Below are 57671 nucleotides of genomic sequence, written 5' to 3'. Positions count from 1 at the left end.
ACGATGGGTGTCGATATAGTCTTGCGTGGCGTTGGTTACCGTTGCGCGGTGGAGTGCAGCGGTCTCGCGCGACGCGCAGCCGCAGCCGATGGTTTCGGTCTCCTGGGCGGCGATCAGATAGACCGTGGGCGCATACTCGCCCTCCTGGGCCTGGTTCGGATAGCGCTGAGCCGATGCGGAAGTCGCGAGCAGCAAAGCCGCAGTCAAAAGTCGAAATGTTTTCATAAGCCGAATAAAATTTGGTTTTTTAATAAAGCTTTCTCGTTTTTAGTTTTTGGAATACAACGGGTTAATATTCATCCCGCAAATTAGCAAGTTGTATGCCAAAGGACAGCAGCACGAATCGGATTCGCAGGAGGATGCCCAAAAATTGCGTTCTTCCGCACAACTGCATGACGATGCCCGAGAACAAACCGTGAGCGGACTTGCTTTTGCAAGCGGCTTGCGCTATCTTTGCATCGGCAGACCGGCCGCAGCCGCACGACCTTCGCTTCCGGCATCCGGTTTGCAACCGCTCCTGTTATATTTATTTTATAGGTATGCTCTATTCGATCGTCATTCTGCTGGCCCTTTGCGCCGTGGCAGCCGACCGCCACCACCTCCGGCGGCTGAAGCGCGAAGGCGTCGGCCCGCTGCGCCGCAGGCTCTTCATCGCATGGGCTGCGCTGACCGACTCCCTGCCTTTGATCGTGGCCGTCGCCGGCCTGCTGCTCCGCGACCATTCGACCGCCTACATACACTGGACGATGTGGATATTTTGGGCCTGGATGGTCGCCATATTTTCACGGATCGGCTTCTACGCGTTCAACGCATTGCATCGGCCCCGGCTCGGCGTACTGGCGGGCCTCGGCATCGCCGGCATCATGGTGTGGGGCGCTACGGCAGGACGTACGACGTTGCATATAAACGCGATAGAAGTATGCTCCGACCGGCTGCCGGCCGGTTTCGACGGGCTGCGGATCGTCCAATTTTCCGACCTCCACGTCGGGACGCTCGTACACCCCGACCGCGAACTGAACCGGCTGATCGACAGCATCAATGCCCTGCATCCCGACCTGATCCTCTTCACGGGCGACCTGGTAAACATCCGTTCGAGCGAATTGACACCTGCCGTCCTGCAAAAATTGGGCGCACTTGCAGCGCCGGTTTACTCGGTCACGGGAAACCATGACACGGGCCGCTACATCAAGGATACGGTTGCGCAACCTGCGGACGAGAGTCTGGCGCAAGTGATCGAACGGCAGACGCAGGCAGGGTGGCATGTACTACAAGACACGACCGTTTACCTGCACCGCGAGGGAGACAGCATTTCGCTGTCGGGCATCTCGTTCGATCCGGCATTACACCGGCAACGCCACGCCTCGCAACTGCATGTCGCGACCTTGGACAAGACCTATGCAGGCGTGCCCGACTCGCTTTTCAACATCACGGCCGTGCATCTTCCCCAATTGTGGCCGCAAATTCTCGAAACCGGGCACGGCGACCTCACGCTGGCGGGACACGTGCATGGCATGCAGATGAAGATCGACCTTTTCGGCCATTCGGTTTCTCCGGCATCCTGGCTCTATAAACGCTGGAGCGGCCCCTACCGACAAGACGGCCGCACGCTCTACATCAACGACGGCATAGGCTGCGTAGGCTATCCCATGCGACTCGGCGCCTGGCCCGAAATCACGCTAATTACCCTGCGGAAATGTTCGTGACCCTCTCTGTCGCCACCACGGCCGACGGCTACATGGACGACACCTCCTCCGAACGGCTGCTGGTCTCCACGCCGGAAGACCTGGCCGAAGTCTACCGTCTGCGCACCGGATACGACGCCATTCTGGCGGGTGCCGAAACCCTGCGGCGCGACGATCCGTCGCTGCTTCTGCGCGACGAAACGGCCCGCAAGCAACGCACAGCCCGCGGGCTGCGTCCCGATCTGACCAAAGTCACGCTTACCGGCTCCGGGCGGCTCGATGCGACCCTGCGCTTCTTCACTACGGGCGATGCCGACCGCTATGTCTTTTCCCCCCGGCCGCTCCCTGAACTGGCCCATGCGGCGACCGTCATTTCTGCACCGAAGCCTCTGTCGGCCTGCCGGATCGTGACCGAACTGGAAAAGCGCGGCATCGGCCGGCTTTTCGTCGAAGGCGGGGCGCAGGTGCTCGGCATGTTCCTGCGCGAAGGTCTGGCCGACACGCTGCGGATAGCCGTAAATCCGGCACTACGACTCGGGGCAGGGCAGGGCAGGGCACATTTCGCATTCGAACCGCCCGAAGGCACGCCCTGCACATACGAAAAGTTCGGCAACATGGACGTCCGCACCTGGCGGCTCCGGCCCGACACCACGGCCGACGACTTGCATTTTCTGCGCATGGCCGTGAACGAAAGTCTCGAGTGCACGCCTTGCGCCACATCCTACTGCGTAGGTGCTGTGGTCGTGACGCCCGACGGCCGAATTTTCCGGGGCCATACCCACGAAACATCGCCCACGCACCATGCCGAACAAGAAGCCATAGCCAAGGCCGAAGCGGCAGGGGTCTCGCTGCACGGAGCCTCCATCTATTCGTCGATGGAACCCTGCTCGACCCGGGCCAGCGAACCCGAAAGCTGCACCGCAATGATTCTGCGCCACGGATTCGCCCACGCAGCGTTCGCCCTCTACGAACCCGACCGGTTTGCGGAATGCCGGGGAGCACTCACGCTCCGCGAAGCAGGCGTACGGGTGCAATACTATCCGGAACTGGCCGAACAAGTGCGCCGGGCGAATGCTCACCTATGGCAATAAACAGACGTATTTTGTTTCCATAAGGACATAAAAATGGTCTAAACTACCGATAAGTGCCGCAACCTGCGGAGTTATCGCTATATTTGCTACCTACAATTCAATGAACACTATGAAAATAGCAGTCAAGACCTTCGTCCCGGCAGCCTCGCTTCTGTTTTTCGCACAAGCAGCGGCCCAGCAACCTGCCGCCACGCTGTCGCTCGACGAAGCGATCGCCGTCACGCTGGCCGACAATCCGGCCATGAAGGCAGCAGAATACGAAGAACGGGCCGCCCAACAGGAACGCCGCGCGTCCATCGGTCTGCGCATGCCCCAGATCAGCGTCACGGGCGCTTATGCCTACATGGCCAAAGACATCGGATTCGACTTCAACGAAATGAAAGGCCCGGTGCAGAATCTTGCGGGCCAGGTGCTCGGCAGCGGCATGGTGCCGCCCCAGTACATCCCGCCGATCCAGCAACTCATCGACCCGATTCTGGGTGCCGACTGGTTTCTTAAGGTACAAGACCGCAGTCTGGGCTTCGTAGGCGGACAAGTGACCATGCCCATCTGGCTGGGCGGCAAGATCAACGCCGCAGGCCGCGCCGCGAAGATTCAGGAGCGCACAGCCATCGAACAAGGCAACCAGACGCGCAACGCCCTGATATCCGAACTGGTCGAACGCTATTTCGGACTCTCGCTGGCCATGCAAGTGGTCGACGTCCGCCAACAGGTAGTCGACGGCGTACGCAAACACCTGCAAGATGCCATAGCCCTGGAACAGAACGGCATGATCGCCAAGAGCGAACGGCTTTATGTCGAGTTCAAGTTGGCCGAAGCCGAACGCGAACTGGCCAATGCGCGCCTACAGGTGCAGACCATATCGAGCGCCCTGCAAAACACGCTCAACCGCAACCAAGAGTTGCTGCCCGTTACCTCGATGTTCATCGTGGACAAGATCGAAGACCTGACGTTCTATCAAGCGCAAGCCGCAGACCGCAACCCTCTGCTGAACCAGGTAACGCTCAAACGCGACCTAGCCCAAGAAGGCGTAAAGGTACAGCGCAGCGCTTTCCTGCCGCAAGTCGTGGCGATGGGCGGCGGCTCGTTCTACAACTATCAAGTGGCCGGTCTGGTGCCCCGCTGGGCCGTGGGCGTAGGAGTGAACATCAAGATTTTCGACGGTCTGAACCGCGAATACAAATATTCGGCGGCCAAGCAGACCGTACGACGGGTAGGAGAGTTGCAGAACAAAGCTGAAAAAGACATCTCGGTGCTGGTCGAGCAACTCTACAACCAATTGCAGAACTACCGCAACCAAATGACCTCGATCGATGCCTCGCTGGCATTCGCCGAAGAATATCTGCGCATGAAAAATGCCGCATTCCTGGAGGGTATGGCTTCCTCGTCGGACTTGATCGACGCCGAACTGAACCTGGCCGGCGTACGTGCCGAACGGTTGCAGGCAGCCTTCAACTATGACAAACTTCTGGCGCAGCTGCTCGAAGCCGCCGGATTGAGCGAAGAATTCCCCGCCTATGCGCGCCGCAGCGACGCCCGGCCTATCCTTTTCGACAAAAAATAAAAGACAAACGATATGAAACGCAAAAACATCATTGGAATCGTAGCCGCAGCAGCGGTCATCGTTCTGGCGGTCGTGCTCATCAGCCGCTATCTGACCAAGCACACCCCGATGCTGATTCAAGGCACGGTCGAATGCACGACCTACAAAGCTTCGTCCAAGGTTCCCGGACGCATCGACTGCATGAAAGTAACGCAAGGACAACACGTCGAACAAGGACAATTGCTCTACACGCTTTCGACACCGGAACTGGACGCCAAACTGCAACAAGCCGAAGCTGTGAAAACGGCCGCATCGGCATTGGACGCCGCAGCCGTAGCGGGTGCCCGCATCCAACAGATCGAAGCGGCCCTGAGCATGTGGGAAAAGGCGCAGGCCGGGCTGGAACTGGCGCGCAAGACCTATGAACGGGTAAAGAACCTCTATGACCAAGGTGTCGTACCGGCCCAGAAACTCGACGAAGCCTCGGCCAATTACAACGCCATGAAAGCCACGGCACAAGCCGCCAAGGCACAATACGACATGGCCAAAGACGGCGCCCGCAAGGAAGACAAGGCCGCAGCGGCCGCCAAGGTGCAGCAAGCCGAAGGTGCCGTCAACGAAGTGGAATCCTACATCAGCGATGCCATGGTCTATTCGCCCGTGACCGGCGAAGTGTCGACGATCATCGCCGAGACGGGCGAGCTTGTCGGCAGCGGCTATCCGGTGGTGGCCATCCTGGACACGAGCGACATGTGGGTAACCTTCAACATCAAGGAAACCCTGTTGCCGGCAATCAAGATCGGCACCCGCATGTGCGGATATATCCCGGCCCTGGACTACACCGTAGAATTCGAAGTGACCTACATCTCGGTGCAGGCCGACTTCGCCACTTGGGCTGCGACCCGCACGCAGGGCGGTTTCGACATCCGCACGTTCGCCGTCAAGGCCAAGCCGGTGGGCGGCATCATGAACCTGCGTCCGGGCATGAGCGTACTGGTCGACTGGGATCAATTCAACGAATAGGCGGATGGGCTTCCTGCGCAATACTTTCGCAGTGGTGGAGCGCGAGATGCGACGCCTGCGCCGTCAACCCATGTACGGGGTGCTGATGGTGGCGCTGCCGCTGACGTCGTTCATCTTTTTCGCGATCCTTTTCCACAAGGGCGTGGCGCGCGACATTCCGATCGCAGTGCTGGACGAAGACCATTCGACGCTTTCGCGCAAGGTTACCCAAATGATCGAGGACACACCCACGGCCCAGATAGCTTACGGCATCCAGTCGATGGAGGAAGGCGAAAGGCTGATGCGCGAAGGACGCATATCGGCCGTCGTGCAGATTCCGGCGTTCTTCGAAAAAAACATACTGAGCAACACGCAGACCCATCTCGAAGCCTACATCTCGGGCAGCAACATCACGGTAAACGGCCTGCTGTCGAAAGACATACAGACCGCCGTGACCATGTTCGGAGCGGGCATTCAGATCCAGCTGCTTACCAAGCAAGGGCTGACCGAACGCCAGGCCATGGCGCAGCTGCAACCCGTGCGGTTCGACAAACACGTGCTGTTCAACCCCTACATCAACTACGGGTACTACCTCTCGCCGAGCTTCATGCCCATGATGATGCTTATCTTCATCGTCATGGTAACCGTCTTTTCGATAGGCACCGAGCTGAAAAACGGCACGGCCCGCGAATGGCTCCGCACGGCCGACGATTCGGTCGGTGCGGCCCTGCTGGGCAAACTGCTGCCCGTGACGGCGGCGATGTTCCTGCTGTCGCTGGTCATGTTCACGATCATTTTCAAGGTCGTAGGCGTACCGCTCAACGGCAGTCTGACCCTGATTCTTGCGGGCACGCTGCTTTTCATCGTCAGCTATCAGTCGATCTCGGTATCGATCGTCTCGCTGATGGCCAACCTGCGGCTGTCGCTCTCGCTGGGCGGCGGATACTCGGTGCTGGCCTTCACGTTCTCGGGTCTCACATTCCCGATCATGGCCATGTATCCTGCCATGCGGGTCGTCAGCAAGATTTTCCCGTTTACCTACTACACCGATCTGTTCGTCGACCAGATGCTGCGCGGCGCACCGGCCATTTGCTCGCTGCCCGACCTGGGGGGTATGGCATTGTTCATCGTTTTACCGCTTCTGTGCCTGCCGCGCCTGCGGCGCATCTGCACCGAAGAAAAATTCTGGGGGAGGTCGTAGCATGAGCCGTTTCTTAAGACAAATCGAATCCTACTGGCAACAGTTGCGCTCGGTCATGAGCAACGAATACCGCACGATCTTCTCGGACGGCGGTGCAATGTTGATCTTGATCTTCGCACTGCTGATCTATTCCACGGCCTATTCGCTGGCCTATGCACCGCAAGTCCTGCGCAACGTGCCGATCGGCGTGATCGACCAATCGCAGACCTCCACGAGCCGCAGTCTGGTCGAATCGTTCAACGCCGGCCCCAACACCTACGTGGCCTACAATCCTACGGACATGGAAGAGGCCAAAAACCTGTTTTTCGACCGCAAGATCTACGGCGTAGTCTACATTCCGTCCGACTACGAGGAGAAACTGCTCGGCGGACAGCAAGCCGTTGTGGCGATCTACTGCGATGCGAGCTATTTCCTGATGTACCGCCAAGTGTTCCAGGAAGTCGTTACCTCGATCGGCAAAACGGGAGCCATGGTGGAATTCCAACGCCTGATCGCCAAAGGGGCCAACATTCCGCAGGCCCAGGCCGTTACCCAACCGGTAATCTACCAAGCACACAACATCTTCAATCCCTACTTGGGCTACGGGACGTTCGTCATGCCGGCGATCATCATGGTAATCATTCAACAGACGATGCTCATCGGCATCGGCATGATCGGCGGCACGTGGCGCGAACACGGCCTCTATCACAAGCTCTGCCCGCCGGCCCGCCGGCGCATGTCGACGCTGCCGATCGTGGTGGGGCGCGGTCTGGTCTACCTCTCGATCTATGCCGTTACCTGCTTCTATGTGCTGGCACTGCATTACCGGCTGTTCCACTATCCGATGAACGGCGCGACAGGAACCATCCTGCTGTTCCTGGCCGTCTACATGATCGCCTGCATCGCCTTGAGCATCGCCGTATCTACGCTGTTCCGCTATCGGGAAAACTCGTTGCTGCTGCTGCTCTGGACTTCGATCCCGCTGCTGATGCTCAGCGGCGTATCGTATCCGCGCGAAGGCATGCCCGACTGGCTCTACAACTTCGGTCAGATATTTCCGAGCAGCCACGGCGTGAACGCATTCATCCGCATACAGACCATGGGCGCATCGCTCTCGGAGGTTTTCGACGAAATCAAGGCGCTCGTCATCCTGGGAGTCGTCTACGGCGGTCTGGCCTGCATCGGAATCCACCTCGTGCTCAAAAAAGAACAAGCGGATCGCTGCGGACAAGACGCCGAATAGAACCGTCCGTCGTACGATCGCAATACGCAATCGCCCCTGCGGAATTTTTCCAGCAGGGGCGATTCCATGATCGAAGCATAAGAACCGGCAGGAGGTGCGGCGAATCCGCATCGGCTATCTCGGCCCGCCGCGGAAACCGCCCGGAGGAGGCCCGCCGGCCCCCGGGCCCATCATCCCGCGGCGCGGAGTCGGCTGCTCCATTCCGTAGTCTTTCATATTCCTGGACCCTTTCTTGCCGAAGTGACGCAGGTTGTAGGTAAACTGCACCATGTAATAACGGCCCACGACGCTGTTCGTCGCATTCTGCGTCCAACCCGAACCTACGGTGCGGACGAATGCCTTGTTCTGGTTGAACATGTCGTTGACACCGATCATGATCTCGCCCCGATGGTTGCGGAAAAGTTTCTTGCCGATCCAGGCGTTGCACAACAAATAATCGTCGTTGTAATCGTTGGTAAAACCGACATACTGCGTATAGGCAGCACTGGCAGTAAGCGTGAAACCCAACGGGAAAACGACTTTCAAAGTTCCTTCGGCCTTATGGCTGAAGTAACGGTTCTTGCCGGCGGCAGCATTGAGCGAGTTTTTAGCCTCGTTGTAAGTGCCGTTCCACGAAAGCGTGAAATCCACATTCTCTGAAATGTTGCTGCCCAAGACGGCCCGGAAATCGTAACCCATGTTGCTGGTCTCGTTGCGCACGCCGTCGATCCGGCTGGGCGTGAGCGTATAGATCACGCCGGCCATGACGTTGAAATTGCTCTTGAGGAACCCGACGGGCAGACCGTAGCTGACGTGGGTCATCAAATTCCAATAACCGCTCATGTTTACCGGCCGCGAATACTGAAGATAGGAATAATTATCGTTCACACCCGGAATAGACACCGTACCATTATACTGTACGTCGTTGGTAATGTAGTCCGAAGCGGCCTGCATGGAAAACATCCACATGAACGTGCGGCCCTTTTCCACGTTGGAATTGGTATAATGGAAATTGACCCGATGGTAGTAGGAGGGGTTCAGATCGACATTGCCGCTCGAAATATACTGCGCATCGGAGACATCGAAAATACTCTGCAACTGCGACACCGAAGGGTTATCGGTATACGACGAGACGAACAGCCGCAACGAATTCTCGCGGTTGATATTCAACTGGCCCATCATGAAGTAAAGCACATTGTTGTAATTATGCTTGATTTTCTCGGCATCGGTCTGCATGACCCGACCTTCGAGCGACGCACGCTGATAGTAGACGTTGGCAACGAACGTATTGCGCTCCTTGGAGTAGCGGAAACCGGGGCCGACACGCTGGGTCAGATAATTGCTCTCGTAGGAATTGGACAACGACGGCTCGTAGGGGAGACCTGCGATCGAAAAATCGGCGCCCGTGATGTAGCTTTTGTTGTCGCGCTCCTGGTGGTCGTACTCGGCACGATACTGCACCGAGACCTGCGCATGTTCGGCCACCGGCTCGGTATAGGTAAACTCTCCGCGCAACGAATGGCTGCGCGACGGAGCCAAGGTGCGCAAATACCGCAACTGGGTATAGCTTTTTACCTCCTCGGTAACCGGATCGACATAACTCCCCGTAGGATTCCAACCCCACGGCACATCGCTACCGTCGGGACGTACCGGCGAAGCGGCCATAACGTTGGAATAGGAATCGGAGGAATTAGTGAAATCCGAATAACGGAACATCCCGTCCAAAGTGATCGTACGCCCAACCTTGCCCAACTTGGCACGGTAGATGGCGTTGGTGCGGATATTGTAGCCGTGGCGGGTTCCCTCTTTGAAATTGTCGGTGGGGGAGTAGCCGCTCTGGCCGTATTGCCACCCCTGCGTCCGGCTCCACGGGTCGTTGGACTGGTAGCTGAACCCGGGACGGATCATCAGATTCTGATTCTCCGAAATTTTCCACTCCAAACGGGCGTTGAAACGATGGTTGTAGGCCTGCGTATCGGAATAACCGTTGGTCGAAAGCGTATCGGCCATCGGCGTGGCATACCATTTTTCGACCGTCGAACGGTTTTCCGTATCGGTGTTATTGAAAAAATAACTACCCTGGAACGACACCTGATCGCGCTTGCCCCACGTATCGGAATAGTTGACACCCAACGCATTGACGCTGGCCACGCCATCCTGCGGCCGCACCATATACTGACCCACGCCGCGACGACGACCGCCGCCCGTGCTGCCCGACACGCCGAGAATGTCTTCGAACGAGAAATTCTGCTGGTTCACATTGTTGAAAAGCCCGATGACCGATATGCGGCTATCGCGGTTGAAAATATTCACGTTGCCACCAGCGATGTATTTGAACTTATCCTCGGTTTTGGTGTCGGCATCGTAACCCAACCCGGCATAGACCTTGCCGAACTGCCCCTGACGCATGTTTTCATGGGTCACGATATTGATCGCCTTATAGCCTTCGCCATCGTCCATGCCCGAGAATTCGGCGGCATCGCTCAACTTGTTGTACACCTCGATGCGGTCGACCGCCTGCGCCGGCAGCGACTTGATGGCCGTAGTGACATCCTCGCCGAAGAACTCCTTGCCGTCGACAAAAATCTTCTTGACCTCCTCGCCCTGGGCCTCGACCGTGCCGTCGGTGATCGTGATGCCGGGCATCTTCTTCAAAAGGCCCTCCACATCGGCATCGGCCACGACCTTGAATGCCCCGGCATTGTAACTTACCGTATCGCCCTTCTGCGAGGTACGCAGCGCCTTGACCTCCTTGACCACGGTCTGTATCTGCACGCCGGGCTTCAACCGGATGTCGCCGATATTCTGCCGCGCAGCCGAGACCGTAAACGTCGTATCATAATTATTATACCCCAAGAACGAAACGGACAAGGTATACTCGCCATAAGGAAGCGACGGAATCGAGACCGCACCCCGATAAGCCGAAGTGAGATACTGTTTCTTCTCCGGAGCTTTCACGGGCGCGACCGTCAGGACGGCACCGGCAACCGGCTCTCCAGTCTCTTCGTCGAGAATCGTCGCCGTGACGCTGCCTTTCTGGGCAAACGTAACGGCTGCAATCAAAGTAAGCAGGGTGGTAAGCAGTATTTTTTTCATTTCTGATGATATGTTGCTGAAATGCACCGCGAAGATAACTTAATTTCCATTTCATCCGGCCCATACGGGGGCGAATCGACAAAAAAAGGGTGTCAGCCGACTGAACCGACACCCCGATGCAACCTTGGCAACGCAAGCGGGCTACTTGTTCGCCTGGGAAGCACGCTGTTTTGCGCAATCCTTGCCGCCCTGGCCCTTACAACCTTTGGGCTGCGCGCAGCAGCCGGGTTTGCCGTCCTTGCCCATTTTGCCACGATGCGCACCCGGCTTGGGGCCTTGCATCTGCGACCACTTGACGAACTGATCGGTAGTGAGCACAGACTTCATTTTCTCGGCCTCGGCACTGCGGTTCTTGCGCATCTGCTCGCGCATGGCCTGCATCTGCTGCACCTGCTGCAAATTGATCGTGTAGACCTCTTTGGCCTGCTTCTCGTTCAAACCCAGCTCCTTGGTCATACGCTCGGTGCGGCGCTGCGCCATCTGCTCGGCCGTGGGGCGCTCCTTGGGCATCGTCTGGCCCTGGAGGTTCTGTTTCTGTGCGAAAGCATCCGATCCGACCAGCAGACAAAGCGCTGCGGCAACTGCAAAAATACTCTTTTTCATGACTCTGAATTTTAAGTGATGTAGTCCGTTTATTTTCGAAACCCTTTAGTTCGGGTCTCCGATGCAAAGGTAGGGCCAGAATAAAAAACCCGAAGCAGGACTTCGGGTAAAACGGACGGAAGCACGGGTCAACCGACTATTCGGCGGGGCGAACCGACCGCAGCCACGCCTTGAACTCGGGTACCCGGGCCTTCGAAATGATAATCCGCTCGGGAGTAGGCACCTGTAAGGAGAGCGCCAGGCGGCTGCCGAACCACACGACGATATCCCGCACGGCACGGCGCGAAATGATGAACTGCCGGTTGGCCCGGAAAAAATCGGACTGCGGCAACAGAGACTGCAAAGTTTCGAGCGTCCGATCCAACGGATAGGACTCGCCGTCGAAATCGCAGGCCGTGACCTTCTCGTTGGAAGTATAGCAATAAGCGATCTTGTCCCGGTGCAACGGAATGATACGGTCGCGGACATGCACCAGAAACGTCTCCTCGCGGCCGGACGCCATGGCCTGCACGCGCGCACCGTAATCGTGGCGCTCGCTGCCGGTCAAACGCCGGAACTTGTCGATGGCCCGCCGCACATCGGCGCCGTTGAGCGGCTTGAGCAGGTAGTCGATGCCGCTGACCTTGAACGCATCGAGGGCGTACCGGTCGTAAGCGGTCGTAAAGATGACGGGCGCCACGATCTCCACGGCATCGAAAATACGGAACGAATCGCCGTCGGCCAGGTGGATATCCATGAACAACAGATCGGGCTGCGGATGGGCGCGCAGATAATCGACGCTCTCCGTCACGCTTTCGAGCGTGGCGACGATCTCCACGTCGGGCGCCGTCTCGCGGAGGATGGCCCGCAAATTGACGGCAGCGGCGGTTTCGTCTTCGACGATCAAGGCTCGGATCATAAGGCAGGGTTCTGGAGCGGCACGCGCACGATGAATTCGGTATCGGTATCGACGACAACGATCTCCCGTCCCGTAATCAGATGAACCCGGCTGCGCAGATTCTCCAGTCCGATGCCGGTGGAAGGTTCGGTCTCCAGCTTGGGAGCCTTGGGGTTGGCCACCTCCAGATAACCATCGCGCACCCGGATGGCGATATGCAGCGGCCGGACAGTAGTGATCGCATTGTGTTTCACAGCATTGCCCACGAGCGGCTGCAACGAAAGCGCCGGCAGCAGCCAGGTGCGGAACTCCTCGGGCACGTCGACATCGAAGAAGAGTTTGTCGGCATAACGAATCTTGAACAGATAACCGTAGGCCTGAATGAAATCCAACTCCTCGCCGAGCGGGATCAACGTATTCTGTCTGTTCTGAATGATATAACGGAAAGTATAGGAGAGTTGGTCGATGTAAGTAAGGGCCTTGTCGTGGTGCTTTTCCCGCACGAGCATCGACAACGAATTAAGCGAATTGAAGAAGAAGTGGGGATTGATCTGCCCAACGAGCATGTTGTAACGCGTGGTCAGGTACTCGTTCTTGAGCTGCTCGTTCTCCATGGCGACGGCCTGCTGCTGCATGATGAGCACATAGACCCAGCCGTAAAGCATCGACACTACGACGGCGAACGAACATTTGAGCAACAGCACGTAGTCGAGCATCCGCGGAGTCATGAAATTGAAAACCAACCGCCCGGTGCGCCATTCGGTAACCGGAGCCACAAAATAGAGTCCTGCGGCCGCGACCAAACACCAGACGCAGCGCACGATGAAGCGCCGCCGGGAATAACGGAAACGCACCGGTGTGAGAATGGACAGCAAGATGAACGAAATCAAGACATAATAAATCAACTGCAACGTCAACACGACGCTTTCTGCCGGACGCTTGAACAACGACCCGTAGTCGAATTCGGCGCCGTTGCGCCGCAACACCTTGCCCATCACGGGATGAGCGAGCGGAACATGCGTAACCGAAACCTCTGCGACCAAGCTGTCGCCGTCGCGCAAGCCCAACCGGCGAATGCGCTGCATAGGGACATAGATGCTGTCGCCGCCCGAATAAAGCAGATAACCGTGGCCGTCGGGCGAGACATGCAACGCCCCGCACTGCAATCGCTCGGCCTTGCGCAAGACCTCCTCGGGCGGAGGCGGGGGGGCGGGGTCGTTCTTCTGGTCGACCAGCAGAAGCAGCAGATAGGAGAAATTCACGACCAGGCTGACCGCCACGGCGACCAGCAGATTCAACAAGATGTTGGAACCGGCATGCAGTTTCATTGCGCTACTCCTCTTTGAACCACGACGCGTAAAGCATGTAGTCGTGCGCCGTGCGCCGGATGATCTCGTCGCGCTGCTCGGGTGTTACTTCCTTGACTCTCTTCGCCGGAACGCCTGCATAGACCGAATTCGGCTCCAACTGCGCATTGGAGAGCACCAAAGCCCCTGCGGCAATGATGCAACCCGAGGGAATCACGGCGTTATCCAGCAAAATGGAACCCATTCCGATCAAGCAATTGTCGCCGATGCGGGCACCGTGCACCACAGCGTTGTGGCCGATCGAAACGTCGTTGCCGATAATGGTCTGCGACGGATGCTTCGCCCCGTCGTAGATGGTGTGCAACACTACGCCGTCCTGGATGTTGGTGCGGTCGCCGATGACGATCTTGTTCACGTCGCCGCGCAAAACGGCATTGTACCAGATCGAGCAGTCGCGCCCCACGGTCACGTCGCCCAACAACACGGCCGTTTCGGCCAGAAAGGTATTTTCGCCTACCGCAGGCTCGTGGCCGCGGATTTTTCGAATCAATGCCATAATCTTATTCGCTTTTTTTGGCCTCCTGCCACAACTCCTCCATGCGGTCGAGCGGCAGCTCGTGCAAGGTCTGTCCCTGGGCTGCGGCCTGCTCCTCCATGTAATTGAAACGGCGGATGAACTTTTTGTTGGTACGCTCCAATGCCGATTCGGGATCGACGCCGTAGAGCCGGCAGGCGTTGACGAGCGCAAAGAGCAGGTCGCCGAATTCGGCCTCCAGATCGGCCGGCGTCCCCGATTTCATTTCGGTCTCCACCTCGCCGATCTCCTCGCGCACCTTGTCCCACACCTCCTCGCGCCGCGGCCAGTCGAAACCGGTCGCAGCAGCTTTCTCGCCCACGCGGAACGCCTTGACCAAAGCTGGAAGCGACTGCGGAACACCGCCCAGGGTGCCGCTCTTGCGGTTTTTCTTGCGGAGTTTGAGCGCCTCCCAATTCTCCTTTACCTGGTCGGGCGTGTTGGCGTGGATATCACCGTAGACGTGCGGATGGCGATAGATCAACTTGTCGCACAACGCGTCGGCAACCTCGGCGAAATCGAACGCCCCGACCTCCTCGCCGAGTTTGGAGTAGAAGACCACGTGCAACAGCAAGTCGCCCAACTCTTCCTTGATGCCCTCCATATTATGGTCGGTAATGGCATCGGCCAGCTCGTAGGTCTCCTCGATGGTATTGCTGCGCAACGAATCGAACGTCTGCTCCCGATCCCACGGACACTCGCGACGCAGGGTATTCATGACTTCCAACAGCCGCGCCGTCGCTGCCAGTCGTTTATCCTGTTCCATAAGACAATTTATTTCGAAGCAAAGGTACTACATTTTCAAAAAGGGGCCTACTATTTCGCCCGAATATTTGGCCGTTTTACTGGAATAGCCTAACTTCGTGGAACGTGATCGCCCCTTTTCCCGCATCCCTATGAAACCATTTCTGCTCGCCGCTTCGCTGCTGCTCATCGTCCGCGCCTCGGCCCAACCTGCTCCTGTAATCCTTGCTCCGGCCGAAGGCCGCTTCGTGTTCGGCCCGGCGACGACCGTGGCCGCCGACGAAACCCTCCTGCCACTGGCTCGCTATGCCTCCGAATATCTGGGGTGCGAGGTGGAGCAGCGCATGACGGGCGAAAGCGTCGTGGTGCTGACGCTCGAACCGGGCGAAGCCTCGGAAAGGTTTCGGCTCGACATCGCGTCCGACCATATCCTCATCGGCGGAACAAGCCCCGGGGGAGTTTTCAACGGACTACAAGCCCTTTTCCGGCTGCTTCCGCCCGAAATCTACGCCCGCCAAGGTCTTCCGGCAGGCACGGCGCTGCCCTGCGGCCGGGCCGAAGACGCTCCGCGCTACGGCTATCGGGGCATGCTGCTGGACGTGGCGCGCACGTGGATGGGCATCGACGAAGTGAAACGCTGCATCGACCTGTTGTCCTACCACAGCATCAACAAACTGCACTTCCACCTGACCGATGACGAGGGGTGGCGCATCGACATCGAATCGCACCCTGAACTGGCTCGGATCGGCGGGTTCCGCGGCGGCGACTCGCCCGTGGTGGCGGTCTACGGCAAATGGCCGGAGAAATACGGCGGCTACTACACCCAGGAACAGATGCGCTCGCTGATCGAGTATGCGGCCCTGCGCAACGTGGAAATCATCCCCGAAATCGACCTGCCGGGCCACAGCCGCTGCATAGGCTCGCTGCACCCCGAAATCCGGTGCGCCTATCCGGCGGACACCGCAGCGACTGCCGGCACGGACTACCGGTCGGCGTGGTGCGTGGCCCGCGAGGAGAACTACACGCTGCTGGAAGATATCCTGGACGAAATCTGCGCACTCTTTCCGTCGGAATACATCCACATCGGCGGCGACGAAGTGGAGGTGTCGCAATGGGAAAAATGCCCCGACTGCCAGGCTTTGATGCGACGGCTGCGGATCGACGACCCGCACCGGCTGCAAGACCGCTTCATGGATCGGCTGACCGCCATGCTGACGGCCCGCGGCAAGCGCCCGGCCGTGTGGAACGAAGCGGCTGCAAGCGGGGCATTCACGCGGGAAAGCCGCGTGCACGGCTGGGAGAGCGTCGAAGCCTGCCGCAAAGCCACTGCCCAAGGCTATCGCACGGTCATCATGCCGAGCGAGTGTTTCTATTTCGACATGCGTCAGACACCCCGCGAGGAGGGGCACAGCTGGGCTTCGATCTTCGACGCCCGCAAGACCTTCGGATTCGATCCGGCACAACGCGGCTTTTCTGAAGAACAACTGCACCGCGTGGAAGGCTACGAAGCGGCTTTCTGGAGCGAAATCTATGTATCGCACGAACCCGAAAAACCCGACTACATCGATTACATGTGCTTCCCGCGGCTCTGCGCCCTGGCCCGCATCGCCTGGAACGGCAACAGCGAGGGATGGGACGCCTATTATAAAGAACTCGTTTCCGAGCACTACGACCGCATGGCCGCAATGGGCATCGGGTTCCGCCTATTCCCGCCGCAGCTGCGCTACGAAGACGGTGTTTTCACAGCCGCGACGGACGACGGCGCTACGATCTTCTACACCGTGGACGACGGCAAGCCCCGGCGCTACACCCACCCGCTGCACACCTCCGAACCGCATCGCTATCGCTTCTGCTCGCACTACAAGACGGGCCGCAGTCCGCAGGTGGCGGATAAATCCTACTACCGCACCATCGCCCCGAAACTCCGGATCAGCTCGTCAATGCCCGAAAGTCCGAGAGCGTCCTACACCCGTGCGGCGGAGTATCGCAGCACCTCGCGAACGCTGCGCACCTGCCGCAAGGGCGACTGGATACTTTACACGTTCGAAAAACCGGTCGCCAGCCGCGAAATGTATTTCCAGACGGGCCACCTGCAACTGCCGAAGACCCAGATCACGACGGGATATGCCGAAGTATCGTTCGACGGCCAGCATTTCGAACGGGCCGGCGACCTGGAAAACGGCAGCATCCGCCTGCATCCTGACCGGGCGATCCGGGCCGTGCGGCTCGTGTCGACCTGCCACGGCAACGGCACGCCCTATGTGACGATCCAACCGCCGCAAATCAAACCGAATCTATAACTCCACCGGCGGCAAGCCCGCAAACACGAACCCCGCAAACCTCAACGGATTGCGGGGTTCGCCGTAAAGTAGAAGGAACGTATCAACTTCTGACCGTGGCGCCGCAACGGCTTTCGAACTGGGCCGTCAGGTTGGCCATCACGCGTTCGATCGTCCGCTCGTCGAGCGTGCGGCTCTTGTCCTGCAAAATGAAACTCAAGGCGTAGGACTTCTTACCCTCGGGCAGCTTGTCTCCCTCGTAGACATCGAACAACGCCACGCTCTTAAGCAACTTGCGCTCCGCAGCGAAAGCCACCTCGCGCAAAGCCGCAAAAGAGACCTGCTTGTCGACTAACAACGCCAGGTCGCGCTTTACCTCGGGGAATTTAGACAACTCCTCGACGACGATCCGATGTTTCCGGGTCGATTTGACCAGCGCATCGAAATTCATCTCCAGGAAATAGACCTCCTGCTTGACATCGAGCATACGACGGATACGCCCGGCGACCGTGCCGATCCGCAACAACTCCTTGTTGCCGAGCGACATCGACAATCCCTCGCCGAACAAATCGCTCGCGACGCTTTCGGTCTGCAAAGCATAGATGTCGATGCCGAAGCGGTGCAACAATTTCTCGGCAACGGCACGCAGAGTAAAGAACGATGCCTTTTCGGGCTTCGCATTCCACGACTGCGCAGTCGCGATGCCCGTGACGGCGATCGCCAAACGATATTCTTCGGAATAGGCGGCCAACGGATTTTCGTCGGTGCGTTTCCCTGCATCGTAGAAATAGCAATTGCCGAACTCATAAAGTTTCAAATCGCCGTTTTTGCGGTTGGCATTCAAAGCGACAGCTTCCAACATGTTGAACAGCAAGGTTTGCCGCATAACATTGAGATCGGCGCTCAACGGATTGAGAATCCGCACGCAACGCTCCTTCGGGCAGGAGGCGAGTCCCTCGTAGTAGGCCCCCTTGGTCAGCGAATTGGACATGATCTCCGTAAACCCGTTGGCCGTCAGAAAATCGGCCGCCAAATTCATCAACTTATTGCGGTCGGGCTGCGGCGCAAAAGAGAGCGTGGAACGCACGCAAGAGGGTATTTCGACGTTGTTATAACCATAGATGCGCAAGATGTCCTCGATCAGGTCGGCCTCGCGCTGCACGTCGACCCGATAAGGCGGCACGGCCACAGTCAACACACCCTCCTTCTCGGCCACGATCTTCACTTCGAGCGCCGCAAGAATCGCACGCACGGTTTCGCGGGAAATCTCTTTGCCGATCAAGGCGTTTAGCCGGTCGAACGAGAGATCGAACACGAAATCGGCGATCGGGGCGGGATAGAGGTCGATGACGTCGCTGGAAATCTTACCGCCGGCCAACTCCTTGAACAACAAGGCGGCACGCTTGGCAGCATAAACCTGTAAATTGGGATCGACGCCGCGCTCGAAACGGAACGAAGCATCGGTATTCAATCCGAAACGCTTGGCCGTCTTGCGCACCCATACCGGATTGAAATAAGCGCTCTCGATGAAAACGTCGACCGTCGAATCGCTGATGCCCGAATCCGCCCCGCCGAAGACGCCGGCGATGCACATCGGACGCTCGGCCGAGCAGATCATCAGATCCTTCTCCGTGAGCTTGCGCTCCACGCCGTCGAGCGTCACGAAAGGCGTGCCCTCGGGACACGTGCGGACGACGACCTCGCCGCCCTCGATCTTGCGGGCGTCGAACGCATGAAGAGGCTGTCCCAACTCGAACAACACAAAATTAGTGATGTCCACAAGATTGTTCTTGGGATTGATGCCGGCCGCCCGCAGGCAATTCTGCATCCACTCGGGCGAGGGGCCGATTTTACACCCTGTGACGGAGACGCCCGCATAACGGGGAGCCGCCTCGGCGTTCTCGACTCGCACCTTGAGGTTCGAGTCGTGGCCGTCGGGCGCAAAAGCCGACACATCGGGCATGCGCACCTCGGTTTTCTGTCCGCGGGCGGTCAAGTAGGCCGCCAGGTCGCGGGCCACGCCGATATGCGACGCCGCATCGACGCGGTTGGGCGTGAGTCCTATTTCGATGAGGTAATCGTCTTCGATATGCAGGTACTCGCTGGCCGGCATCCCCACAGGTGCGTCGGCCGGCAACTCCATGATGCCGTCGTGCGAAGCCCCGATGCCCAATTCGTCCTCGGCGCAAAGCATGCCCAACGACTCGACACCGCGGATCTTGCTGCGCTTGATCTTGAACTCCTCGTCGCCGCCGTCGGGGTAGAGCACCGCACCGACAGTCGCGCAAAGCACTTTGAGACCGGCCCGGCAATTGGCCGCACCGCAAACGATTTGCAACGGCTCGGCGGCACCCACGTCGACCTTCGTGACATGGAGATGGTCGGAATCGGGATGATCTTCGCAAGTCAGCACTTCGGCGACCACCACGCCACGAAGTCCGCCCTTGACGGTTTCGACCTTGCCGAAACCCTCGACCTCCAAGCCGATGTCGGTCAGAATTTCCGCGATCCGTTCGGCCGGAAGATCGGTTTCGATATAACGCTTGAGCCAGTTATAAGAGATATTCATATGTTTGGAAATTTACTTGTTCGGCCAATAAATAATCGAACAAAGATAACGCAAGTAGAGCGCAAAAACAAACATATTCGCATTTAACTGACACACCCCGCCGGGAAAGGGAAGACAAGCCTGCCGTACGACAAAAAAAAGAGAGAAACTCTTGCACAAAGAGTTCCTCTCCCGGAAACCGACATCCGCCGTGGACTTACTCGACGGCAGCACACTCGTTGACGAAATCTTCGGCCATACGCGTCAGTGCTTCGTCGGTCTTTTTCTCGCCGGCGAGAATCGTTTCGAGCATCCGCTTTACCTTCTTCTCCGGCAAGTAGGCGGCCAGGGCCTTGAGCGTGCCGTAGGTGGCGATTTCGTAGTGCTCGACCTTCTGGGCGGCCAAGATCAATCCGGCATCGCGGACGAAACTGTTCTTCTGCGTGTCGGAAATCATGGCCTCGGCCTCCTGGAGCAAGCCGGCCATCGCCTCGCAACGCTTGGCCTCGGGCTTCTCGCCCATCAACTCGAAGATGGTCTCCAGCTGTGCGATCTGTCCGTCGCCCTCGTTGTAGTGCTTGTCGAAAGCCGCCGTGAGGTTGGGACTCGTGGCTGCCTGGCGCATCTTGCGCAAGCCCTTTTTCAGATGCTTCTCGGCCCAATAAATGTCTTTGAGCTGCTCCACGAAGAAGCGGTGGAACTCGGTCTGACCGGTCGTGCCGGTGTTTTTGGTCGTTTTGGTGTTGTCCGTTTTCATAAGTGGCCTAAAATTAAAACCTATCCGCACTGCGGCAAATTGCATACCACAAATGGCGACCGCAAATGCGGCGAACGGCCGGGGCACTCTATTTGCATAAGGACAAAGCGTTTAAAAATTCATCGTTGCACACTTATGGAAAATCAAACCTACCGCATGCCGCTCATCGGCGACAAAGCCCCGGCATTCGAAGCCGAAACGACCCAGGGCAAAATCCGCTTCCCCGAAGATTTCGAAGGCAAATGGGTGGTGCTGTTCAGCCATCCGTCGGACTTCACACCGATCTGCACCTCGGAATTCGTGCTTTTCGGCGCCATGCAGAAAGAATTCGAAGCCCTGAACTGCCGGCTGGTGGGACTCTCGGTCGGCACAAACCCCAGCCACATAGCCTGGATGAAGTCGATCCACGACAAAATCGAATTCAAGGGACACAAAAACGTCGAACTGAACTTCCCGCTCATCGCCGACATGTCGATGGACGTAGCGCACAAATACGGCATGATCCAACCGGGCGTCTCGACGACGGCCGCCGTGCGCGCCGTCTTCTTCATCGACCCCAAGGCCACGATCCGCGCCGTGATCTACTATCCGATGCAGCTGGGCCGCAACTTCGACGAACTCAAGCGGGTGCTGGTCGGTCTGCAAACCATCGACAAACACCAAGTGGCCCTGCCGGCCGACTGGCACCCGGGCGACGACATCATCGTACCGGCTCCGGCGACCTACAACCAACAGGAGCAGGGAGCACCCGGCATGAAATGCTACGAATGGTATTTCTGCACCAAGCCGCTGCCGATGGAAAAAACCAAGGCAGCCGCCTACGAAGAAGCGTAACCGCTTTTCATACAATTGCCCCGGCCGATCGGCCGGGGCAATTGTACATTTTAAAGAAGCACAAACAGAAAATCGGAGCATTGCAAATCTTGCGACACTCCGATTTCTTGGAGCGGAAAACGGGACTCGAACCCGCGACCCTCAGCTTGGGAAGCTGATGCTCTACCAACTGAGCTACTTCCGCGATTCGAAGAACAAAGATACGCGGAAAATCCGACAAATCAAATTTCGGGAGAAAAAATTTAAGTTCCGCCGAAATTTCGCAACAGCAACCAACGGCATACATGGCAAAGAGAGCTATGTTCCTGCTCGACTTCCCTCTGCCAGCGATTCTCCTGTTTGTTCCGGGGGCCTTTGATCGCCCCGCATGGCCACAAACTCAATCCATCTTCAGCACGGCAAGGAATGCCGACTGGGGCACCTCGACGTTGCCGATCTGACGCATGCGCTTCTTGCCTTTCTTCTGCTTTTCGAGCAGCTTGCGCTTGCGCGAAATGTCGCCGCCATAACATTTGGCCGTCACATCCTTGCGCACGGCCTTGACCGTTTCGCGGGCGATGATCTTGGCGCCGATGGCGGCCTGGATGGCGATGTCGAACTGCTGGCGAGGGATCAGCTCCTTGAGCTTCTCGCACATCTTGCGGCCGAAATCGTAGGCATGGTCAGCATAGATCAACGACGACAGAGCATCGACCGGCTCGCCGTTGAGCAGAATATCTAATTTGACGAGTTTCGAAAGTTGGTAGCCTGTGCGGTGGTAATCGAACGACGCATACCCCTTGGAAAGGCTCTTGAGCTTGTCGTAGAAGTCGAAAACGATCTCCGACAAGGGCATGTCGAAATTGACCTCCACACGATCCTGCGTAATGAAAGTCTGGTTCTTCATCACACCGCGCTTGTCGATGCAAAGTTTGATAACGTTGCCCAGAAACTCCGACTTGGTAATGATCTGGGCCAAGATATAAGGTTCTTCGATCTTGGCAACCTTGGTAATTTCGGGCAGTCCCGACGGGTTGTGCACTTCGAGCGTCTCGCCCTGCGTGGTGGTAATCCGGTAAGAGACATTGGGCACGGTAGTAATGACATCCATGTCGAACTCGCGGTAGAGACGCTCCTGGATGATCTCCATATGGAGCAAGCCGAGGAAGCCGCAACGGAATCCGAAGCCCAGCGCCAACGAACTTTCCGGCTCGAAAGTCAACGACGCATCGTTGAGCTGGAGTTTTTCGAGCGAAGCCCGCAAATCCTCGTACTGATCGGCCTCGACAGGATAGACGCCCGCGAAGACCATCGGCTTCACATCTTCGAAACCGGCGATCGCCTCGTCGGCCGGCCGCGAGACGGAGGTAATCGTATCGCCGACCTTGACGTCGGCCGAAGTCTTGATGCCGGAACAGATATAACCCACGTCGCCGGCCTTGATCTCCTGCCGGGGCTGCATCTTGAGTTTCAGCACGCCGATTTCGTCGGCATCATATTCGCTGCCGGTGTTGAAAAACTTCACATGGTCGCCCTTGCGGATCGTGCCGTTGAAGACACGGTAATAGGCGATGATGCCGCGGAAGGGGTTGAACACCGAGTCGAAGATCAACGCCTGCAACGGCCCGTTCTCGTCGCCCTTAGGCGCGGGAATGCGCTGCACGATGGCTTCGAGCACCTCCTCGACGCCGAGACCCGTTTTACCGGAAGCCAAGAGAATGTCCTCCTCCTTGCAACCGATGAGGTCGATGACCTGATCCTTCACTTCGTCGATCATGGCCGAATCCATATCGATCTTGTTCAACACGGGGATGATCTCCAGATCGTGGCCCACGGCCAAGTAAAGGTTGGAGATCGTCTGCGCCTGAATGCCCTGCGTGGCATCGACCACCAGCAAAGCCCCCTCGCACGAAGCAATGGCCCGCGACACCTCATAAGAGAAATCGACATGGCCCGGAGTGTCGATCAGATTCAAGACATAACGCTGGCCGTCGCGCGCCGCATATTCCATCTGGATGGCGTGGCTCTTGATAGTAATGCCTTTCTCGCGTTCGAGGTCCATGTCGTCGAGCACCTGAGCCTGCATTTCACGCTGGTTCAGGGTATTGGTCTTCTCCAACAAACGGTCGGCCAAGGTGCTTTTACCGTGGTCGATATGGGCTATGATGCAAAAGTTGCGGATGTTTTTCATCGGGTCATAAACGAAAGTGTGCGCAAATATACGAAGATTTTGCAAAAAAGCGGCGACAAACGAACAGCACATGGCAAAACACAAGCTCCGTCAATCGGTTGCGCATTTTTCACAGAAAACCATACAAAAAAAACGTAACTCGGTTGCACTGAAAATAAATTTGGGATTGCCCGCGCCTTGCGCTATCTTTGCCCCGGATTTTCCGATCCGCACGCCCGACGCCCCGACCGCTCTGTTCGGGTGACGACAACGAACAAAAAACTTTCACAAATCATGTGGCTGACTCTTGCGTTCGCCTCGGCGGCTCTGCTCGGACTCTACGACGCCGCCAAAAAGAAAGCGCTCACGGAAAATGCGGTGCTGCCGGTGCTGCTGCTGAACACGTTTTTCTCGACGCTGATTTTTCTGCCGACGATCCTTGCTGCGGAATGCGGATGGAGGTGGTTCGACGGCACCGTGCTGGCCTCGGAGCCGGGCACGTGCAGCGCCCATGCGCTGGTGCTGCTCAAATCGGTCATCGTACTGACGTCGTGGGTGTTCGGCTACTTCGGAATCAAACATCTGCCCATCACGATCGTAGGGCCGATCAACGCCACGCGTCCGGTCATGGTGCTCATAGGCGCCATGCTGGTGTTCAGCGAACGCCTGAACGCCTGCCAATGGATCGGCGTGGGGCTGGCGCTCCTGTCGCTATTCATGCTCAGCCGGTCGAGCCGCCGCGAGGGGGTAGATTTCGCCCACAACATCTGGATCGTATTCGTAGCTTTGTCTGCCGTGACCGGTGCGATAAGCGGGCTGTACGACAAATATATCATGACGCGTCTCGACCCGGTATTCGTGCAGGCCTGGTACAACCTCTACCAATTCGCGATCATGTCCGTGCTGGTGGCGATCTTGTGGTGGCCGCGCCGCCGCACGACAACCCCGTTCCATTGGAGCTGGGCCATACCCTTGATATCCATATTCCTGTCGCTGGCCGACTTCGCCTATCTGATGGCGTTGAGCGACAGCGATGCCATGATTTCGGTGGTGTCGATGATCCGCCGCGGATCGGTGGTGGTGTCGTTCCTCTGCGGGGCCGTGCTGTTCCACGAACGCAACCTGCGGTCGAAAGCGGTCGACCTGGCCTTCATCCTGCTGGGCATGCTCTTTCTGTGGCTCGGATCGCGATAAAACGAAAAACAGCCCCGCAGAAATTACGTGCGGCAGCCCGACGAATCAGAAAAAACCTTTATATTTGCGATAGAAAACCTATTTTGCCTATGAGAAAATAAAATCATTTTCAGAATTTACATTCGTGCTGCCACGCACTAAAAGCGCCAGCACAAACATATAAAAAGCGTTAGCTTTATTTCTTGTCTTTCGAAACTTCGCAACTTTCAAAAGCAGCCAAGAGTAAGGCGTAAACGCTCACGTTCTGCGTGGGCTTTACTCTTTATTTGGCTGCAAGGTATTGCGAAGACCTCGAAAGACAAATAAAAGTTCTGTCCCACGTTTTTTATATACCTTAACAGACAAACGAAAACCGCCGCGGGGACACGGCACGCATCAACCCGAACAATGAAACGCTATTTTATTCTTCTTGGCATGGCCGGCTTGCTGACCTCCTGCGCAACCGTATTCTGCGGCTCCAAGGCCCGCGTAACCTTCGAAAGCGACATTCAGGAAAAAGCCACGCTGACGATCGACGGCCGCAAACACACCAACGTAACATTTCCCTACACCACCAAAATCAAACGCGGATTCGACGAAACGATCGTAAAAGCCGAAGCCCCCTCGTATCAGACGGAGACGATCGTCATCGACAAAAATTTCAATGCCGTGTCGATCATCAACCTATGCGATATACTCGGCTGGGGCATCGACGCCGCGACGGGCGCCATGATGAAGCCCGAATTCAAATTCTACCAGATCGACTTCCAGCCGATCGAAAAACCGGAGACCGAAAAATAGGGCGGACATCCCGACAATTCCTCGATATTTTGCTCCCTTTATAAAGCAAAATATCGAGGAATATTACTATCTTTACCCAAGAAACCCCACCCGCACGACAAAAAGCGGCTCTTAACCCCAAACAAGATGGAACTTTGGCACATTTACATCATCATCGCTCTGATTTTCATAATCATTGAAATCTTTACCAGCGGATTCGCCGTGATCTGTTTCGCTTTCGGCGCAATGGGAAGCGCCATAGCGAGCGCCTGCGATGCGAATGTCAAGATGCAACTTTTGTGGTTTTCCATATGCACCCTGGTGGCATTCGTCGCCATACGCCCCCTGTTGCTGAAATTTTTCTACCACCGAAGCACCGCAGTAAAAACGAATGCCGAAGCACTGATAGGACGTCATGCCATCGTATCCGAAACCATCGACAGCCGCTCCGGAACCGGAAGAGTGGCCATCGACGGCGACGACTGGAAAGCAACTGCCGAAGACAACACCACGATCGTCAAAGGCAGCCGTGTGACGATAACGAAAATCGACAGCATCATACTAACCGTAAAACAAATTTAGATCATGGGAATCCTAATCATCCTGTTTCTATTTGCACTCCTGACAGGCATCTGCGTGCTTATCGGATTCAAAATCATTCCGCAATCCGAAACGAAAATCATCGAACGGCTGGGAAAATACCACAGAACGCTTCCCTCAGGAATCAACATCATCTGGCCCATTCTGGACAAGGCACGGGTCATCCGCGTAAGATATCCGGTAGAAAGCAGCGAATACAATAGCCATGTGGTAATCAAAGAATCCACGAAAATCGACCTGCGCGAACAAGTATACGACTTTCCGAGTCAGAGCGTGATTACCAAAGACAACGTGACGACGACGATCAACGCGCTGCTCTATTTCCAGATCGTCGATCCGGTCAAGGCGGTCTACGAAATCGACAATCTGCCCAATGCCATCGAAAAACTTACCCAAACGACATTGCGTAATGTGATCGGCGAACTGGAGCTGGACGAAACCCTGACTTCGCGCGACACGATCAACTCGAAACTGCGCGCCGTGCTGGACGACGCCACCAACAAATGGGGCGTAAAGGTCAATCGGGTAGAGCTTCAGGACATCACGCCGCCCGAAAGCGTCCGCAATGCCATGGAGCAGCAGATGCAGGCCGAACGGGAACGCCGGGCCAAAGTACTCGAAGCCCGGGGTGCCAAAGAAGCCGCCATTCTGAAATCCGAAGGCGAAAAAGAAGCGCAGATCAACAAGGCGGAAGCCGAAAAGCAGATGCAGATTCTGAAAGCCGAAGGTATCGCCGAAGCCAAAATCGCACAGGCCAAAGCCGAAGCCGAGGCAATTACCCGCATAAGCGCCGCGATCCAAGGCTCGCAAATGGCCCCGGCCAACTACATGCTGGCCGACAAATACATATCGACCTTAAAGGAAATGGTCAGCGGCAAAGACAACAAGACCGTCTACCTGCCATACGACGCATCCTCCGTATTGAGTTCGATCGGATGTATCAAAGACTTATTTAATAAATAAGCCCCAAAAAAGCAGCCCGACGAAAAATCGTCGGGCTGCTTTTTTTTCAATAAGAACGGCTCTTATCTTATCTTCCGGATGATCTCGCCGCCGTGAACGATGGCTTTTTCGTTGTCGGGGAGCATCTTCCATGCACGCTCGGGCAACGACTTCTTCAGTCCGATCATGACGTTCTGCATATCGACAACGGGACACACCTTGAGATAACCGCCCAAAATCATGGTGTTGAACAATTTGGCCTGTCCGAGCCGGGCGCATTCGGCCGTAGCGTCGATGGCGAAAACCGAGATGTCCTCCCGCACGGGATGACGCGTGATGCCGTTGGTATCGTAGATCAACACGCCACCGGGCTTGACCATCGGCTCGAACTTCTCCATCGACTGCTGATTGAGGATGATCGCCGTATCGAATTCATGGGCGATGGGCGATGAAATCTTCCGGTCGGAGAGAATCACGGTAACGTTGGCCGTACCGCCGCGCATCTCGGGGCCGTACGACGGCATCCATGTAACCTCGAAATCCTGCATCACGCCGGAGTAAGCCAGAATCTTGCCCATCGAGAGGACGCCCTGGCCGCCGAAGCCTGCTATAATCAATGTCTCTTTCATAATCGTCTGCGCACTTATTCAACCACTTTGATGTCACCCAGGGGGTAGAAGGGCAACATGTTTTGCTCCAGCCACTCGTTCGAAGCGACGGGCGAGAGCTTCCAACCGCTGTTGCAGGTCGACACGACCTCGACGAGCGAGAAGCCCTTGCCGTCCATGGCCCGCTGGAACGCCTTTTTGATGGCGGCTTTGCACTTGCGCACATTGGCGGGCTTGTGGACGCTCTGACGCGTGATGTAGGTCGCTCCTTCGAGGTGGGCCATCATTTCGGCGATCTTGTAGGGGTAACCGTTCAAACGCGGATCGCGTCCATAGGGCGTGGTGGCGGTCTTCATACCCAGCAGGGTGGTGGGAGCCATCTGACCGCCGGTCATACCATAGATGGCGTTGTTGATATAGATCGCCACGACATTCTCGCCGCGGGCGGCAGCATGGATCGACTCGGCCGTACCGATGGCCGAAAGGTCGCCGTCGCCCTGGTAGGTAAAGACCATCGTGCCTGGCTTGAGACGCTTGACGGCCGTAGCGACGGCCAAAGCTCGCCCGTGGGCAGCCTCGATCCAATCGATGTCGATATAATTGTAGGCGAACACCGAACACCCGACAGGCGAAACGCCCACGGTCTTGTCGGCCAATCCCAACTCGACGATGACCTCGGCGATGAGTTTGTGCACCGTACCGTGGCTGCATCCGGGGCAATAGTGCATGACATTATCGGTAATGAGTTCCGGTTTGGCGTAAACCAGATTCTCCTGCTTGATTTCAACCTCTGCCATGATCCTTACTTTTTAATCAGTTTATCCTTGAGTGCGGCCAAAACCTCGTCGGGGTTGAACATCATGCCGCCCTGACGTCCGTAGTGCTCGACGGGAGCCTTGCCGCCCACGGCCAACCGCACGTCTTCGACCATCTGCCCGGCGTTCAACTCGGCGGAAAGAAAACCTTTCACGCCGCGTGCGGCCAGCTCGGCGATCTGCCGCGTAGGAAAGGGGTAGAGCGTGATGGGACGCAGCAACCCGACCTTCAAACCCTCGGCACGCGCCATCTCGACGGTGGCAGAGCAGATGCGGGCCGAAGAACCGAACGCGACGATCACATAATCGGAATCGTCGCACTCGACGGCCTCGAAACGCACTTCGTTCTCCTCCAGAGTCTTATATTTAGCCTGCAAACGCTGGTTGATGATCTCCATCTTCTCGGACTGCAATTCGAGCGACGTGACGACGTTGCGCTCGCGTCCGGCGGGCTTGCCCATGGCGGCCCAAGCGTCGTACTCGGCCTTCAACTCTTCGTCGGTCTTTCGGGGACGCTGGGGTGCAAGAACGACTTTCTCCATCATCTGCCCGATAGCTCCGTCGGCCAGAATCATGGCAGGGTTGCGGTACTTGAACGCCAGATCGAACGCCTCGGCCACGTGGTCGTGCATCTCCTGCACGGAATTGGGCGCGAAGACGATCAACTTGTAGTCGCCGTGGCCGCCGCCCTTGACAGCCTGGAAATAATCGCCCTGCGAAGGCTGGATGGTGCCCAGACCGGGGCCGCCGCGCTGGCAATTGATGATCAGGCACGGCAACTCGGCGCCAGCCAGATAACTGATCCCCTCGGCCATTAACGAAATGCCGGGGCTGGACGACGACGTCATGACCCGTTTGCCGGTTGCAGCGCCGCCGTAAACCATATTGATGGACGAAATCTCGGATTCGGCCTGCAAAACGACCATGCCGGTGGTCTCCCAAGGCTTCAACTCCATCAAAGTCTCCATCACTTCGGACTGCGGCGTGATGGGGTAGCCGAAGTAACCGTCGCAACCGTAACGGATCGCAGCATGGGCGATCACTTCGTTGCCTTTCATCAACTTGACCTCTTTCTCTGCCATAGTCCTATTCGAATTTTTGACGATAAACCGTAATAACGCTGTCGGGGCAGATTACCGCACACGACGCACACCCCGTACAAGCGTCGGGATCGGCCATGCGGGCCACGGGGTACCCCTTGCTGTTGACTTCGGCCGACAACTCCAAAACCTTGCACGGACACGAAGCCACGCAGACCCCGCAACCCTTGCAACGCTCCAGGTCGACAACGATCGTACCTTTGATTTTAGCCATGCTACCGAAAAATTAGTATTCGGTAACAAATATAAATATTTTTTCCATCATTCCGAATGTTTAGCCGAAAGTTTTTCGTCCCTCAAACAAGCGCCCCGATCGAAAAACAAGATTCTTTGAAACAAAGCATCGAAGACTGCAATAAGAATTTTCTATCATTGCGCCTGAATCTGCTTTTAATCGGTTCGATCGAACATCTTTTCGACAAAACGCCGATAGTCTCTAAAAACGACCGGTTTATAATGCCTTCGAAGAAACCGGCCCAACCTACAATACCTGACGCAGAAAAAGAGAGGAACGAAGTAAAAACTCCGTTCCTCCTCTTTTATTACAGATCAGTTTCGTTTATTTCTCGAAACTATGGATCACGACGCCCGAACGGAGCTTCGGTTCGAACCAAGTAGTCTTCGGCGGCATGATGTTGCCCGTGTCGGCAATGTTGATGAGCTGCTGCATCGAAACGGGGTAGAGGGCAAAAGCCGCCTGCATCTCGCCGCTGTCGACGCGCCGCTTCAACTCGCCCAGACCGCGGATACCGCCCACGAAGTCGATGCGCTTGGAGGTGCGCAAATCCTTGATGTCGAGAATCTTGTCGAGCACAAGGTTAGAAAGCACCGTCACGTCCAACACCCCGATCGGGTCGTTGTCGTCGTAGGTACCCGGCTTGGCCGTGAGGCTATACCATTTGCCATCCAGATACATGGAGAAATTGTGCAGGGCCACAGGGCGGTACTCGTCGGCCCCTTTCTCCTCGACTACGAAGTTTTCGCGAAGTTTGTCGAGCAGTTGGGCGGGCGTGAGTCCGTTGAGATCCTTGACCACACGGTTGTAATCGATGATGCGCAACTGACCGGCCGGGAACGTGACGGCCAGGAAGTAGCAATACTCTTCCTCGCCGCAATGGCCCGGATTATTCGACTTGCACTCGGCACCCACACGGGCGGCGGCGGCGGTGCGATGGTGGCCGTCGGCAACATAGAGCGCCGGAATGCCCTTGAAAATTTCGGTAATGCGGTCGTTGGTCTTGCGGTCGCGAATTACCCACAGCTGATGGCCGAAGCCGTCGGCGGCCGTGAAATCGTACTCGGGAGCGCTCTCCTTGACAACCCCGGCGACGATGGCGTCGATTTCAGCATTGTCGGGATAGGCAAAGAAGACGGGTTCGATGTTGGCCTGCTGGTTGCGGACGTGGATCATGCGATCCTCCTCCTTGTCGGGGCGCGTCAACTCATGCTTCTTGATGGCGCCCGAAAGATAATCCTCGAAGTGGCAGCACATGGCCAGACCGTACTGCGTACGACCTTCCATGGTCTGGGCATAGATGTAATAATATTCTTCGGGGTCTTGCTGCAACCATCCCTGTTCGCGCCAACGGCGGAAATTGTCGACGGCTTTGTCGTAAACCTGCTGCGAATGCTCGTCGGCGATCGGCTCGAAGTCGATTTCGGGCTTGATGATATGCAACAACGACCGCTCCGTGGCCTCGTTCTTAGCTTCGGCGGAATTCAAAACGTCGTAAGGACGCGACGCCACCTCGGCAGCATGCTCCCGGGGAGGACGAACGGCACGGAAAGGTTTGATTCTAACCATAATGTATTCAACTATTTAAAGATTTGTTTCAACAACTACATGCAAATGCCCGAAAAAATCGTTCCCGAACGACCGGCACCTACGCCTTGTTTACCTGGAAACGGGTGTTGCCGTTTTTGAAGAAATCGACGATCTGCCGTGCGGCGGCCAGTCCGGCATTGAGGTTGGCCTCTGCGGTCTCGGCGCCCATCTTCTTGGCGGTAGCGAAGACCCGCTTGCCGAACTTCTCGTCCAACTCGGGCTGGATGGCGGCCGCGATGTCGGTAACATACTTCAAATCCTCGCGCTCGGTCAAGGCACGCATCAATCCCTCCTCGTCGATCACTTCCTTGCGGGCGGTATTTACCAACGTAGCCCCTTTGGGCATCGACATCAACAGATCATAACCGATCGAACCCTTGGTCTGGGGCGTCGCAGGAATGTGGAGCGACAAAAAGTCGGAAACCTTGTAAAGCTCCTCGACGGAACCGACCTGCTCCACGCCGTCGGCCTTGAAAACCTCCGGATCGGTAATGAACGGATCGAACGCTGCAACCCGCATGCCGAGCGCCTTGCCCTTGCGGCCGACCAGACGGCCGACGTTGCCGTAGGCATGGATGCCGAGGGTCTTGCCCTGGATTTCCGATCCGGTGCCGGGCGTGAAACGGTTGCGGGCCATGAAGATCATCATCGCCACGGCCAATTCAGCCACGGCATTGGAATTCTGCCCGGGAGTATTCATCACGACGATACCGCGGGCCGATGCGGCGGCCAAATCGACGTTGTCGTAACCGGCACCGGCACGAACCACGATCTTGAGGTTCTTCGCTGCGTCGATCACTTCAGCGGTAACCTTGTCGCTGCGCACGATCAATGCGTCGGCATCGGCCACGGCGGTCAGCAGTTCGGCCTTGTCGGTGTATTTTTCGAGCAGGGCGAGTTCATAGCCCGCATCCTCGACGATTCCGCGAATTCCCTCGACGGCCTTTTTGGCAAAGGGCTTTTCGGTGGCAACCAATATTTTCATGGTGTGTTTCAATGTTGTGGTTTCCTGTAATTCGGTTTGCTCCCATGCGGTCACTTCGCCCGTGAGGGCGCTGTAGGCCGTGGGAATCTTGAACTGGTAGGCCATCGGGCTACTTTACGTGCTGCTTCTCGAACTCCTGCATGCAATCGACCAAAGCCTGAACGCTCTCGATGGGCAGGGCGTTGTAGCACGAAGCACGGAAGCCGCCGACCAGACGATGGCCCTTGATGCCGACCATGCCGCGCGCCTTGGCGAACTCCATGAACTCGGGCGCCAGCTCCTCGTAGCCGTCGGCCATGACAAAGCAGATGTTCATCAACGAGCGATCCTCCTTTTCGACCGTACCGCGGAACAAGGGGTTGCGGTCGATCTCGTTGTAGAGCAGCTCGGCCTTGGCGACATTGCGACGATGAATCTCCTGAACGCCGCCGATCTTCTTCAGCCACCGCAGCGTCTCCATCAACACATAGATGGGGAAAACGGGCGGGGTATTGAACATCGAATTGTTGTCGACGTGCGTACGGAACGAAACCATCGTAGGCAGGTCGCGCACGATCTTGTCGAGCATATCCTCACGGATGATGACGAAAGAGACGCCCGCGGGTGCCAGGTTCTTCTGCGCACCGCCGTAGATCATGGCGTATTTCGAAACATCGACCGGACGCGACAGGATGTCGGACGACATGTCGGCGATCAGAGGCACGGGCGAGGAGATATCCTCGTGGTATTCAGTGCCGTAGATGGTGTTGTTGGTCGTGATGTGCAGATAGTCGAGGTCGGCGGGAATGGCGAAACCCTTGGGAATGTAGGTAAAGTTGCGATCCTCGGACGATGCGAGCACTTCGACCTCGCCGTAACGCTTGGCCTCCTTGATAGCCTTCTTCGACCAGACGCCCGTATTGACGTAGCCGGCTTTCTTACCGAGGAAGTTGGCCGCCACCTCGAAGAATAAGGTGCTGGCGCCGCCGCCCAAGTAAAAAATCTTGTAGTTGTCGGGAATGGCGAGCAACTCGCGGAAGAGCTTGTCGGCCTCGGCCATCACGTCGTCGAAATCTTTCGTGCGGTGCGAAATCGAGAGCACCGACAGGCCGGAGCCGTTGAAGTCCACGATGGCTTGGGCTGCATTGGAAATTACCTCGTCGGGCAGTATGGATGGCCCTGCATTGAAATTGTGCTTCTTCATGATCGGTATGGAATGTTTATGATTCGATGCGTTGTTAGTTTGCTAACACAAATATAGACAAAATATTTTCGGAAAACCAACAAGTTGCCAAATAAATTTCGGAATAATCATTTCTATTCGGGGCCGATCGCACGACGTCCCGCCCGAAATGCCCTTTCTTTCTCGCAAATACAAGTTGCCGAACAGCCCGAAGCGGGGCGCCGCGCCCGAAAACCACGAAACACACCACACATCCCTGGCCCATCCTCGAAAATCGGAGGTTTTCCGGACAAACATGCAGATAGTTCCCTTGTTTTTATTATTTTTGCGCCGGACAAACCGCCCCGCAGGCCGTTCCCGGAGAACCGGGACAAAGGCACGGGGAGACCACGGCGAACAAAGCGCACAGGGTATGATGACAAAATCGATGACCGGCTTCGGCAAAGGCGAAGCCACGCTGAAAAACAAGAAGATAACGGTCGAAATCCGTTCGTTGAACTCCAAGCAGCTCGACCTGAACCTGCGGCTTCCGGCGGTCTACCGCCAATCGGAATACGACATCCGCACCTCGATCGCCCGCACGCTGGTGCGCGGCAAGGTCGACGTATCGGTAACGGTAGAAAACCGCACCGTGGAGACGCCGGCCCGGATCAACCGGGAGCTGTTCCGCGAATATCTCAACCAGATGACCGACACGCTGAAGCATGCCGGCATCGAAACCGGCTATGACACCTTGGTGCCGACGATCATGCGGCTGCCCGAAGTGGTGGCCACGGAGGCCGAAGCGATCAGCGACGAAGAACATGCGGCATTGCTCGCAGCCACGAAAGCCGCTGCCGCGAAGCTGGATGCTTTCCGCATGCAGGAGGGGGCGACCCTGATCGCCGACCTGCTGCGCCGGGTCGATCTGATCGAACAATATAAGAACGAGGTAACGCCCTACGAGCAAGCCCGCACGGAGAACGTCAAGGCCCGGATTCTGGAGAACCTGGCCAAGTTGAACACGGAAGTAGACCGCAACCGGCTGGAGCAGGAGATGATCTTCTATCTGGAAAAATTGGACATTACCGAAGAAAAGGTGCGCCTGACGAACCACTGCAACTACTTCCGCGAAGTGGCGGCTCAGGAAGAAGGCGCCGGCCGCAAACTGGGATTCATCGCCCAGGAAATGGGACGCGAAATCAACACCATGGGATCGAAAGCCAACGAAACGAACATCCAGATTCTGGTGGTAAAGATGAAAGACGAACTGGAAAAAATCAAAGAACAAGTACTCAATATTTTATAAAGTGCAAGGTTAAAGGTGGAAAGTGAAAGGCAGGGGCCGAACCCCGGAACCGCCGGAAGAAAAATACTTTTCACTTTTCAACTTTCACATTTATAATTTTTTACCTCGAATCAAAGTGGGCAAAGTCATCATATTCTCGGCACCGAGCGGTTCGGGCAAGACAACGATCGTTCGGCACCTGCTGGCGCGCTATCCGCAGGTGGAATTTTCGATCTCGGCAACGAGCCGCGCTCCGCGCGGCACCGAACGCGACGGCGAAGACTACTATTTCCTCACGCACGAACAATTCATGCAGGCCGTGGCCGACAACCGCTTCGTGGAGTGGGAGGAAGTCTACCAGGGCACGTGCTACGGCACGCTGCGAAGCGAAATGGAGCGCATCTGGCAAAAAGGGCATGCGATCGCGTTCGACGTGGACGTGATCGGCGGGCTGAACCTCAAGCGGCTCTTCGGCGCCGATGCCTGTGCGGTCTTCGTTATGCCTCCGTCGATCGACGAGCTGCGCCGCCGTCTCGAAGCCCGCGGCACCGACGCCCCGGACGTGATCGACCGGCGGGTGGCCAAAGCCGAATTCGAGCTGACTAAAGCTCCCGGGTTCGACCACATCGTAGTCAACGACCGGCTGGAAGATGCCGTGGCGGAAGTCTGCGAACTGGTCGGAAACTTCATCGGCTGCTGACGATGAAACGGACGATGCTCTATTTCGGGTCGTTCAACCCGGTGCACAAAGGCCACATCGCGTTGGCCGAATATATCATAGAGCATGATCTGGCCGACGAAACGGTGCTGATCGTCTCGCCGCAAAGCCCCTACAAGACCGCAACTGCCCTGGCGCCGGAAATCGACCGGTTCGAAATGGCGGAAATCGCCTGCGCGGCATCGAAATACCCGGAGCGGATCAAACCCTCGGCCATCGAGTTCATGCTGCCCCGGCCGTCGTACACGATCGACACGCTGCACTATTTAGAGGAGACGTGCGGCCACGAAATGCGGTTCTCGATCCTCATGGGCAGCGACCAGATCGCGGCGCTCGACGGCTGGAAAGAGTACGACAAGGTGCTCGAATATCCGCTCTGCGTCTATCCGCGGCGCGGCGAGAGGGTAGAGCGGTTTCTCGACCGCATCGCGCTGCTGGAAGATGCCCCCTTGCAGGACTTCTCGTCGACGGAAGTACGTGCGGCCATCGAACGGGGCGAAGATACCGCGCGGATGCTGGCGCCGGGCGTAGCCGAATACATCCGCCGCAAAGGACTATGGACGCCGGCCAGCCGCATGGCGACGCTGAACGCAGCCCTTGCGGACGACCCGGAGAACACGGCGCTGCTGCTCGAACGGGGGCGCCTGCACTACCGGATGAACGGGTGGGGTGCGGCGCTCAACGACTTCAACGCCGTGCTTCGCATCGACCCCGAACACAAGGAGGCGCGCGAATTCATCGGCATGATTCAAGAAATTCTGGCTTTCAGATACAAAGACATATACAACCCATGAACGAGAGACTGAAAATAGCGCTTCTGGCCGGCGGCGACTCCTCCGAACGGGAGATCGCCCTGCAGAGCGCGGCGCAGATCGACGCGGCGCTCGACCACGACAAATACGACATCACGCTGATCGACCTGCACGGCCGCGACTGGCACTACACGGCACCCGACGGCCGCACATGGCAGCTGGACAAAAACGACTTCTCGCTGACGGTCGAGGGAGCGCGCAAGGAATTCGACTACGCACTGATCGTCATCCACGGCACGCCGGGAGAAGACGGACGGCTGCAAGGCTACTTAGACATGATGGGCATTCCGTATTCGTCGTGCTCGATGACCTCGTCGGTCATTACTTTCGACAAGATCACGACCAAACGCACGCTGGCCGGACGCGGCATCAACCTGGCCCGCGAACGCTTCCTGCGACGCGGCGAAGCATGGGACGCAATGTCGATCGTGGGCGAACTGGGGCTGCCGCTCTTCGTGAAACCCAATGCGAGCGGCTCGTCGTTCGGAGTGACGAAAGTCCGCAAGGCGGAGGAACTGGAGGCCGCGATCGCCACAGCCTTTACGGAAAGCGACGAAATCTTGATCGAAGAGTGCATAACGGGCCGCGAAATGGGCTGCGGCGTAATGATCGCCGCGGGCAAGGAATATGTTTTTCCCATTACCGAAATCGTCTCGAAAAAAGATTTCTTCGACTACGAAGCCAAATACACGGCAGGATTCTCGGACGAAATCACTCCGGCGGACATCGCCCCGGAAATAAAGACCCTGCTCAACCGCATGACGCTGGAAGCCTACCGCACATGCCGCTGCCGGGGCGTCGTACGCGTGGATTTCATCGTCACGCCGGAGGGGAAACCCTACTTCATCGAGCTGAACTCCATCCCGGGCATGAGTCCGGGCAGCATCGTCCCCAAGCAGGTAAGGTCTATGGGAATGACCATGGGCCAGCTCTACGATCTCATCATCGCCGACACCTACCGCAAATGATCGAGATCGACGACAAAATCGTGAGCGCCGACCTGCTGCGCGAATGCTTCGCCTGCGACCTCGGGCAGTGCAAGGGCATCTGCTGCGTGGAGGGCAACGCAGGAGCGCCGCTCGAAATCGAAGAAGTAGAGACCCTGGAACGCGAATACCCCAACTACAAACCCTACATGACGCCTGCGGGCATCGAAGCCGTCGAACACCAAGGATTCATGGTGGTGGACGACGACGGCGACTATACGACGCCGCTCGTCGACGACGCGGAGTGCGCCTATGCCTACCAAGAAAACGGCGTGACGCTCTGCGCCATCGAAAAGGCGTGGGCCGAAGGGCGCACCGGCTTCCGCAAGCCCATATCATGCCATCTTTACCCGATCCGGCTGATGCACTTCTCGAACGGCAGCGTAGGGCTGAACTACCACCGCTGGTCGGTTTGCGCCGGTGCGCGCGACTGTGGCCGCAAATTGGGCCTGCCCGTATACAAAGCGCTCAAGGAACCCCTCGTCCGCCGCTTCGGCGAAGCGTTCTACCGGGCACTCGAAGAAGCCGAAACGCTGCTGAAAAAACAATGACATTCCTATGAAAAAACTCGTTCTTCCCCTGCTCGCAGTCTTTCTGGCATCCCCGGCTCCGGCCCAGGAACCGCAGGCCGACACGCTGCAATTCGCAGCTCTGACCCCGGACGAACTGGTTACCGCAGACTCGCTGGCAGCGCTCCGCCTGCGGCTCGAACGCAAGCAGATACACTCGATATTCGACACCAACGACGTGGCGGTGGTCGACACGCTGCCGTCGGGCAACGACGCCCTGCTGGTCGTGCTCTACAACAACAACAAATGGAAATATGTGCGTAACCGCGAGGTTGCGAAAGACAGCACGGTATTCGAAAAATACTGGGACACGCAGAGGCTTTTCCCTTATCGCGAAGTGGACATGTCGGTCATGCCGCAATCGGTGGTAATCGACCTGATCGACTCGACCAAAAGCTACCATTGCCCTTACCAAGCGCCCGTGAATCCCCGCGGCAAATACGGCCCGCGGCGCGCGCGCCAGCACCACGGCATCGACCTGCCGCTGAAAACCGGCGACCCGATCTATGCGACGTTCTGCGGCCGGGTGCGCATCTCGCAATACAACACGGGCGGCTACGGCCATCTGGTCATCATCCGCCACGACAACGGCCTGGAGACCTACTACGGCCACCTCTCGGAACGCATGGTAGCGGCGGGACAATGGGTCGAGGCAGGCCAGATCATCGGACTGGGCGGCTCGACAGGTCGCTCGACAGGGCCGCACCTGCACTACGAAACCCGCTACTACGGCCAGTCGTTCGACCCGGAACGCCTGATCGACTTCGCGAACGGCACGCTGAACCACGAGACATTCTTGCTGAAAAAATCGTATTTCAGCATCCACTCGAACGCAGGCCAGGACTTCGATGACGAAATAGCCAACGAAGAACAAGACAAACTCGAACACGCGGAAAAAGAATCCATGCGCTACCACACGGTGCGTTCGGGAGAGACGTTGAGCACCATAGCCCGCCGCTACGGCACGACGGTGGCGGCGATCTGCCGGCTGAACGGCATGCAATCGACCAACGTCCTGCGTGCCGGACGGACGTTGCGGGTAAGATAAGTGACAGACCACCAAGCAGACGCACCGGGAAACCGCTGTGGGTAAAATAGGTAACGCGCACCAAGCGGATGGTCACTCATTCGCAGATATATCGTACATCCACCGATGCGCACCGCACAAAGTCCGCAGAAGTTAAGAACCGCCGGGCGAATCGAGTAGTTCCGGGAGCTGCCGCAGGACCATCAGAAATACCAGCCGGAAATCTGGAGATAGCAGCGTTTTTCGACGGAATCGTCCTTGCGCCACCAACGCGCCAGCGAAACCCGCACCAAAGTACCGGCAGGAATCTGAAGTACGGGAGGCAGCAACCCGACATACGAAATACAATATTTCTTGTCGCCATCGACATAAACATATTTGGCTCGTCCCGTGATGTCGGATCGCTGCATCCAAAGGTTGACCGTCGGCCGCCAAAACCCGACGCTCCGCGAGGGAATCGCATCGGAGTCGATATAAGCACTGCCGGAATCGCTGCGCTTGAGCAATCCGTCGAACAAGACCGAAGCATCGCCCTGCCAGACCACGGGAGCGAACTTACTACCCAGATAGAGCGGGAGATCCGCACAAGGAATCGTACCGATCGGCACGGCGGACAAGACTAAAATATCTTCGACATGAGGCGGCTCGACATGGGCCGTCTCGCGGTATTCAATATCGTACCAGGTACCTATTCTATAAAAGGCTTCATCATCCTGGTTACGCCCGTCGGACTTCAACAACCGGACGAAACGCCCGTCGGTAAAGACACCGCCGATGCAGTATTCGGAGCGCATGTGCGTTTTGGAGATGACGAGGACTTGGGTCATGGTGCGATCGCTCAATATATCTTTTTGGAAGTCAGCGCCACTGGATTGCCGAACAGATCGATCACCGACGCCCCGCGGGTAACCTCGGCCATGACCTCCTCCTGGATTTTACACCTGTCGCGGGCGACGATGTGGTTGACCGAAACACGATAGCGGTCAAGCAACGCGGCGCCGATCAACTTGCTGCGATGACATTGCGCCGGGTCGGTCTCGCTGCACATCAAGACGGTTTTGCACTGCTGCGAAGCGGCCTTATATATACGCTCCAGCCCCTCCATGAAAACGGAGGACTTCTTCAGGGTCTCGTACTCGATCCGCCCCTCGGCATCGTAAAACGAACGGTCGGCAGGCACCCCGCCCAGCGCATCGCCCATGAATCCGTAAACGATGCCATGCTCCTTCAACACCCGGCGCAAAGGCTCCTGGTTGAAATCGGGATTCCACTTCGAGTAGGGACGCGACCGCACATCCACAAGGTAGGCGATGCCGAAGCCCGCCAACTCTTCCAGAAACTCGCCGATCGGCTTGTTGCCGTGGCCTATCGAATAGATCGTCGAAACCATACCGAAATCAGACTCAAATATACGAATAAACGAGGGTAAAAGCAAGCTCGCTTGCATTTTGCCGAGCGAGAGTATCTTGAATGAAGTTAAATATACAAAATTAGACCATAGCCCGAACAAAACCGGAATAGAAACTACCGGCAAATACCTTGACATTCCGAACAAGACACAAAAAAGCCCTGCTTTTCGCAGGGCAAGAATCGAACGGTCGGCGAGGATGCCGAACTTAACGATAGATTTCGTTCAACAAGCGGGCCAGACGCAAGCCGCCGCGCAGGAACTGTTGCTCGACGACGGGCGCATACTTGGCCACGTAGTCGTACGAAATCTTGGCTCCCTCGGGCGTGAAATCGTAAACCTCCTTGCAAATTTCGTGCGTCTCGACAAGCCAATCCTGCGGTTCGCCGGCCTGCACGAGCATCGCCTCGTCGTCGCACAAGCGGTCGATCTGCTCCTGCCACTCGGTGTAACTCCAGCGATGGGCCGCCTCGGGAAGCGCCGAATCCCAAACGGAGTGTAGGTTCGCAGTCTCGGAAAACATCGTCACGGGACGCCGGTTGCCGCCACGATCGCTCAACCGCCCGGTGTGCATGGGGCAGTGCATGTCGCCGACCAAGTGGATCAACATCTTGAGCGCCAAGGTCTCCTCCTCGGGCGGCAGCTTGCCGCTCTTGAGCTTTCCGACCACATCGGTAACCGCCTGCAACACATCGCCGTCGGGATTGCGCTGCGCTGTTTCGAGCGTCTGCCCCTCGTCGATATTGAGGTAATGCCACGTGGCAGAGTAGGCATATTCAGGCGTATGACTGGCATTGTCGAGCCAATTGGCATAGTAGACCAACGAATGGCCGCCCAGCACCTTGTCGATCTTTTCAGCGGCCTCGGGCGTCAGATTGCATTCGGCGATATAGGCCGTGACATCATGGCCTTTCTGGCCCCAGGCCCGAACATCGCGCGCAGCCAACAAGCAGCATGCAATTACCAATAACTTTTTCATAATCAATCGGATTAGTGGTTCATCGTTGCGAGGAATTCCTCGTTGTTGTCGGTCGAAGCCATCTGCTTCTGCAAAAACTCCATAGCCTCGACAGGTGTCATATCGGACAGATATTTGCGCAGCACCCAGGTGCGATTCATGACCTCGCGCGGCAAGAGCAGATCCTCGCGGCGCGTGCCGGAAGCGATCACGTCGACAGCAGGGTAGACACGCTTGTTGGCCAACTTGCGGTCAAGCTGCAACTCCATGTTGCCCGTGCCCTTGAACTCCTCGAAAATTACCTCATCCATCTTCGAACCGGTATCGATCAACGCGGTGGCGATGATCGTCAAGGAGCCTTTCTCCTCGGTATTGCGCGCGGCGCCGAAGAACCGTTTGGGCTTATGCAAGGCATTGGCATCCACACCGCCCGACAAGACCTTGCCCGAAGCAGGCTGCACGGAATTGTAGGCCCGGGCCAGACGCGTAATGGAGTCGAGGAAGATAACCACGTCGTGGCCGCACTCGACCATGCGCTTGGCCTTGTCGAGCACCATTTCGGCGACCTTCACATGACGCGACGCCTGCTCGTCGAACGTAGAGGCCACCACCTCGGCCTTGACGTTGCGCGCCATTTCGGTTACCTCCTCGGGCCGCTCGTCGATCAACAACACGATCATGTAGACCTCGGGATGGTTGTCGGCAATGGCGTTGGCGATCGACTGCAAAAGCATGGTCTTACCGGTTTTGGGCTGGGCGACGATCAAAGCTCGCTGTCCCTTGCCGATGGGGGAGAAGAGGTCGACGATACGGGTCGACATGTTGTTGTGTCCGTTGCCTGTGAGACAGAATTTCTCGCTCGGAAAGAGCGGCGTCATATACTCGAACTGCACACGGTCGCGCACGTAATCGGGCTTCAACCCGTTGATCTCGTTCACACGCACCAACGGAAAATACTTCTCTCCCTCCTTGGGCGGACGGATAGCCCCGTTGACCGTATCGCCGGGCTTCAACCCGAAAAACTTGATCTGCGACGGCGACACGTAGATGTCGTCGGGCGAATTGAGGTAATTGTAGTCGGCCGAACGGAGGAATCCGTAACCGTCGGGCATGACCTCCAACACGCCCTCGCCCTCGATCTCGCCGGCAAAATCGTCCTTGGTAATAACCTCCTGGGCGGCGGCATGCTCGTGGGACGGCTCCTGCGGCACGGCATGCACCTGGGGTGCCTGAGACTGGGAGGACGCCTGAGGCTGTCCCTGCACGGCAGCCTTGGGCTTGCGGCCGCGCCGCTTGGGAGCCTGCTGCTCGGGGGCACCTGCAACGGTTCCGGCGCTTGGCTCAGGCTTCGCCGGCTGCGGCTGCTCCGGCAGGGGATCGCTCTCTGCATCCGCCCGTGCGAACAACTCGCCGGACACACTCTCATCGGTATCGGCCAAACGCGGTCGGCGCCCTTTGCGGGTACGCTCCGGGAGGGCAGGCACGGCAGGTGCATCGGACACCTCCGGCGCCGCAGAAACGGCATCCGGATTCGGGCCGCCGGCAGTAACTGCGATTTTTTCAAGCAATTCGCGTTTTTTGACGCTGACATCGGCGATCCCAAGCGCCTTGGCTATTTCGCGCAACTCAGCAATGCTTTTGCCCTGGAGCGCATTCAAATCTTGCATATGTAACTCTGATTTTCTGAAACCCGACGGACATCGGGCAATGGATTGTCTGCAAAGATAGTGCAAGCCGAAGCAAAACCCGAATCGAGATGCCCGGAACGCGACTATCCCCACTAAAATTACTTGTGCAAAGATAATGGATATTTTCGGATTACAAAAACAAAACTCTGCAAGAAGGAAATTCCACAAGTATCCGAATGAAAAAATACCTGAAAATAGCGATTGTCCGATCCGCGACTTTTACCGATCTTTGTAACTGCAACAATGGAATTTCGGCCATGCCTTGTTGCTTATTGTCAATGTTTGTGTGTGTAAAATCTCCCGAAATCATTCGGGAGATTTTGGCATTACATACGCCACCAAATAGGGAGCTAAAAGGAGCATGCGAAAAATATTTAGGCCTCTTGTCCTTTTTCCATTTTATGCCGCCCGGCTGTTTTTAACCCGGTCTTTTTCTCTCGTTTGGGTAGTATTTTATCCTTTTTATCTGGCCGGCAATTCTATTGCTCGTCTTGGTTTACCGGCGTTTGGCTCTTGGATTTTGCTGGGTAGATATTTTTCATCCGCTTATTTTTCGTCAAATAATTTTGATGTTTTGATTTTTAGGTTTATATTTGCAGTCCCAAAGCAGGAGTTTTTCCTTTTGAGGGTTTGTTTTGCGGAAATAGCTCAGTTGGTAGAGCACAACCTTGCCAAGGTTGGGGTCGCGAGTTCGAGTCTCGTTTTCCGCTCAAAAACAGGAGGATCGATCATTCGATCCTCTTTTCTTTTGTAGGTCAGCGAGTTGCGGCGAGGTGGCCTTTTACCGCGTAACGATTTGTTAACCGATCTTCCGCTCTGTCTTACAATAGCCTTCACTTGATAAAGACCTCGATGTAAAGATAACGAATTATACGTTATTATCATCGCTTTTTCGGTTATCGAAAAAGCATATCGCTATTCTGCATAGGTCTTGCTGATTTCGTCGGAGACGAGTTGGACTAATTTGGACTTATAAAAATGAGGGAACTCCATCGTGGTCTGCGTTTTGATTGCAAGAGTGCGCAGTCCGCCGATGAATAGGTTCCCTCATCCCCGGTCTTCAAGTCGGGTGGCAGGAAACCGGGGTATTTTAACGGGCACAAGGTTATGAGCCTCGCACTCCGCTCCCTTTTTCTGTTTACCTCATTCTCTGCATTGGTATCGGCTTCGACAACGAGATGGATAAATAGATTTCAAGAGATTTTATGGTCGGACGGCCACGCGCGATTGGCGGTAAATATCTTTCAGTTGTCGGTCGAAGTCGAACAACTCGAACCGTTCGGACGGTTGTCCCGATGCGCGGGCAAGGGCAATCCGGTCGAGCTGCCGGCAAAAGAGACGGTAGAGCACATGCACACTGTCGGCATCGCAGCATTCCGGGTCGGCCCAGAAGTTCGCATGAACAGCCAGCGCATAGGCGAATACTTTAAGTTGTATGTTTTTGTCGTCCAGTCGAAATACGGCAGCCACGTCATCCAGGCTGGAAATATGGGCATAACGCTCCTGCCCGGGCTGCGACGTCCAGCTGCACAGAAACACCTGCGGCAGTTTCTCGGCCGGCACGCGAAAGTCATTGGACCGAATGAAGTTCAAACTTGCATCGAGTACTTTTTCGATGTCCGTTGCGGCCGCTGTAAACTTCGGAAGAAACGCTATCGGAACCGGAACGCTAAATTGTCGAACATGCGACAGCAGTCGATCCTTTTTCGCATCCTGCACGCAATTATAGAGAATCAAATCGCATTGCTCGACGAACAGATTGTAGAGTTGTTCCGTATAGCCGCCGCAAGATGTTTCATTGAGTACAACATAGTGGTCGGATGCTGCAATTATCCGATTGCGATGCGTAACCGTCGAACTCGTGCCGCTTCTTTCATAGCTTCGCAGGTGTGCGGTTGCAATGACCGAAACGACCTCTATCTCCGGGCGACTTCTCCGGGCTGCAAGAATGCGTGTTGCAAGGCGTGTTTCGCCCTCGGTTGTCGGCGACACTAAGACACGCAAACGCGCATGCCGCCCACAATAATAATCGAGTGCGTTATCAATGAAATCCGAGTTGTGGCGATAATCCCTGAACCCGCCCAGAAAACCGATGGTATAGGGCACCTCAGTCATGGGGATCGAATGTTTTGAAAGCGAAAGTCTCCGGCATATCGCTTCCGAGCGTCTGGCAGCTGCTGAAATACAATAAATAATTGCACAAAAAATTCGGGGTATCGGGCCGTAGCATCTGTCGTTGGGGTTGACGCCATCCGGCTTCCGAACAAATCCGCATACCGCGTCCATCCGCGGCTCGGGAAGCCGAGGATACAAACCTTATGTCTTGGGGTGTTCGGAGGGCGCCGGACGTCATAACTCGCCGGAATGAGCGTTGGTAATTGCGCCCGAGTTGAAATAAAAAGCAAGGGACGCGATAACATTCCGAACAGAAGGTATTAGGAAGACCCAAGGTTAAGAAATGCACCGCGCCCTTGCAAGTCCCGTCCATTTCTGGACGGAACATACCAAGGGCTGGCAACATTTATACCTTAACCTTTGAAAAGTTCCTAATTTTTCTGTTGCGGTATAAAGAGTTGCTGCTCTTTAATTATGTCCGTCGGCCTATGCCGAACTATTTAATCGCAAAGTTAGCATAATTAATATGAACATTGGTAATTCGCCAACAAATATAGTGTTATATTTCTTTATTCCTACGAAATCATAGGAGCAAAAAAGCGGAAATCGGAGTGTTTTTTGCAAAAAATTCAAAGTGAAGCACACAAACGATACGTTATTACGCTCTATTGCACGTCGGTTAAAGCAGCTGCGGATTGAACGGGGCTATACTCAAGAAGTGGTTACCGATCAAACCGGAGTTAACGTAGGTTTGTATGAAGTGGGAACGACAAATATTACGGTAGTTTTGTTGACCGTTTTATGTAATTTCTACAATATTTCTTTAGAGGACTTTTTTCATGACATCGATTATGAAAAATAGAATATAAAGCAAATATTGATTTTTGAAGAATTGCCACATTGAGAAACAAAGAGAAGCCGAAAAGAGATTCTTTTCGGCTTCTCTTTGTTATTTCTTTCACGTGTATTTGTATCGAACCTAATCTTATGGATGAAATTGTCATCCAGAACCAAATCTACGAAACTATCGCGGTTCTCTCGGTCAAAATCCCCTAAACGCAGCAGCTACACCGAAAAATCCGCTATAAGCAATCGAAATAAATCATCACGCAAGGCTCTTTATGCTTTCAAACTCTTGCAACCACCCATGTTGCACCCGACGGCACAAAGACTAATCCGCCGGCAAAAACAAAAAAAACGAATATAACGAATACCGAGAGGCTTCGAAAGAACAAACGATGAATATTATCGGAATACCCGCATGCGGGCTTCGACCGGTTCGAAGTTCTTTACCGGAGGTTCGCCCGCAGGCAATCCGAAAGGCATCTGAGCAATCAGCCGCCATTCTTCGGGCAGGTGCCATTTCGTGCGCACTTCCTTGTCGATAAGCGGGTTGTAATGTTGCAACGACGCCCCGAAACCGGCATCTTCCAACAGAGTCCAGACCGCCAGCTGGTGCATGGCCGAAGTATGTTCCGACCAGTCATGAAAATTTCCCGCATAGAGCGGAAAACGCTGTTGCAGCGACCGTACGACAGCCGTATCTTCGTAGAAAAGCACCGTGCCGTAGCCCGCCGCAAATCCACGATCGACTTTTTGGGCCGTGCGGGCGAACGCCTCTTCGGCAACCATGCTGTGCAGGGTGCGTTTCACGATCTTCCACAACGCCGCATGGTGTTCGTGCAGCAGCAGTACCAGGCGCGTCGACTGCGAGTTGAACGCCGAGGGCACATGCTTGACTGCAAAACGCACGATTTCTTCGATCTGCGCATCGGTAATCGGCGAATCGGCCGACAACGCATAATAGCTGCGACGGCGCAACAAAGCATCTCTGCAACTTCTTTCCATGGTCGGATCGTTTTTCCGGACAACAGCAAAAATAGCGCAACACTCACTCGCCAGCAACATTTCTTTCCAGAGAAACGTGTCCCGCAGTCCATATTTTTGTTCTGAAATATTATCTTTGCCGTCATGAAAGAACATGCCATCGAACTTTTCAGCGCTTTGGGCGAGCGGCTCCGCGATTTCGGTCTCAACACCGAAACCCAGCAGATCATCGCAGAAGCATGTCGGGCCAACAACTGGTTTTCGCCCCGCGAAATCTGCCGGGCTGTTGAAGCCATTACCGAACGGATGCTCCGTCGCGAAGTACTCGAAGCATGGCTGAGCGCCTATTCTGTGCCGGTCGCCGCGCCGCGCCGCATATTGGTCATCATGGCCGGCAACATTCCGCTGGTCGGTTTTTTCGACTTGCTATGCGTGGTAGCGGCAGGGCATCGCTGCGTCATCAAGCCCTCGGGCAAAGACACCGTACTGATGCAATATATCGTGGAGACGTTGCGTGCGATCGATCCGCATGTCGCCATCGAATTCCACGACGGCCCCTCGGCGGTCGATGCCGTAATCGCCACCGGCAGCAACAATGCCCGCCGCCATTTCCAGGCCCGATACGCCGGCATTCCCGCCTTGCTGCGCGGCCATCGCCAATCGGTCGCCGTCCTCTCGGGCCGCGAGACGCCCGAACAGCTCGCCGGACTGGCCGACGATCTGTGGGCCTACTCCGGATTGGGATGCCGCAACGTCTCGCGGCTCTTTTTGCCCGAAGGATACCGGCTCCGGCTGCCGATGCCTCCGATGAATCCCAAATTCCGCAACGACTACCTGCGCACACGCGCCCTGCTGACCATGACCGGACAGCCGTTCGTCGACCTGGGATGCGCCGTAGCCGTCGAGCAGGACGGGTTCCCGACCTCGTTGAGCCGCATCGCATACACCTATTATCGGGATCTGTCCGAGACGGAAGCCTGGCTGGCGGCCCACGACGATGAAATACAATGCGTTGTCACAGAAGCGGTCGCCCACAGCCGGCGCGCCGGATTCGGATGCGCACAATCGCCCGCGCTGACCGACTGGCCCGACGACCGCGACGTGATGGCGTGGCTGACCCGGGAGGTAGAATGACCAATACCGCAAAACTCCTTATATACAACAATTTTTACGACGAAAAGTTTTATATTTGCATCATAAATATCTTCCCTATATGTCAATGATTTTCAGATTCCGCATGCTCAGCGACGAAAACGACAACTTCGTACGCGATTACGAAGTGCAATACGACACGACGCTGCTCGATTTCCATCGCTTCATCCTCTCCTCGCTCGAATACGAAGAGTGCATGGCGTCGTTTTTCACAGCCGACGACCGGTGGGAAAAGTTGCGCGAATTTACCAGCATGGAGATGGGCGAGGAGGGCGACGACGCTCCCGAAGCCATGGAGCGCGTGACACTGGGGCAGATCATCCACAACAACCGCGACCGGCTGATCTATCTGTTCGATCTGTTCGGCGACCGGGCCTATTTTTTGGAGTTGACGGGCACCTACGAGACCGACAAGGAGGCTTCGTATCCTCGCGAAATCTATGCCCGGGCCGAGGCACCCGATCAGTACGATCCCTCGAAAAGCGGAGATTCGGACGACGGGTCGATTTTCGACGACGCGATGGGCGACTTCAGCGACTTCGAAGGCGACGACGCCTACGACGACGAATATTGACGCCCGAAAGGGCAGGGCAGGGGATTCTCCGGAGCATGATATGCTGTCCGTTCTACAACCCATCCTGCCGCCCGTCCTGCCGCCCATCCTGCTGTCCGTCCTGCCGCCCGTCCTGCTGTCCGTCCTGCTGTCCGTCCTGCTGTCCGTCCTGCTGTCCGTCCTACAACCCGTCCTGCCGCCCGTCCTGCCGCCCATCCTGCTGTCCATCCTGCTGTCCGTTCTACAACCCATCCTGCCGCCCGTCCGCATCCGTCATCCAAAGACTTACCGGACTTCCGGCCGTTGAGTTGCAACATCCGGCTTCACAACGTCCCGTCCCCATAAAGTTTGCGAAGTCGTGTTTTTTTGCTACTTTTGCCGTCGCTCTTTCCAAGGAGAGGTCGCTCGGATGGTGGAATAGGTAGACACGCCGGACTTAAAATCCTGTGACCAGCAATGGTCGTACGGGTTCGATTCCCGTTCCGAGTACACAAAAAGACAACTTGCCGTTGCGGCAAGTTGTCTTTTCCTTTTTCCAAACTCGGTTCTACTTCTTTCCCTGCGCCGCAACGGCAGCCATTGCCGCAGCCACTTTCTCGGGATCGCCCAGGAAATAATCGTTGACAACGTTCGATTCGTCGTCGAATTCGAACACATAAGGTGCGGCCGTCGGCAGATTCAGTTCCGCGATGGCGTCGTCCGAGATGCCTTTCAGATGCTTGACGATTCCGCGCAAGCTGTTGCCGTGGGCCACGACCAGCAGCGTGTCGCAATATGCCAGCCGGGGCAGGATTTCGCATTGCCAATAGGGCAGCGTGCGGGCCACGGTCGTGGACAGCGATTCGGTAAGCGGCAATTCGGCCTGCGGCACTTCGCGGTAACGAAGATCGAAGCGAGGATTGCGCGGATCGTCCGCCGCCAACGGATCGGGTGCCACATCGAAACTGCGCCGCCAGAGCAACACCTGCTCATCGCCGAACTTCTCGGCAGTCTCGCGTTTGTTCAGCCCCTGCAAGGCCCCGTAATGCTTTTCGTTGAGCCGCCAGCTTTTGGCCACCGGAATCCAATCTTGATCCAGCTTGTCAAGCACCGCATCGAGCGTCTTGACCGCCCGTTTCAAAAAAGAAGTATAAGCATATCCGAACCGGAAACCCTCGCGCCGGAGCAATTCCCCGGCTTCGGACGCCTCCCGCACGCCGCGCTCGCTCAGATCGACGTCCGTCCAGCCCGTAAACCGGTTTTCGCGGTTCCACACGCTCTCGCCATGGCGGAGCAAAACGATTCTTTTCATATTTCTTGGCTTCGTAATATTCAGACCCGCCCGCCGACCGGTTCGGCGCACACTTCGTTGATCGGTTTTTTACCTGCTGCGAATCGGGCGATGTTGTCCATCGTCACGCATGCGATGTTGTCCAACGCCTCTTGAGTGAAAAACCCTTGGTGCGAGGTAACGATCACATTGTTGAACGACAGCAGACGCGCCAGCACGTCGTCGTCCATGATCCGATCCGAGGTATCTTCGTAGAAATAGCCGGCCTCCTCCTCGTAGACATCCAGCCCCGCGGCTCCGATCTTCTTCTCCTTCAAGCCGTCGATCAACGCCTCGGTGTGGATCAGCTGCCCGCGGCCGGTATTGATGAGCATCACGCCCGGCTTCATCCGTTCGATGGCCACGTCGCCGATCATGTAACGCGTATTGTCGGTCAGCGGGCAATGCAGCGAAATGACATCGGATCGGGCATAGAGGTCATCCAGCGAGACATAGGCAATACCAGCATCGGCAGCATAAGCCGGATCGGGATGCAAATCGTGAACCAGCACCTCCATGCCGAAGCCTTTGAGGATGCGGATCAACTCGCGGGCGATTCTGCCGGCGCCGATCACGCCGGCCGTTTTGCCGAACATGTCGAACCCCAGCAACCCATGCAACGAGAAATTGCCGTCCCGCGTACGCCAGTAGGCCCGGTGTATCTTGCGGTTGAGCGCCAGCATCAAGGCCACGGCGTGCTCGGCCACCGCATGGGGCGAATAGGCCGGAACCCGCACCACGACGATGCCGTGGCGGGCCGCAGCTGCGAGATCGACATTGTTGAACCCGGCGCAACGCAGCGCGATCAGCCGGACGCCCATGCCGGCCAACAGCCGGATCGTCTCGGCATCGGCCGTGTCGTTGACGAAGATGCAGACGGCATCGGCGCCTTGGGCCAGCGACACATTATTGACGTTCAGATGGCTGCGGTGGTAACATATTTCGAAGTCCTGCGAAGCGCCGGCCTGCTCGAACGATTCGCGGTCGTAAGGTTGCACGCCGAAAAAAATGATTCTCATAATTGTGCGGTCTTTTCGCACTGCAACAGCAATTTTCGGGCCTGAAAAACCAAGGCCCGAAGCGACAGGAAAGAGACGGGAGGAGGGGAGAGATTACTTCCGTGCGTTGCGATATTCGGTCGGCGACATGCCCGTGTGGTTCTTGAAATACCGCCCCAAATAGGACTGGTCGGGAAAATGGAGCCGGTAGGCGATCTCTTGCACCGAGAGATCGGACGACTGCAACAACATCTTGATTTCCAGCACGACCGCACGGTCGACGAACTCCTTGACCGAACTATGGGCTATGCTGCGTACGACAGTCGAAAGATAACGGGTCGAAATACACAACCGATCGGCATAGAAAGCCACATCGCGTCTCTGCAAACAATATTCGTGGGTCAGTTCGACAAACCTATGGAACAGCTCGGCCTGCCGCGACTGTCTCTTGACCGGCTGCACTCCATAAGATAAACGCCGCTGATATTTATCATAATACTCCAAGAGCATATTTTGCAGACGGTTGCGGATGATCGTATTGCGGTAGACGTTGGCTCTGTCGTGATAAGTATATTCCATCATTCGGAACCACGCTTCGCACCCTTGAATCATCTCCTCGGTCATGACCGTGATCGGATATTCACGCAGAACATGGAAAAATGCCGGCTCAAGTCGGAAAGCCGCCTCTGCAAACATCTCTTTGGAGCAGACGCAATAATTCATGCGGAAATCCTCGGTTCGCCCGGTAAACATCAGCATGGCTCCCGGCACCAGGAAAAACGCCGTCCCGCGGCTCACGGCACCCCGATAGTGATTGACCGTAATTTCGGCGCTTCCTTGGGTGCAAAACGCGAACACGCAGCCTCCGCAACGCGACACATAGTTGTTGTAAAACATAAAATCGGAATTTCCGACCACGAACTGTTCCTCTTGCGTAGTGACCAACGGATCGACAGAAAGCATACGTTTATTTCTTTTTTTGGACAAAAATAGCGAAATCCCTCATATTTCGACAAATTTTATTCCGAAAACGAACAACACTTTTCGCAATATAAAGACCAGAAGTCCGTTTATTTAGCATACTTTTGCAACGGAAAAATTCAAAGGAAAGATTTATGAAGCAGACTCTCGTGAAAGCAATCGTGGCGGCCGGCTGCATGGCAGCATCCGGCTGCGGACAGGCCCCTGCGACCATGGCGCCCGGCCAGTATGCCGTGTTGACCGTCGCTACGACCGACCGCGAAATCCCGACCAATTACTCGGCGACCATCCGCGGACGACAAGATATCGACATCTATCCTCAAGTTTCGGGCACGATCTCGGAACTCTGCGTGACGGAAGGCGAAAGCGTGACCAAAGATCAAACGCTTTTCATCATCGACCAAGTGCCCTACAAGGCTGCGCTCCAGACGGCCGAGGCCAACGTGGCGGCAGCCAAGGCTGGGGTGGCTACGGCACAGCTCGTCTATGATAGCAAAAAGGAATTGTATGCCAAAAAAGTGGTCTCGAAATTCGACCTGGCGACGGCCAAGAACTCGCTGCTGACGGCCCAGGCGCAACTGGCCCAGGCCGAGGCGCAACGCGTGAACGCAGCCAACAACCTCTCCTACACGGTGGTAAAGGCTCCGTCGAACGGAGTGGTGGGCACGCTGCCGTTCCGCGTAGGTGCGCTGGTCGGCCCTTCGGCAAAACTGACCACCGTTTCGGATAGTTCGGAAATGTACGTCTATTTCTCGATGACCGAAAACCGGCTGCTGGAATTGGCACGCCGTTACGGTTCGATCGACAATACGCTGAAAAACATGCCCGACGTACGGCTGCTGCTCAACGACGGCTCGCTCTACGACCAGGCCGGACGCGTGGAGTCCATCAGCGGCGTGATCGACATGACGACGGGCACCGTGCAGCTGCGCGCCGTCTTCCCCAACAAGAACGGCCTGCTGCACAGCGGCGGCTCGGGCAACATCGTGCTGCCCGCGATTTTCCACGACTGCATCGTTGTGCCGCAGAATGCCACGTTCGAAATCCAGGACAAGGTTTATGTATATAAGGTAGTCGACGGCAAGGCCGTCTCAAGCATGATCGACGTGGAGAAGATATCCAACGGCAGGGAGTACATCGTCAAGTCGGGCCTTACCCCGGGCGAGACGATCGTAGCCGAGGGTGTCGGCCTGCTGCGCGAAGGCACGCCGATCGTAGCCAAGCAGGCTCCTACGGCCCGTCCTAACGCCGAAACCGCTACCGAAACCTCAAGCGTAAAGGAGGAATAGCCCATGACACTGAGACATTTCATCGAACGCCCCGTTCTGGCGTCCGTCCTATCGATCGTCATCGTCATCGCCGGTTTGATCGGTCTGGCGACGCTGCCTGTGGAGCAGTACCCCGACATTGCGCCACCGACAGTCATGGTGCGCGCCTCCTATCCGGGCGCCAGCGCCGAAACCATCCAGAAATCGGTAGTCGTACCTTTAGAGGAAGCGATCAACGGTGTGGAAAACATGCTCTACATCCAGTCCGACGCATCGAATGCCGGCTCGGCTTCCATTTCGGTCTATTTCAAGCAAGGCACCGACCCCGACATGGCTACGGTCAACGTGCAGAACCGTGTGGCCACGGCCACCGGCGCCCTCCCCGCCGAGGTCACGAAGATCGGCGTCACGGCCATGAAGCGTCAGACCTCCATGCTGCGGGTCTTCGCGCTCAACAGCCCGGACGACTCGTATGACGAGGTATTCCTGGCCAACTACATGAACATCAACATCAAACCCCGCATGCAACGCATCCAGGGCGTCGGCGAATTCTTCGCTCTGGGCGCCGACTACGCCATGCGCATATGGCTCAAGCCGGACGTGATGGCCCAATACGGGCTGGTGCCTTCGGACATTACCTACGCCCTGGCCGAGCAGAACATCGAATCGGCGGCGGGACAATTGGGCGAGAACTCGGACAACGCATTCCAATATACCATGAAGTACCGCGGCCGCAAGATAACGCCCGAGGAGTTCGGCGAAATCGTCATCCGTTCGACAGCCGACGGCCAGGTGTTGCATCTGAAAGATGTGGCCGACATCGAGTTGGGCGGAGAATCGTATGCCTACAAGGGCTACGCCAACGGCCACCCGGGCATCGCAGCAATGGTGTTCCAGACCGCAGGGTCGAACGCCACGCAGGTGGTGGAGGATATCGAAGACCTGCTGGACGAAATCCGCACGGAACTTCCGAAAGGGATCGAAATCGTGAGTCTTCAGAACGTCAACGACTTCCTCTATGCTTCGATCAATGAGGTAATCAAAACCCTCTTCGAAGCTATCTTGCTGGTGGTATTGGTGGTATACGTATTCTTGCAGGATATCCGCTCGACATTGATCCCCACGGTCTCGATCCTGGTCGCCCTGATCGGAACGTTCGCTTTCCTTTCGATCGCCGGATTCTCGATCAACCTCCTGACGCTCTTCGCGCTGGTGCTTGCCATCGGTACGGTCGTCGACGACGCCATCATCGTGGTCGAAGCGGTGCAGGCACGGTTCGACGCCGGTTACAAATCGTCGTACATGGCCACGATCGACGCCATGTCGGGCATCACGTCGGCCATCATCACATCGACGCTGGTCTTCATGGCCGTGTTCATTCCCGTAGCGATGATGGGCGGCACATCGGGCGTCTTTTACACGCAGTTCGGTCTGACCATGGCCGTGGCCGTAGGTATCTCGGCCTTGAATGCCTTGACCCTCTCGCCGGCGCTCTGCGCTCTGATCATGAAACCCTATCTCGACGAGAACGGCGAAATGCGCAACAACTTCGCCTCCCGTTTCCGCAAGGCTTTCAACACGGCATTCAACGCCATGATCAACAAATACAAGCATGGCGTGATGTTCTTCATCAAACGCAAATGGCTGACATGGGCAACCCTCGGTCTTGCATTCGCAGCATTGGTGCTGTTGATGAACACGACCAAGACAGGTCTGGTGCCCGACGAAGACCAGGGCACGATCATGGTCAACGTAACCACCGCCCCGGGCACCTCGCTTTCCGAGACGGACGAGGTAATGAAAGAGGTCGGACGTCGTTTGCAGTCTATTCCGCAGGTGCGCGATTTCAACCAGGTAGCCGGTTACGGCATGATCGCCGGCCAGGGCAACTCTTACGGCATGTGCATTATCAAACTCAAGGACTGGGAAAAACGTCCCGACAAGGAGGACGCCGTCAACGCAGTGATCGGCCAAATCTATGCCCGTACAGCCGACATCAAGAACGCGCAGATCTTCGCCGTCGCACCTCCGATGATTTCGGGTTACGGCACCTCCACCGGTTTCAACATGTATCTGCAAGACCGTGCCGGCGGTAAGATCGCCGACTTCTACAATGTCTACCTGCAATTCATCGGAGCATTGAACCAGCGCCCGGAAATCGGCCGCGCCTATTCTACGTTCAACATCAACTTCCCGCAATATGTAGTGGACATCGACGCGGCGAAAGCCAAACGCGCCGGCATCTCGCCGACAGAGATTTTGTCGACCCTCTCGGGTTACTATGGCGGTCAGTACGTCTCGAACATCAACCGGTTCTCGAAAGTTTACCGCGTGATGCTCCAGGCCGATCCGAAATATCGCATGGATACCGAATCGCTCGATAACGTATTCGTACGCATGCAGAACGGCGAGATGGCCCCGATCAGCCAGTTCGTGAAGCTGACCAAGATTTATGGCCCCGAGGTATTGAACCGTTTCAACCTCTACAACTCGATCGCCGTGACAGGCACGGCGGCCGACGGTTATTCGTCGGGCGATGCCATCGAGGCGATCCGCGAGACAGCGGCACAAGTGCTGCCCAAGGGCTATGGTTACGAGTTCGGCGGCATCACGCGCGAAGAGGCCCAGACGGGCAGCAACACGACGATCATCTTCGGTATCTGCATTCTGCTCATATACCTCATTTTGAGCGCCCTGTATGAAAGTTTCATCATTCCGTTCGCCGTCATTCTGTCGGTACCGTGCGGTCTGATGGGTTCGTTCCTCTTTGCCAAGATGATGGGGCTGGAGAACAATATCTATCTGCAAACAGGTCTTATCATGTTGATCGGTCTGCTCGCGAAGACGGCCATCCTGCTGACCGAATATGCCGGCGACCGCCGTCGTGCGGGCATGTCGCTTACGCAGGCCGCCGTATCGGCTGCAAAAGTACGTCTGCGCCCGATCTTGATGACCGTGCTGACGATGGTCTTCGGCATGATCCCGCTGGTTCTGGCCAGCGGCGTAGGCGCCAACGGCAACTCGACGCTCGGAACGGGCGTAGTGGGTGGCATGATCGTCGGAACGCTGGCACTGCTGTTCCTCGTGCCGTCGCTGTTCATCGTGTTCCAGACCTTGCAGGAGAAGATCAAGCCCCTGGAGTTCGATCCCGCGCCCCAATGGTCGGTGCGCGCCGAGGTCGAGGAGTGCAAAAACGAGAAAGAGGAGTAGTTGATATGAAAAAGATAATCATCGCATGCCTGGCAGTCGCAATGACTGGCTGCGGCATCTACAAACCCTATACGCGGCCCGAAATACAGACCGACGGACTGTACGGCACGGCCGAAAGCGTCGACACGGCCACGTTCGGCAACATGGACTGGCGGGAGGCATTTACCGATCCGCAGTTGCAGGCGCTCATCGAGGAGGCGCTCGACAACAACACCGATTTGCAATCGGCCCATTGGCGAATGAAAGAGGCCGAAGCAGCGCTCAAGTCGGCTCGGCTGGCCTATCTGCCGTCATTCAACTTCGCGCCCCAAGGTTCGATCAGCAGTTTCGACAACAGCCCGGCAAGCAAGGCCTACACCATTCCGGTCACGGCAAGTTGGCAGATCGACATCTTCAACTCGCTGACCAATGCCAAGCGCAAGTCGAAGGCGGTCTATGCCCAGAGCAAGGAATACCGCCAAGCCGTCCGCGCACAACTGATCGCCAGCGTAGCGAACCTTTATTACACGCTATTGATGCTCGATAGTCAGGAAGAAGTGACTCGCGAAACCGCCGACAAGTGGCGCAAAAGCGTGGAGACCATGCGCGCCATGAAAGATGCCGGCATGACCAACGAAGCAGGCGTAGCCCAATACGAAGGCACATATTACTCGATGGAAGCATCGCTGCACGACATCGCCTACCAAATCCGGCAGGTCGAAAACAACCTTTGCTCGATCTTGGGGCGCGTTCCTCAGCCCATCGAGCGCGGCCGCCTGTATGCGCAACGCATGCCCGATAATCTGGTCGTAGGCGTTCCGGTGCAGATGCTTTCGAACCGTCCCGACGTTCGTGCCGCCGAATTCGCCCTCATGCAGGCCTATTATGCGACGGCCGAGGCCCGTTCGGCACTCTATCCGTCGATCACGCTGAGCGGCACGGCCGGCTGGACGAACAATGCAGGATCGCTGATCGTCAATCCGGGCAAATTGTTGCTCAATGCTGCCGCATCGCTGCTGCAACCGATTTTCAATGCCGGCGCCAACCGTGCCCGCGTAAAAATCATGAAAGCACAGCAGGAAGAATCGCGACTCTCTTTCCAGCAAACGCTGCTCAATGCGGGTGCCGAGGTAAACAATGCTTTGACACAATACCAATCGGCCCGGGCCAAAACCGACCTGCGCCAGAAACAGATCGAAGCCATGGAACGCGCCGTAGCAAGCACCGAACTGCTCATGCAACACTCGTCGACCACCTATCTTGAAGTCCTGACGGCCCAGCAATCGTTGCTTTCGGCTCAGTTGGCGCAGATCGCCGACCGCTTCGACGAAATCCAGGGCGTCGTCCACCTCTACCAGGCACTGGGCG

General features: G+C 56.5%; 50 protein-coding genes and 3 tRNA genes (1 of these 53 running past the window's edge). 26 read left to right on the top strand and 27 right to left on the bottom strand.

Annotated features, from left to right (window positions below; genetic code table 11):
- Positions 1-225: the 5' end (the start) of a DcaP family trimeric outer membrane transporter gene (locus tag QZ298_RS00265; protein WP_296004512.1), read on the bottom strand. Its footprint begins 1122 nt before the window's first position; 225 of the gene's 1347 nt are visible here — the first part of the coding sequence; the start codon lies at positions 223-225; its stop codon lies off the left edge, out of view.
- Positions 226-539: 314 nt separating this feature from the next.
- Here QZ298_RS00265 and QZ298_RS00260 point away from each other — a divergent pair, with 314 nt between their 5' ends.
- From QZ298_RS00260 to QZ298_RS00235, 6 genes are all read left to right on the top strand, one after another.
- The gene (locus tag QZ298_RS00260; protein WP_296004510.1) at positions 540-1703 is read left to right on the top strand and encodes a metallophosphoesterase; all 1164 of its coding nucleotides are present in this window, start codon (positions 540-542) and stop codon (positions 1701-1703) included.
- Positions 1694-2773, top strand: a complete 1080-nt coding sequence (locus QZ298_RS00255; protein ID WP_296004508.1) for a dihydrofolate reductase family protein — start codon at positions 1694-1696, stop codon at positions 2771-2773. Before QZ298_RS00260 ends, QZ298_RS00255 begins: the two co-directional genes overlap by 10 nt.
- 109 nt (positions 2774-2882) lie before the next feature.
- Entirely contained in the window at positions 2883-4337 is a 1455-nt protein-coding gene (locus QZ298_RS00250) for a TolC family protein (protein ID WP_296004506.1), read from the top strand.
- 12 nt (positions 4338-4349) lie between these two features.
- Complete coding sequence (locus QZ298_RS00245) at positions 4350-5339, top strand: efflux RND transporter periplasmic adaptor subunit (protein WP_296004504.1); 990 nt, start codon at positions 4350-4352, stop codon at positions 5337-5339.
- Positions 5340-5343: 4 nt separating this feature from the next.
- Complete coding sequence (locus QZ298_RS00240; RefSeq protein WP_296004503.1) at positions 5344-6519, top strand: ABC transporter permease; 1176 nt, start codon at positions 5344-5346, stop codon at positions 6517-6519.
- Between the two features lies 1 nt (position 6520).
- Complete coding sequence (locus QZ298_RS00235; protein ID WP_296004500.1) at positions 6521-7741, top strand: ABC transporter permease; 1221 nt, start codon at positions 6521-6523, stop codon at positions 7739-7741.
- A gap of 114 nt (positions 7742-7855) precedes the next feature.
- Here the strand turns inward: QZ298_RS00235 and QZ298_RS00230 are convergent, their stop codons facing one another.
- The 6 genes from QZ298_RS00230 to mazG form a co-directional block, all read right to left on the bottom strand.
- Positions 7856-10816 carry an outer membrane beta-barrel protein gene (locus QZ298_RS00230; protein WP_296004498.1) on the bottom strand — a complete coding sequence of 987 codons (2961 nt, stop codon included), beginning with the start codon at positions 10814-10816 and terminating at the stop codon, positions 7856-7858.
- 141 nt (positions 10817-10957) lie between these two features.
- On the bottom strand, positions 10958-11419 hold the full coding sequence (locus tag QZ298_RS00225; RefSeq protein ID WP_296004496.1) for a DUF4890 domain-containing protein: 462 nt from the start codon (positions 11417-11419) through the stop codon (positions 10958-10960).
- A 136-nt stretch (positions 11420-11555) separates the two neighbouring features.
- Positions 11556-12314: a LytTR family DNA-binding domain-containing protein gene (locus tag QZ298_RS00220; protein ID WP_296005122.1), complete on the bottom strand. Its 759-nt coding sequence runs from the start codon at positions 12312-12314 to the stop codon at positions 11556-11558.
- Positions 12314-13624, bottom strand: a complete 1311-nt coding sequence (locus tag QZ298_RS00215) for a histidine kinase (RefSeq protein ID WP_296004495.1) — start codon at positions 13622-13624, stop codon at positions 12314-12316. Before QZ298_RS00215 ends, QZ298_RS00220 begins: the two co-directional genes overlap by 1 nt.
- A gap of 4 nt (positions 13625-13628) precedes the next feature.
- Complete coding sequence (locus tag QZ298_RS00210) at positions 13629-14159, bottom strand: gamma carbonic anhydrase family protein (RefSeq protein WP_296004493.1); 531 nt, start codon at positions 14157-14159, stop codon at positions 13629-13631.
- Positions 14160-14163: 4 nt separating this feature from the next.
- On the bottom strand, positions 14164-14943 hold the full coding sequence (gene mazG, locus QZ298_RS00205) for a nucleoside triphosphate pyrophosphohydrolase (protein WP_296004490.1): 780 nt from the start codon (positions 14941-14943) through the stop codon (positions 14164-14166).
- Positions 14944-15073: 130 nt separating this feature from the next.
- Between mazG and QZ298_RS00200 the strand changes: the two genes are divergently transcribed.
- Complete coding sequence (locus QZ298_RS00200; RefSeq protein WP_296004488.1) at positions 15074-17221, top strand: beta-N-acetylhexosaminidase; 2148 nt, start codon at positions 15074-15076, stop codon at positions 17219-17221.
- Between the two features lie 82 nt (positions 17222-17303).
- On the opposite strand, the gene pheT is transcribed toward QZ298_RS00200, so the two are convergent.
- Positions 17304-19769, bottom strand: coding sequence for a phenylalanine--tRNA ligase subunit beta (pheT, locus tag QZ298_RS00195; RefSeq protein ID WP_296004486.1), 2466 nt, complete (start codon positions 19767-19769; stop codon positions 17304-17306).
- Between the two features lie 196 nt (positions 19770-19965).
- Complete coding sequence (locus QZ298_RS00190; RefSeq protein WP_296004484.1) at positions 19966-20505, bottom strand: ferritin-like domain-containing protein; 540 nt, start codon at positions 20503-20505, stop codon at positions 19966-19968.
- A gap of 135 nt (positions 20506-20640) precedes the next feature.
- Here QZ298_RS00190 and QZ298_RS00185 point away from each other — a divergent pair, with 135 nt between their 5' ends.
- Positions 20641-21339 carry a peroxiredoxin gene (locus QZ298_RS00185; protein ID WP_296004483.1) on the top strand — a complete coding sequence of 233 codons (699 nt, stop codon included), beginning with the start codon at positions 20641-20643 and terminating at the stop codon, positions 21337-21339.
- Positions 21340-21447: 108 nt separating this feature from the next.
- Here the strand turns inward: QZ298_RS00185 and QZ298_RS00180 are convergent.
- Together QZ298_RS00180 and lepA are read right to left on the bottom strand one after the other, a co-directional pair.
- Positions 21448-21523 (bottom strand) — tRNA-Gly (locus QZ298_RS00180).
- A gap of 195 nt (positions 21524-21718) precedes the next feature.
- Positions 21719-23509, bottom strand: coding sequence for a translation elongation factor 4 (gene lepA / locus QZ298_RS00175; protein WP_296004481.1), 1791 nt, complete (start codon positions 23507-23509; stop codon positions 21719-21721).
- 273 nt (positions 23510-23782) lie between these two features.
- Between lepA and QZ298_RS00170 the strand changes: the two genes are divergently transcribed.
- From QZ298_RS00170 to QZ298_RS00155, 4 genes are all read left to right on the top strand, one after another.
- The gene (locus QZ298_RS00170; protein ID WP_296004479.1) at positions 23783-24682 is read left to right on the top strand and encodes a DMT family transporter; all 900 of its coding nucleotides are present in this window, start codon (positions 23783-23785) and stop codon (positions 24680-24682) included.
- Positions 24683-25069: 387 nt separating this feature from the next.
- On the top strand, positions 25070-25462 hold the full coding sequence (locus QZ298_RS00165) for a hypothetical protein (protein WP_296004477.1): 393 nt from the start codon (positions 25070-25072) through the stop codon (positions 25460-25462).
- Between the two features lie 126 nt (positions 25463-25588).
- A complete protein-coding gene (locus QZ298_RS00160; RefSeq protein WP_296004475.1) occupies positions 25589-26023 on the top strand; it encodes an NfeD family protein in 435 nt (144 codons plus the stop codon).
- A 3-nt stretch (positions 26024-26026) separates the two neighbouring features.
- Positions 26027-27004: an SPFH domain-containing protein gene (locus QZ298_RS00155; protein ID WP_296004473.1), complete on the top strand. Its 978-nt coding sequence runs from the start codon at positions 26027-26029 to the stop codon at positions 27002-27004.
- A gap of 62 nt (positions 27005-27066) precedes the next feature.
- On the opposite strand, the gene QZ298_RS00150 is transcribed toward QZ298_RS00155, so the two are convergent.
- The 7 genes from QZ298_RS00150 to serC all read right to left on the bottom strand — a co-directional run bounded on the left by QZ298_RS00150 (position 27067) and on the right by serC (position 33499).
- Positions 27067-27612, bottom strand: coding sequence for a 2-oxoacid:acceptor oxidoreductase family protein (locus tag QZ298_RS00150; protein WP_296004471.1), 546 nt, complete (start codon positions 27610-27612; stop codon positions 27067-27069).
- 14 nt (positions 27613-27626) lie between these two features.
- Positions 27627-28388, bottom strand: coding sequence for a thiamine pyrophosphate-dependent enzyme (locus QZ298_RS00145; protein ID WP_296004469.1), 762 nt, complete (start codon positions 28386-28388; stop codon positions 27627-27629).
- A gap of 5 nt (positions 28389-28393) precedes the next feature.
- Positions 28394-29488, bottom strand: coding sequence for a 3-methyl-2-oxobutanoate dehydrogenase subunit VorB (locus tag QZ298_RS00140; protein WP_296004468.1), 1095 nt, complete (start codon positions 29486-29488; stop codon positions 28394-28396).
- 4 nt (positions 29489-29492) lie between these two features.
- Positions 29493-29720, bottom strand: coding sequence for a ferredoxin family protein (locus tag QZ298_RS00135; RefSeq protein ID WP_296004464.1), 228 nt, complete (start codon positions 29718-29720; stop codon positions 29493-29495).
- Between the two features lie 345 nt (positions 29721-30065).
- Positions 30066-31310: a DUF1015 domain-containing protein gene (locus QZ298_RS00130; RefSeq protein ID WP_296004462.1), complete on the bottom strand. Its 1245-nt coding sequence runs from the start codon at positions 31308-31310 to the stop codon at positions 30066-30068.
- A 79-nt stretch (positions 31311-31389) separates the two neighbouring features.
- Complete coding sequence (locus QZ298_RS00125) at positions 31390-32316, bottom strand: 3-phosphoglycerate dehydrogenase (protein ID WP_296005121.1); 927 nt, start codon at positions 32314-32316, stop codon at positions 31390-31392.
- Between the two features lie 109 nt (positions 32317-32425).
- Complete coding sequence (serC, locus tag QZ298_RS00120) at positions 32426-33499, bottom strand: 3-phosphoserine/phosphohydroxythreonine transaminase (RefSeq protein WP_296004460.1); 1074 nt, start codon at positions 33497-33499, stop codon at positions 32426-32428.
- Positions 33500-33905: 406 nt separating this feature from the next.
- Between serC and QZ298_RS00115 the strand changes: the two genes are divergently transcribed.
- The 6 genes from QZ298_RS00115 to QZ298_RS00090 all read left to right on the top strand — a co-directional run bounded on the left by QZ298_RS00115 (position 33906) and on the right by QZ298_RS00090 (position 38878).
- The gene (locus QZ298_RS00115; RefSeq protein ID WP_296005120.1) at positions 33906-34766 is read left to right on the top strand and encodes a YicC/YloC family endoribonuclease; all 861 of its coding nucleotides are present in this window, start codon (positions 33906-33908) and stop codon (positions 34764-34766) included.
- A 115-nt stretch (positions 34767-34881) separates the two neighbouring features.
- Complete coding sequence (gmk, locus tag QZ298_RS00110) at positions 34882-35445, top strand: guanylate kinase (protein ID WP_296004458.1); 564 nt, start codon at positions 34882-34884, stop codon at positions 35443-35445.
- Between the two features lie 2 nt (positions 35446-35447).
- Positions 35448-36257 carry a nicotinate-nucleotide adenylyltransferase gene (locus QZ298_RS00105; protein WP_296004455.1) on the top strand — a complete coding sequence of 270 codons (810 nt, stop codon included), beginning with the start codon at positions 35448-35450 and terminating at the stop codon, positions 36255-36257.
- Positions 36254-37243: a D-alanine--D-alanine ligase gene (locus QZ298_RS00100; RefSeq protein ID WP_296004453.1), complete on the top strand. Its 990-nt coding sequence runs from the start codon at positions 36254-36256 to the stop codon at positions 37241-37243. Before QZ298_RS00105 ends, QZ298_RS00100 begins: the two co-directional genes overlap by 4 nt.
- Entirely contained in the window at positions 37240-37812 is a 573-nt protein-coding gene (locus QZ298_RS00095) for a DUF3109 family protein (RefSeq protein ID WP_296004451.1), read from the top strand. The genes QZ298_RS00100 and QZ298_RS00095 overlap by 4 nt, the downstream gene beginning before the upstream one ends.
- A gap of 7 nt (positions 37813-37819) precedes the next feature.
- On the top strand, positions 37820-38878 hold the full coding sequence (locus QZ298_RS00090) for a peptidoglycan DD-metalloendopeptidase family protein (protein ID WP_296004449.1): 1059 nt from the start codon (positions 37820-37822) through the stop codon (positions 38876-38878).
- A 182-nt stretch (positions 38879-39060) separates the two neighbouring features.
- Here QZ298_RS00090 and QZ298_RS00085 read toward each other — a convergent pair whose 3' ends face one another.
- The 4 genes from QZ298_RS00085 to rho all read right to left on the bottom strand — a co-directional run bounded on the left by QZ298_RS00085 (position 39061) and on the right by rho (position 42890).
- On the bottom strand, positions 39061-39684 hold the full coding sequence (locus QZ298_RS00085) for a hypothetical protein (RefSeq protein WP_296004447.1): 624 nt from the start codon (positions 39682-39684) through the stop codon (positions 39061-39063).
- Positions 39685-39695: 11 nt separating this feature from the next.
- The gene (locus QZ298_RS00080; RefSeq protein ID WP_296004445.1) at positions 39696-40247 is read right to left on the bottom strand and encodes a DUF488 family protein; all 552 of its coding nucleotides are present in this window, start codon (positions 40245-40247) and stop codon (positions 39696-39698) included.
- Positions 40248-40473: 226 nt separating this feature from the next.
- A complete protein-coding gene (locus tag QZ298_RS00075) occupies positions 40474-41244 on the bottom strand; it encodes a S1/P1 nuclease (protein WP_296004444.1) in 771 nt (256 codons plus the stop codon).
- An 11-nt stretch (positions 41245-41255) separates the two neighbouring features.
- Positions 41256-42890 (bottom strand): transcription termination factor Rho, encoded by a 1635-nt coding sequence (rho, locus tag QZ298_RS00070; protein ID WP_296004443.1) that lies wholly within the window; start codon positions 42888-42890, stop codon positions 41256-41258.
- 658 nt (positions 42891-43548) lie between these two features.
- Here rho and QZ298_RS00065 point away from each other — a divergent pair.
- Positions 43549-43621, top strand: a tRNA-Gly gene (locus tag QZ298_RS00065).
- Positions 43622-44114: 493 nt separating this feature from the next.
- Here the strand turns inward: QZ298_RS00065 and QZ298_RS00060 are convergent.
- Together QZ298_RS00060 and QZ298_RS00055 are read right to left on the bottom strand one after the other, a co-directional pair.
- Positions 44115-45026, bottom strand: a complete 912-nt coding sequence (locus QZ298_RS00060) for a hypothetical protein (RefSeq protein ID WP_296004441.1) — start codon at positions 45024-45026, stop codon at positions 44115-44117.
- A 1245-nt stretch (positions 45027-46271) separates the two neighbouring features.
- Complete coding sequence (locus tag QZ298_RS00055) at positions 46272-46874, bottom strand: nitroreductase family protein (RefSeq protein ID WP_296004440.1); 603 nt, start codon at positions 46872-46874, stop codon at positions 46272-46274.
- A 123-nt stretch (positions 46875-46997) separates the two neighbouring features.
- Between QZ298_RS00055 and QZ298_RS00050 the strand changes: the two genes are divergently transcribed.
- The 4 genes from QZ298_RS00050 to QZ298_RS00035 all read left to right on the top strand — a co-directional run bounded on the left by QZ298_RS00050 (position 46998) and on the right by QZ298_RS00035 (position 49047).
- Positions 46998-47987, top strand: coding sequence for an acyl-CoA reductase (locus tag QZ298_RS00050; RefSeq protein WP_296004438.1), 990 nt, complete (start codon positions 46998-47000; stop codon positions 47985-47987).
- A 79-nt stretch (positions 47988-48066) separates the two neighbouring features.
- A complete protein-coding gene (locus tag QZ298_RS00045) occupies positions 48067-48579 on the top strand; it encodes a hypothetical protein (RefSeq protein WP_296004436.1) in 513 nt (170 codons plus the stop codon).
- Positions 48580-48619: 40 nt separating this feature from the next.
- Positions 48620-48865, top strand: coding sequence for a hypothetical protein (locus QZ298_RS00040; RefSeq protein ID WP_296004434.1), 246 nt, complete (start codon positions 48620-48622; stop codon positions 48863-48865).
- Between the two features lie 96 nt (positions 48866-48961).
- Positions 48962-49047, top strand: a tRNA-Leu gene (locus tag QZ298_RS00035).
- Between the two features lie 58 nt (positions 49048-49105).
- Here QZ298_RS00035 and gpmA read toward each other — a convergent pair.
- The 3 genes from gpmA to QZ298_RS00020 all read right to left on the bottom strand — a co-directional run bounded on the left by gpmA (position 49106) and on the right by QZ298_RS00020 (position 51828).
- Complete coding sequence (gene gpmA, locus QZ298_RS00030; RefSeq protein ID WP_296004431.1) at positions 49106-49849, bottom strand: 2,3-diphosphoglycerate-dependent phosphoglycerate mutase; 744 nt, start codon at positions 49847-49849, stop codon at positions 49106-49108.
- 20 nt (positions 49850-49869) lie between these two features.
- Entirely contained in the window at positions 49870-50886 is a 1017-nt protein-coding gene (locus QZ298_RS00025; protein WP_296004429.1) for a 2-hydroxyacid dehydrogenase, read from the bottom strand.
- A 93-nt stretch (positions 50887-50979) separates the two neighbouring features.
- Positions 50980-51828 (bottom strand): AraC family transcriptional regulator, encoded by an 849-nt coding sequence (locus QZ298_RS00020; protein WP_296004427.1) that lies wholly within the window; start codon positions 51826-51828, stop codon positions 50980-50982.
- A 152-nt stretch (positions 51829-51980) separates the two neighbouring features.
- On the opposite strand from QZ298_RS00020, the gene QZ298_RS00015 reads away from it, so the two are divergent.
- The 3 genes from QZ298_RS00015 to QZ298_RS00005 form a co-directional block, all read left to right on the top strand.
- Positions 51981-53135, top strand: a complete 1155-nt coding sequence (locus QZ298_RS00015; protein WP_296004425.1) for an efflux RND transporter periplasmic adaptor subunit — start codon at positions 51981-51983, stop codon at positions 53133-53135.
- A gap of 3 nt (positions 53136-53138) precedes the next feature.
- Entirely contained in the window at positions 53139-56324 is a 3186-nt protein-coding gene (locus QZ298_RS00010; protein WP_296004424.1) for an efflux RND transporter permease subunit, read from the top strand.
- A 5-nt stretch (positions 56325-56329) separates the two neighbouring features.
- On the top strand, positions 56330-57671 hold a 1342-nt coding region (locus QZ298_RS00005; protein ID WP_296004422.1), incomplete at its 3' end, for a TolC family protein.

Source organism: uncultured Alistipes sp., assembly GCF_910580175.1.
Taxonomy (GTDB): Bacteria; Bacteroidota; Bacteroidia; order Bacteroidales; family Rikenellaceae; genus Alistipes.
Note: the sequence above shows the minus strand (reverse complement) of the source record. Positions and strands in the feature narration are given on the sequence as shown.

Coding starts and splice junctions, on each gene's coding strand:
- QZ298_RS00260 (WP_296004510.1), top strand. CDS start 540: ATGCTCTATTCGATCGTCATTCTGCTGGCCCTTTGCGCCGTGGCAGCC.
- QZ298_RS00255 (WP_296004508.1), top strand. CDS start 1,694: ATGTTCGTGACCCTCTCTGTCGCCACCACGGCCGACGGCTACATGGAC.
- QZ298_RS00250 (WP_296004506.1), top strand. CDS start 2,883: ATGAAAATAGCAGTCAAGACCTTCGTCCCGGCAGCCTCGCTTCTGTTT.
- QZ298_RS00245 (WP_296004504.1), top strand. CDS start 4,350: ATGAAACGCAAAAACATCATTGGAATCGTAGCCGCAGCAGCGGTCATC.
- QZ298_RS00240 (WP_296004503.1), top strand. CDS start 5,344: ATGGGCTTCCTGCGCAATACTTTCGCAGTGGTGGAGCGCGAGATGCGA.
- QZ298_RS00235 (WP_296004500.1), top strand. CDS start 6,521: ATGAGCCGTTTCTTAAGACAAATCGAATCCTACTGGCAACAGTTGCGC.
- QZ298_RS00230 (WP_296004498.1), bottom strand. CDS start 10,816: ATGAAAAAAATACTGCTTACCACCCTGCTTACTTTGATTGCAGCCGTT.
- QZ298_RS00225 (WP_296004496.1), bottom strand. CDS start 11,419: ATGAAAAAGAGTATTTTTGCAGTTGCCGCAGCGCTTTGTCTGCTGGTC.
- QZ298_RS00215 (WP_296004495.1), bottom strand. CDS start 13,624: ATGAAACTGCATGCCGGTTCCAACATCTTGTTGAATCTGCTGGTCGCC.
- QZ298_RS00210 (WP_296004493.1), bottom strand. CDS start 14,159: ATGGCATTGATTCGAAAAATCCGCGGCCACGAGCCTGCGGTAGGCGAA.
- mazG (WP_296004490.1), bottom strand. CDS start 14,943: ATGGAACAGGATAAACGACTGGCAGCGACGGCGCGGCTGTTGGAAGTC.
- QZ298_RS00200 (WP_296004488.1), top strand. CDS start 15,074: ATGAAACCATTTCTGCTCGCCGCTTCGCTGCTGCTCATCGTCCGCGCC.
- pheT (WP_296004486.1), bottom strand. CDS start 19,769: ATGAATATCTCTTATAACTGGCTCAAGCGTTATATCGAAACCGATCTT.
- QZ298_RS00190 (WP_296004484.1), bottom strand. CDS start 20,505: ATGAAAACGGACAACACCAAAACGACCAAAAACACCGGCACGACCGGT.
- QZ298_RS00185 (WP_296004483.1), top strand. CDS start 20,641: ATGGAAAATCAAACCTACCGCATGCCGCTCATCGGCGACAAAGCCCCG.
- lepA (WP_296004481.1), bottom strand. CDS start 23,509: ATGAAAAACATCCGCAACTTTTGCATCATAGCCCATATCGACCACGGT.
- QZ298_RS00170 (WP_296004479.1), top strand. CDS start 23,783: ATGTGGCTGACTCTTGCGTTCGCCTCGGCGGCTCTGCTCGGACTCTAC.
- QZ298_RS00165 (WP_296004477.1), top strand. CDS start 25,070: ATGAAACGCTATTTTATTCTTCTTGGCATGGCCGGCTTGCTGACCTCC.
- QZ298_RS00160 (WP_296004475.1), top strand. CDS start 25,589: ATGGAACTTTGGCACATTTACATCATCATCGCTCTGATTTTCATAATC.
- QZ298_RS00155 (WP_296004473.1), top strand. CDS start 26,027: ATGGGAATCCTAATCATCCTGTTTCTATTTGCACTCCTGACAGGCATC.
- QZ298_RS00150 (WP_296004471.1), bottom strand. CDS start 27,612: ATGAAAGAGACATTGATTATAGCAGGCTTCGGCGGCCAGGGCGTCCTC.
- QZ298_RS00145 (WP_296004469.1), bottom strand. CDS start 28,388: ATGGCAGAGGTTGAAATCAAGCAGGAGAATCTGGTTTACGCCAAACCG.
- QZ298_RS00140 (WP_296004468.1), bottom strand. CDS start 29,488: ATGGCAGAGAAAGAGGTCAAGTTGATGAAAGGCAACGAAGTGATCGCC.
- QZ298_RS00135 (WP_296004464.1), bottom strand. CDS start 29,720: ATGGCTAAAATCAAAGGTACGATCGTTGTCGACCTGGAGCGTTGCAAG.
- QZ298_RS00130 (WP_296004462.1), bottom strand. CDS start 31,310: ATGGTTAGAATCAAACCTTTCCGTGCCGTTCGTCCTCCCCGGGAGCAT.
- QZ298_RS00125 (WP_296005121.1), bottom strand. CDS start 32,316: ATGAAAATATTGGTTGCCACCGAAAAGCCCTTTGCCAAAAAGGCCGTC.
- serC (WP_296004460.1), bottom strand. CDS start 33,499: ATGAAGAAGCACAATTTCAATGCAGGGCCATCCATACTGCCCGACGAG.
- QZ298_RS00115 (WP_296005120.1), top strand. CDS start 33,906: ATGACCGGCTTCGGCAAAGGCGAAGCCACGCTGAAAAACAAGAAGATA.
- QZ298_RS00105 (WP_296004455.1), top strand. CDS start 35,448: ATGAAACGGACGATGCTCTATTTCGGGTCGTTCAACCCGGTGCACAAA.
- QZ298_RS00100 (WP_296004453.1), top strand. CDS start 36,254: ATGAACGAGAGACTGAAAATAGCGCTTCTGGCCGGCGGCGACTCCTCC.
- QZ298_RS00095 (WP_296004451.1), top strand. CDS start 37,240: ATGATCGAGATCGACGACAAAATCGTGAGCGCCGACCTGCTGCGCGAA.
- QZ298_RS00090 (WP_296004449.1), top strand. CDS start 37,820: ATGAAAAAACTCGTTCTTCCCCTGCTCGCAGTCTTTCTGGCATCCCCG.
- QZ298_RS00085 (WP_296004447.1), bottom strand. CDS start 39,684: ATGACCCAAGTCCTCGTCATCTCCAAAACGCACATGCGCTCCGAATAC.
- QZ298_RS00080 (WP_296004445.1), bottom strand. CDS start 40,247: ATGGTTTCGACGATCTATTCGATAGGCCACGGCAACAAGCCGATCGGC.
- QZ298_RS00075 (WP_296004444.1), bottom strand. CDS start 41,244: ATGAAAAAGTTATTGGTAATTGCATGCTGCTTGTTGGCTGCGCGCGAT.
- rho (WP_296004443.1), bottom strand. CDS start 42,890: ATGCAAGATTTGAATGCGCTCCAGGGCAAAAGCATTGCTGAGTTGCGC.
- QZ298_RS00060 (WP_296004441.1), bottom strand. CDS start 45,026: ATGACTGAGGTGCCCTATACCATCGGTTTTCTGGGCGGGTTCAGGGAT.
- QZ298_RS00055 (WP_296004440.1), bottom strand. CDS start 46,874: ATGGAAAGAAGTTGCAGAGATGCTTTGTTGCGCCGTCGCAGCTATTAT.
- QZ298_RS00050 (WP_296004438.1), top strand. CDS start 46,998: ATGAAAGAACATGCCATCGAACTTTTCAGCGCTTTGGGCGAGCGGCTC.
- QZ298_RS00045 (WP_296004436.1), top strand. CDS start 48,067: ATGTCAATGATTTTCAGATTCCGCATGCTCAGCGACGAAAACGACAAC.
- QZ298_RS00040 (WP_296004434.1), top strand. CDS start 48,620: ATGCTGTCCGTTCTACAACCCATCCTGCCGCCCGTCCTGCCGCCCATC.
- gpmA (WP_296004431.1), bottom strand. CDS start 49,849: ATGAAAAGAATCGTTTTGCTCCGCCATGGCGAGAGCGTGTGGAACCGC.
- QZ298_RS00025 (WP_296004429.1), bottom strand. CDS start 50,886: ATGAGAATCATTTTTTTCGGCGTGCAACCTTACGACCGCGAATCGTTC.
- QZ298_RS00020 (WP_296004427.1), bottom strand. CDS start 51,828: ATGCTTTCTGTCGATCCGTTGGTCACTACGCAAGAGGAACAGTTCGTG.
- QZ298_RS00015 (WP_296004425.1), top strand. CDS start 51,981: ATGAAGCAGACTCTCGTGAAAGCAATCGTGGCGGCCGGCTGCATGGCA.
- QZ298_RS00010 (WP_296004424.1), top strand. CDS start 53,139: ATGACACTGAGACATTTCATCGAACGCCCCGTTCTGGCGTCCGTCCTA.